At 68.7% G+C, this 57,671-nt stretch carries 40 protein-coding genes and 4 pseudogenes (1 of these 44 running past the window's edge); 28 read left to right on the top strand and 16 right to left on the bottom strand.

Features of this window, described 5'->3' with window-relative positions; genetic code table 11:
* Positions 1 to 218, top strand: the end of a protein-coding gene (locus IPK27_12695; protein MBK8068442.1) for a hypothetical protein. It extends 487 nt beyond the left edge of the window; the window shows 218 of its 705 coding nt (coding positions 488–705); its start codon lies beyond the left edge, outside the window; the stop codon is at positions 216 to 218.
* Positions 219 to 315: 97 nt separating this feature from the next.
* On the opposite strand, the gene IPK27_12690 is transcribed toward IPK27_12695, so the two are convergent.
* The 3 genes and pseudogenes from IPK27_12690 to pspA form a co-directional block, all read right to left on the bottom strand.
* The gene (locus tag IPK27_12690; GenBank protein ID MBK8068441.1) at positions 316 to 717 is read right to left on the bottom strand and encodes a PspC domain-containing protein; all 402 of its coding nucleotides are present in this window, start codon (positions 715 to 717) and stop codon (positions 316 to 318) included.
* 62 nt (positions 718 to 779) lie between these two features.
* Positions 780 to 1,010: an envelope stress response membrane protein PspB gene (gene pspB / locus IPK27_12685; protein MBK8068440.1), complete on the bottom strand. Its 231-nt coding sequence runs from the start codon at positions 1,008 to 1,010 to the stop codon at positions 780 to 782.
* 5 nt (positions 1,011 to 1,015) lie between these two features.
* Positions 1,016 to 1,685 (bottom strand): annotated as a pseudogene (pspA, locus tag IPK27_12680) (phage shock protein PspA).
* Between the two features lie 449 nt (positions 1,686 to 2,134).
* Between pspA and IPK27_12675 the strand changes: the two are divergent.
* Positions 2,135 to 2,740, top strand: coding sequence for an FKBP-type peptidyl-prolyl cis-trans isomerase (locus IPK27_12675; GenBank protein ID MBK8068439.1), 606 nt, complete (start codon positions 2,135 to 2,137; stop codon positions 2,738 to 2,740).
* Positions 2,741 to 2,849: 109 nt separating this feature from the next.
* Here the strand turns inward: IPK27_12675 and IPK27_12670 are convergent, their stop codons facing one another.
* On the bottom strand, positions 2,850 to 3,269 hold the full coding sequence (locus IPK27_12670; GenBank protein MBK8068438.1) for a hypothetical protein: 420 nt from the start codon (positions 3,267 to 3,269) through the stop codon (positions 2,850 to 2,852).
* Between the two features lie 116 nt (positions 3,270 to 3,385).
* Between IPK27_12670 and IPK27_12665 the strand changes: the two are divergent.
* A pseudogene (locus tag IPK27_12665) lies at positions 3,386 to 4,244 on the top strand (DUF1289 domain-containing protein).
* On the top strand, positions 4,213 to 5,070 hold the full coding sequence (locus IPK27_12660) for a sulfurtransferase (GenBank protein MBK8068437.1): 858 nt from the start codon (positions 4,213 to 4,215) through the stop codon (positions 5,068 to 5,070). The pseudogene IPK27_12665 and the gene IPK27_12660 overlap by 32 nt, the downstream one beginning before the upstream one ends.
* A 14-nt stretch (positions 5,071 to 5,084) precedes the next feature.
* Here IPK27_12660 and IPK27_12655 read toward each other — a convergent pair whose 3' ends face one another.
* Together IPK27_12655 and IPK27_12650 are read right to left on the bottom strand one after the other, a co-directional pair.
* Entirely contained in the window at positions 5,085 to 5,513 is a 429-nt protein-coding gene (locus IPK27_12655; protein ID MBK8068436.1) for a glycine zipper 2TM domain-containing protein, read from the bottom strand.
* Positions 5,514 to 5,616: 103 nt separating this feature from the next.
* Complete coding sequence (locus tag IPK27_12650) at positions 5,617 to 6,921, bottom strand: hypothetical protein (protein MBK8068435.1); 1,305 nt, start codon at positions 6,919 to 6,921, stop codon at positions 5,617 to 5,619.
* Positions 6,922 to 7,104: 183 nt separating this feature from the next.
* Between IPK27_12650 and IPK27_12645 the strand changes: the two genes are divergently transcribed.
* Complete coding sequence (locus IPK27_12645; GenBank protein ID MBK8068434.1) at positions 7,105 to 9,174, top strand: winged helix-turn-helix domain-containing protein; 2,070 nt, start codon at positions 7,105 to 7,107, stop codon at positions 9,172 to 9,174.
* Positions 9,175 to 9,380: 206 nt separating this feature from the next.
* Positions 9,381 to 9,794 (top strand): organic hydroperoxide resistance protein, encoded by a 414-nt coding sequence (locus tag IPK27_12640; GenBank protein MBK8068433.1) that lies wholly within the window; start codon positions 9,381 to 9,383, stop codon positions 9,792 to 9,794.
* Between the two features lie 14 nt (positions 9,795 to 9,808).
* Here IPK27_12640 and IPK27_12635 read toward each other — a convergent pair whose 3' ends face one another.
* Positions 9,809 to 13,864 carry a mechanosensitive ion channel gene (locus IPK27_12635; protein MBK8068432.1) on the bottom strand — a complete coding sequence of 1,352 codons (4,056 nt, stop codon included), beginning with the start codon at positions 13,862 to 13,864 and terminating at the stop codon, positions 9,809 to 9,811.
* 338 nt (positions 13,865 to 14,202) lie between these two features.
* Complete coding sequence (locus tag IPK27_12630; GenBank protein MBK8068431.1) at positions 14,203 to 15,717, bottom strand: fumarate hydratase; 1,515 nt, start codon at positions 15,715 to 15,717, stop codon at positions 14,203 to 14,205.
* Between the two features lie 148 nt (positions 15,718 to 15,865).
* Between IPK27_12630 and IPK27_12625 the strand changes: the two genes are divergently transcribed.
* The 4 genes from IPK27_12625 to parE all read left to right on the top strand — a co-directional run bounded on the left by IPK27_12625 (position 15,866) and on the right by parE (position 23,194).
* On the top strand, positions 15,866 to 16,534 hold the full coding sequence (locus IPK27_12625) for a YceH family protein (protein MBK8068430.1): 669 nt from the start codon (positions 15,866 to 15,868) through the stop codon (positions 16,532 to 16,534).
* Positions 16,535 to 17,001: 467 nt separating this feature from the next.
* Positions 17,002 to 17,811 (top strand): hypothetical protein, encoded by an 810-nt coding sequence (locus tag IPK27_12620; protein MBK8068429.1) that lies wholly within the window; start codon positions 17,002 to 17,004, stop codon positions 17,809 to 17,811.
* Positions 17,812 to 17,933: 122 nt separating this feature from the next.
* Positions 17,934 to 20,999: a carboxypeptidase regulatory-like domain-containing protein gene (locus IPK27_12615; protein ID MBK8068428.1), complete on the top strand. Its 3,066-nt coding sequence runs from the start codon at positions 17,934 to 17,936 to the stop codon at positions 20,997 to 20,999.
* Between the two features lie 311 nt (positions 21,000 to 21,310).
* Positions 21,311 to 23,194, top strand: a complete 1,884-nt coding sequence (gene parE / locus IPK27_12610; GenBank protein MBK8068427.1) for a DNA topoisomerase IV subunit B — start codon at positions 21,311 to 21,313, stop codon at positions 23,192 to 23,194.
* A 200-nt stretch (positions 23,195 to 23,394) separates the two neighbouring features.
* Here the strand turns inward: parE and IPK27_12605 are convergent, their stop codons facing one another.
* Both IPK27_12605 and prpF read right to left on the bottom strand, forming a co-directional pair.
* Positions 23,395 to 24,117, bottom strand: a complete 723-nt coding sequence (locus tag IPK27_12605; GenBank protein MBK8068426.1) for an RNA-binding protein — start codon at positions 24,115 to 24,117, stop codon at positions 23,395 to 23,397.
* Between the two features lie 266 nt (positions 24,118 to 24,383).
* Positions 24,384 to 25,556 (bottom strand): 2-methylaconitate cis-trans isomerase PrpF, encoded by a 1,173-nt coding sequence (prpF, locus tag IPK27_12600; GenBank protein MBK8068425.1) that lies wholly within the window; start codon positions 25,554 to 25,556, stop codon positions 24,384 to 24,386.
* Between the two features lie 110 nt (positions 25,557 to 25,666).
* On the opposite strand from prpF, the gene IPK27_12595 reads away from it, so the two are divergent.
* The 7 genes from IPK27_12595 to IPK27_12565 all read left to right on the top strand — a co-directional run bounded on the left by IPK27_12595 (position 25,667) and on the right by IPK27_12565 (position 36,161).
* Entirely contained in the window at positions 25,667 to 26,983 is a 1,317-nt protein-coding gene (locus IPK27_12595) for a diguanylate cyclase (protein ID MBK8068424.1), read from the top strand.
* 138 nt (positions 26,984 to 27,121) lie between these two features.
* Positions 27,122 to 27,913: a VOC family protein gene (locus IPK27_12590; GenBank protein ID MBK8068423.1), complete on the top strand. Its 792-nt coding sequence runs from the start codon at positions 27,122 to 27,124 to the stop codon at positions 27,911 to 27,913.
* A gap of 1,535 nt (positions 27,914 to 29,448) precedes the next feature.
* Positions 29,449 to 29,943, top strand: a complete 495-nt coding sequence (locus IPK27_12585; GenBank protein ID MBK8068422.1) for a hypothetical protein — start codon at positions 29,449 to 29,451, stop codon at positions 29,941 to 29,943.
* Positions 29,944 to 30,089: 146 nt separating this feature from the next.
* Positions 30,090 to 32,237, top strand: coding sequence for a CotH kinase family protein (locus IPK27_12580; protein MBK8068421.1), 2,148 nt, complete (start codon positions 30,090 to 30,092; stop codon positions 32,235 to 32,237).
* Positions 32,238 to 32,536: 299 nt separating this feature from the next.
* A complete protein-coding gene (locus IPK27_12575; protein ID MBK8068420.1) occupies positions 32,537 to 33,964 on the top strand; it encodes an intradiol ring-cleavage dioxygenase in 1,428 nt (475 codons plus the stop codon).
* Positions 33,961 to 35,505 carry a HAMP domain-containing protein gene (locus IPK27_12570; protein ID MBK8068419.1) on the top strand — a complete coding sequence of 515 codons (1,545 nt, stop codon included), beginning with the start codon at positions 33,961 to 33,963 and terminating at the stop codon, positions 35,503 to 35,505. Before IPK27_12575 ends, IPK27_12570 begins: the two co-directional genes overlap by 4 nt.
* Positions 35,487 to 36,161: a response regulator gene (locus IPK27_12565; protein ID MBK8068418.1), complete on the top strand. Its 675-nt coding sequence runs from the start codon at positions 35,487 to 35,489 to the stop codon at positions 36,159 to 36,161. Before IPK27_12570 ends, IPK27_12565 begins: the two co-directional genes overlap by 19 nt.
* 3 nt (positions 36,162 to 36,164) lie before the next feature.
* Here IPK27_12565 and IPK27_12560 read toward each other — a convergent pair whose 3' ends face one another.
* Positions 36,165 to 36,797: an N-methyl-D-aspartate receptor NMDAR2C subunit gene (locus IPK27_12560; GenBank protein MBK8068417.1), complete on the bottom strand. Its 633-nt coding sequence runs from the start codon at positions 36,795 to 36,797 to the stop codon at positions 36,165 to 36,167.
* A 172-nt stretch (positions 36,798 to 36,969) separates the two neighbouring features.
* On the opposite strand from IPK27_12560, the pseudogene IPK27_12555 reads away from it, so the two are divergent.
* The 10 genes and pseudogenes from IPK27_12555 (at position 36,970) to tadA (IPK27_12510) (ending at position 47,931) form a co-directional block, all read left to right on the top strand.
* Positions 36,970 to 37,798 (top strand): annotated as a pseudogene (locus IPK27_12555) (dioxygenase).
* 96 nt (positions 37,799 to 37,894) lie between these two features.
* Complete coding sequence (locus tag IPK27_12550) at positions 37,895 to 38,329, top strand: ester cyclase (GenBank protein ID MBK8068416.1); 435 nt, start codon at positions 37,895 to 37,897, stop codon at positions 38,327 to 38,329.
* A gap of 110 nt (positions 38,330 to 38,439) precedes the next feature.
* The gene (locus IPK27_12545) at positions 38,440 to 40,086 is read left to right on the top strand and encodes a D-2-hydroxyacid dehydrogenase (protein ID MBK8068415.1); all 1,647 of its coding nucleotides are present in this window, start codon (positions 38,440 to 38,442) and stop codon (positions 40,084 to 40,086) included.
* A gap of 417 nt (positions 40,087 to 40,503) precedes the next feature.
* On the top strand, positions 40,504 to 41,706 hold the full coding sequence (locus tag IPK27_12540; protein MBK8068414.1) for a hypothetical protein: 1,203 nt from the start codon (positions 40,504 to 40,506) through the stop codon (positions 41,704 to 41,706).
* A 229-nt stretch (positions 41,707 to 41,935) separates the two neighbouring features.
* Positions 41,936 to 42,295 carry a hypothetical protein gene (locus tag IPK27_12535; GenBank protein MBK8068413.1) on the top strand — a complete coding sequence of 120 codons (360 nt, stop codon included), beginning with the start codon at positions 41,936 to 41,938 and terminating at the stop codon, positions 42,293 to 42,295.
* 489 nt (positions 42,296 to 42,784) lie between these two features.
* Positions 42,785 to 44,119, top strand: coding sequence for an Ig-like domain-containing protein (locus IPK27_12530; GenBank protein ID MBK8068412.1), 1,335 nt, complete (start codon positions 42,785 to 42,787; stop codon positions 44,117 to 44,119).
* Positions 44,116 to 44,475: a hypothetical protein gene (locus IPK27_12525; GenBank protein ID MBK8068411.1), complete on the top strand. Its 360-nt coding sequence runs from the start codon at positions 44,116 to 44,118 to the stop codon at positions 44,473 to 44,475. Before IPK27_12530 ends, IPK27_12525 begins: the two co-directional genes overlap by 4 nt.
* Positions 44,424 to 45,053 (top strand): hypothetical protein, encoded by a 630-nt coding sequence (locus IPK27_12520; protein ID MBK8068410.1) that lies wholly within the window; start codon positions 44,424 to 44,426, stop codon positions 45,051 to 45,053. Before IPK27_12525 ends, IPK27_12520 begins: the two co-directional genes overlap by 52 nt.
* A gap of 1,640 nt (positions 45,054 to 46,693) precedes the next feature.
* Positions 46,694 to 47,314, top strand: a complete 621-nt coding sequence (gene tadA / locus IPK27_12515) for a Flp pilus assembly complex ATPase component TadA (protein ID MBK8068409.1) — start codon at positions 46,694 to 46,696, stop codon at positions 47,312 to 47,314.
* 92 nt (positions 47,315 to 47,406) lie between these two features.
* Complete coding sequence (gene tadA / locus IPK27_12510) at positions 47,407 to 47,931, top strand: Flp pilus assembly complex ATPase component TadA (GenBank protein MBK8068408.1); 525 nt, start codon at positions 47,407 to 47,409, stop codon at positions 47,929 to 47,931.
* A gap of 117 nt (positions 47,932 to 48,048) precedes the next feature.
* Here the strand turns inward: tadA (IPK27_12510) and IPK27_12505 are convergent, their stop codons facing one another.
* The 5 genes and pseudogenes from IPK27_12505 to maeA all read right to left on the bottom strand — a co-directional run bounded on the left by IPK27_12505 (position 48,049) and on the right by maeA (position 56,830).
* Entirely contained in the window at positions 48,049 to 48,438 is a 390-nt protein-coding gene (locus IPK27_12505; GenBank protein ID MBK8068407.1) for a hypothetical protein, read from the bottom strand.
* Positions 48,439 to 49,948: 1,510 nt separating this feature from the next.
* Positions 49,949 to 50,452 carry a GGDEF domain-containing protein gene (locus tag IPK27_12500; GenBank protein ID MBK8068406.1) on the bottom strand — a complete coding sequence of 168 codons (504 nt, stop codon included), beginning with the start codon at positions 50,450 to 50,452 and terminating at the stop codon, positions 49,949 to 49,951.
* A 2,352-nt stretch (positions 50,453 to 52,804) separates the two neighbouring features.
* The gene (locus IPK27_12495; protein MBK8068405.1) at positions 52,805 to 53,254 is read right to left on the bottom strand and encodes a protein kinase; all 450 of its coding nucleotides are present in this window, start codon (positions 53,252 to 53,254) and stop codon (positions 52,805 to 52,807) included.
* A 749-nt stretch (positions 53,255 to 54,003) separates the two neighbouring features.
* Complete coding sequence (locus tag IPK27_12490; protein MBK8068404.1) at positions 54,004 to 55,020, bottom strand: hypothetical protein; 1,017 nt, start codon at positions 55,018 to 55,020, stop codon at positions 54,004 to 54,006.
* A pseudogene (gene maeA, locus IPK27_12485) lies at positions 55,017 to 56,830 on the bottom strand (oxaloacetate-decarboxylating malate dehydrogenase). The gene IPK27_12490 and the pseudogene maeA overlap by 4 nt, the downstream one beginning before the upstream one ends.
* Positions 56,831 to 57,085: 255 nt before the next feature.
* On the opposite strand from maeA, the gene IPK27_12480 reads away from it, so the two are divergent.
* Positions 57,086 to 57,349 carry a hypothetical protein gene (locus IPK27_12480; GenBank protein ID MBK8068403.1) on the top strand — a complete coding sequence of 88 codons (264 nt, stop codon included), beginning with the start codon at positions 57,086 to 57,088 and terminating at the stop codon, positions 57,347 to 57,349.
* The last annotated feature ends 322 nt before the right edge of the window (positions 57,350 to 57,671 follow it).

Genomic DNA, 57,671 nt, shown 5'->3' with positions numbered 1-57,671 from the left:
AGCCGCGCACCGTGAACCTGAGCCTGCGGCCGCAACTGATGACGCGCTTCAGCCTGCTCGGCGTATGCATCGACGAGGAGAACTCACGACTGATCAAACTGGAGGCAAGATTGCAGAGCGGCGAACAGTTGCGCGTCAGCTTCACCAGACACGATGAACCCGTGCAATTGCCCAAGGTGCAGGTGCCTGACTGGTCTCAGGAATTCCCGCGGCGCTGATCGCAGCAATGACCAAAGGCCCGCGAACGCGGGCCTTCGTCATTGCGACACCGGAACCGGGATTCGCGCCAGGGCGTTTCACGGCAGCCGCCGATGCTCAGAGCGGACCGCGCTTCAGTTCGCGGTCGATTTCGTACTTGCTGCTGGTGACATAGGCCTCCATCGCACGCAGCCGGTCTTCCATCTCACGGATGCGGTAGCGCAGTTCGCTGGCGGTCACATGCGCCGGGGGCGCCGGCTGCCAGTCGCTGGCGGCACCCGGCGGCGGCGGCGGGACCGCCCCATCGAATGCCGTGCGTGGCGGCAGGAACAGCGCACACAGGATGTACCCCACCATCACCACCGGCACGATCGGCGTCAGGCAGGCGATCATCGTGACCATGCGCAGCGCGGTCAGGTTCCAGCCGAAGTGCGTCGCCGCACCCGCCAACACACCGGCGATCCAGCGGTGGTCCACATCCCGGTACAGGCGCGGGCCGGGACTGAATCGGTCGTTCATCGATGCTGCTCCATTCCAGTGGCAACCGCCGGCGTACTGATACCCGAATCGATGACTGCGGCTCATGTGCGACCTCGCCAGTTGGGGGTGTCGGCATCCAGGATGCGTTCCAGCGTCCGGATGCGCTCTTCCATGCGACGCGCGGTCTGCCACAGCTCCGCGATGTCGCCGTCCGTGTTGACCGCCGTCGTCGGCGGCGCCGCTGGCCGCTTGCTGCGATAGTGCAGCACCAGCCACACCGGCAGCACCACCACCATGAAGACGATCAGCGGTACCTCAAGTGCCGCCCACATCGTGCTTACCCCTTAGGCTGGTTGACACGGGCTTTCAGCGCTTCCAGCTCGGCCTTGATGCGCTCCTCCGACTCCAGGTCCGCAAAGGCCTGGTTCAGGGTCTTCGCGCGGCCCAGATCCAGAGCCTCCGCCTGCGCCTCGACCGCGTCAATGCGCCGTTCGGCATAGTCGAAGCGGTTCAGCATGTCGTCGATCTTGGCCGAGTGGATCTGCGTGCGCGCCTTCAGCGAGGTCTGCGCGTTCTGCGCGCGGATCACGATGGTGCGCTGGCGTGCCTTGGCGTCCTGCAGCTTGGCCTGGAGCTTGGCGATGTCGTCATTGAGCTTGGCCAGGTTGTCGCCGAGCACGCTCGAGGTCGCCAGCGACCGCCTTGGCCTGGTCGGCCAGTGCAGCGCGGTGCGAGAGCGCGGCCTTCGCCAGGTCCTCGCGATCCTTGCGCAAGGCGAGTTCCGCCTTGTGTTCCCAGTCGCGCTGTTCCTGGTCGAGCACGCCGAGCTGGCGCTCGCGCTCCTTGCGTTCGGCAATCACCTTGGCCGCCGCCGTGCGCACTTCGACCAACGTATCTTCCATTTCCTGGATCATCAGGCGGACGATCTTTTCGGGATCCTCGGCCTTGTCGAGCAGCGAATTGAGGTTCGCGTTGATGATGTCGGACAGGCGGGAAAAGACACCCATGTTGCTATCTCCTCGTGGATTCATGCCCCTTGCGGGTGATTGACCCATTCCAAGTCCCGTGCCAACGGTCTAAGTAATTGATTTGATTGATGTCACTGCCGACGATCCGTACCCGCCACGAACCCCCGGTGGCGAGCCTCGCCACGATTGTGCAGAACTCGCCATCCGGTCACCCGGGCGAGCAAGCCTGCGAGGCGGACCTGAACGACATCGCCCGCGCGCAACGATCCGGGTGACGCTGGCCGGAAGCTTCCCTTAGAATCCGCGCGCCCCTCAAAGCGCGACAGACTCGGCGGCCCGTGAGCCCCGTGCAGTCGCAAATCCCGCTCCATTTGGAGGTTTAGATGAAATTCACTGGGTTGGCGGCGGTTGCCGCTGCTGTGTTGTCGCTGTCCGCTGTTGCGCAGACCCCCGCCCCTAGCGCCGCGCCGGCCGCCCCGGCGGTCGCGATGGACAAGACCAAGATGAGCTATGCGGTCGGCTACCAGTTCGGCGCCGATCTCAAGGAACGCGGCGTCGACATCGATGTCGAAGGCGTGATCCGCGCGCTGCGCGATGGCTTCGCCGGCAAGGAAGTCGCCTATCCGCGCGAACAACTCGGCCAGCAGATGGAACTGCTGGAAAACAAGCTGCGCAGCGAGGCCGAAGCGAAGTTCAACAAGCTCGCCGCCGACAACAAGGCCGCGAGCGACAAGTTCATGGCCGAGAACCGCGCCAAGAAGGGCATCGTCGCGCTGCCCTCGGGCATCCAGTACCGCGTGATCGAGGAAGGCAACGGAAGCCGCCCGACCGCGACCAGTGAAGTGACCGTGCACTACCGCGGCTCGCTGATCACCGGTTTCGAGTTCGACAGCTCCTTCGCGCGCGGCGTGCCGGCCAAGTTCCAGGTCGACCAGGTGCTGAAGGGCTGGCAGGAAGTGCTGCCGCTGATGCGCGTCGGCGACCACTGGCAGATCTTCCTGCCGCCAGAAATGGCCTACGGCGATCGCGGTCCGCGCCCGATCGGCCCGAACCAGGCGCTGATCTTCGATATCAAGCTGATCGAAGTGAAGTAAAGCGGTGAGTGGTCCGCGCGGCCAAGCCGCGCGTAGGCCGGGGTGGCGCAGCGCGCCTCCCCGGCGCTCACGCCGGTGAATCGCCGCGCGATACACCGGCCTACCCCCTTCACCGCAACAACGATGGCGCCCGCGACAGCGGAATCCGCGCCGCCTGGCAGGCCTGCAACAGCGCCTGCTCCATCTCCACCTTGATCTGGTTGACCACCCGCAGCGCTTCCAGCGCCTGCGGCGATTGCGGTTCGGCGCCGGCATCGAGCGCCAGCGCGTCCATCTGCGCCTGGCCCTCGGCCACGCGCATGGCGTCGTCGTCGTCGACGAACTGGGCGAGGAACACGAATCCCCGGATCAACGCATCGCGCAGCGCGTCGTCGCCCGGGCTCAGCGTGGCCAGCACGCGCAACGTGGCCTCCTGGATCGCACCGCGCGGGTGCGGCAGGAAGGAGCGCGGCAACGCGGCGCAACCGGGTTCGATCTCACCCAGCACCTTGCCGTAGTCGCGCAGGATCTTGCCGGCGACGGCTAGCACGCGCCCGGGACCTGGTAGTTGCCGCCCTGAGCGGCGGTTGAATGCGGGAATGGCTTTTGCATGGCGCGGATGCTTTCACGCGCGCTTCCGGCGTGGCAAGCGATACACTTGCGCGCATGGACTGGAATGTGAACTGGCGCCCGGCTCCGCCGCCCGCGCTCACCCCGTGCATTGGCATCTGCACCCTCGGCGACGACGGTTTGTGCATGGGTTGTTTGCGCACGGGCGACGAGATCGGCGCGTGGAGCCGGATGAGCGACGCAGAACGACTGCGCATCATGGACGAGGTGCTGCCGCAGCGCGGAATGGGCCCGAATGTGGGATGAGGCGCCCACGCTGCTGCGGCCGGGCTGGATCGATCATCTGGCCGGCGCGCTGCGCCCTGTCAGCTGCGCCAGCGCCGCCCCATGCAACCTCGACGAACTCGACGGCCTGCTTCCGCCGGGCCAGCCGCTACGCCCCGCCGCGGTGCTGGTCGGTCTGATTCCGCGCGACGCCGGCTGGCAGGTGCTGCTGACCCGACGCACCCCGGACCTGCCCACTCACGGCGGCCAGATCAGCTTTCCCGGCGGACGCATCGAGGCTGGCGACGCCGACGCAGTCGCCGGTGCGCTGCGCGAGACGCATGAGGAACTCGGGATCCCCCCTTCCGCGGTCCGGCCGATCGGACTCCTGGATGTCTACGGCACGATCAGCGCATTCGCGGTCACCCCGGTCGTCGGCATTGTCGATCCCGGCTGCGAGACGCGACCGGACGCGCGCGAAGTCGACGAAGTGTTCGAGGTTCCGCTGCGTTTCCTGCTCGACCGCCGCAATCTCAAGCGCGAAGAGCGCCATTTCCGCGGTCGCCTGCGCGGTTACTATGCATTCCCCTACGGCGAGCGCTACATCTGGGGCGCCACCGCAGGCATGCTGGTGAACCTGCTGGAGCGCCTCGACCGCCATGGCTTCGACCCCGCTGATCTCGACCGCTGAGCTTGTCGCGCGGCTGGAAGACCGCCAGTTGCGCCTTGTCGATTGCCGCTTCGACCTCGCCGATCCCGATGCCGGATCGCGCGCCTACGCGGCCGGACGCATCCCGCACGCGCGCTACGCGGACCTCAACCGCGATCTCTCGGACCTGTCGCAGATGGACACCCACGGCCGCCACCCCTTGCCCGGGATGCGCGCGCTGGCGGCCTCGTTCGCGCGGTTGGACCTGACCCGTGATACCCACATCGTCGCCTACGACCAGGACCACGGCGCCTACGCGGCGCGCCTGTGGTGGCTGCTGCGCGTGCTCGGCTTCGCCCAGGTGAAGGTCCTGAATGGCGGGTTCGCGGCCTGGAAAGCCGACGGATTGCCGCTCGAAACCGGCACGCCGCCGAGCTATCCGCCGACGCGGCTGCCGCTGCGACTTGCGCTGCCGGCCAGTGCCTGGCTGAGCGCGGACGCCGTCAGCGCGGGACTTGCCGATCGCAGCATCGCGCTCATCGACGCACGCGGCGCGGCGCGCTTCCGCGGCGAAGTGGAGCCTATCGACCCGGTCGCCGGCCATGTCCCGGGCGCGGTCAACCGCCCCTTCAGCGACAACCTCGCGGCCGACGGGAAGTTCAAGACCCCGGCCCAGCTGCGCGCGGAATTCGCGGCCTTGCTCGACGGCCGCCCCGCCACCCAGGTGGTGCACATGTGCGGCTCCGGCGTCACCGCCTGCCACAACCTGCTGGCGATGGAAGTCGCCGGCCTGCGCGGCTCCCGCCTGTATCCGGATTCGTGGAGCGGATGGATCCGGGATCCAGCCCGCCCCGTGAGCACCGCCTGACCCAGGCGCCCGGCTCAGAACAGCTGCGCCCGGTTGCCCACGATCTGCACGTAATCGCCCTCGCGCAGTCCGTCCAGGCTGGGTTGCTCGACCACCAGGCGGCGGCCGTCGTCCATTTGCACGAAGATCTCGAAGCGCGGGCGAGAGCGCTGGTCTTTCTCGACCGCATTGCCAATGGCACCGCCAATCACCGCGCCGGCCACGGTCGCGGCCTTGCGGCCATCGCCCTTGCCGACCTGGTTGCCGAGGGCGCCGCCGATGATCGCGCCGAGCACCGCGCCGCCACCGGTGGTTTCGCGCTCGCCGTAAACGCGCTCGATGCGTTCGACGGTGCCGCAGTTGTTGCAGGCGCTGCGGTAGCCGTCGTTGTAGTAGCGTGGCGGCGTGGCGCATGCCGCCAGCGTCAGCAGGGCAAGCATCAACAGGACAATCCGGGTTCGCATCGCAGTGCTCCTGCAGTTGGCCAGGGCTCAAACCTGCACCGCGGCGCCTGAACCGCAGCCGGTTGCGGCGGCGGCGCACGATTTTCCATTCAGCTTCGGCCGATCAGCGTGGCCGATACGTGAACCACGCCACGAAGGCGCGTCCGTCCAGGGTCTTGTCGATCAGGATGCCCTCGCCGTTGCGTGCGTCGCCGCCGTACCAGCTGCCGAGGATCCATTGCATGTCGTTGGCGTTGTCGAAGCCCTGCTGCTGGCAACGCTGGGTCAGCTCGTTCTCGACGATGCGCTGCATGGGGTAGCTGCCGCTGCCGAAGCCAGCGGAGTCGGCGCCGGTGGAGTCCCAGCTGAAGTTCGCCCGGGTGCAACTGGTGAACTGCACGCGCAACGAACCCCAGCGCTCGATGACGAGTTCCGCCGGGTCATAGTTGGCGCCGAAGGCCGGCCCGACGGTGCTGATGACCTGGTCGATCACGATGGTCCGGCCAGTGATCGGCCCGCTGCCGCTGACCCAATACTGGCTGCCGACTTGCGCCTGGTCGATGCCGACGCGCGGCAGGAAGCTGATGTACGTGGTGCCGTCGACTTGCCCGGCGGCCACGGTCGCGAGCGTCCCGCGCAGCGCATAGCTCTGCGGATCGTACTTGCGCACGGCTTCGGCATCAGCGACCAGCAGGCTGCCATCCGGATGGTAGGCGATGCCGGTGGGCCGGTTGAGCCCGGTGATCACGCTGCCGATCGCCGCGCCGTTCGCCGTGTAGCGGATCACGCGACCGTTGCCCTCGCTGGTCACCAGCAGGGTCTGGCCATCGGGCTCGAACAGGATGCCGCGGGTCTCGTTCAGGCCGCCGGCACCGGCCGCGATGAAGGTGCTGGTCTGGCCGCTGACGGAGTCGCGCCGGACCACACTGTCGCTGTCGTAGCCCGGCACGTACAGCCGGCCATCGGGTCCGATGGTCATGCCGTTGTCCGCGCCGTTCAGGCCGCCGGCACGCGGCGCGACCACATCGCCGAGCGATTCGCCGGTGAGCGAGAAGCGCCGCACGCCGTCGTAGTTGTAACCGGCCACCCAGATCTCGTTGCCGTTGAAGACCATGCCGGTGCCGCCGAAGGTGCCCGGCAAGGTCACCGCCACGGCCTCGAAGGCCAGGGTCTGGGCGTCGTAGCGCAGGATCTGGCCGCTGCCTTCGCTGACCACATAGAGCTTGCCGTCGGGGCCAACGCCCGTGGCCTGCGCGCCAGCAATCCGGCCGGTGCTGTCGAGCAGGCGCTCGAAAGCGCCGGTGCAGGCGTCGAATATGTGCACATTGTTGCTGAAATACCCGCTGACCAGCAGCCGCGGACAGGCGGCCGGTTGCGCCAGCGCGCTGCCGGCGGCCAGACTGAGGGCGATGATGCCGACGATCTTCATGCAGGGTTCCTCGTTGCCAGTTGGGGTGGCACCATCCTTCCCGGCGGCCCGCGGGCCCGCCTGAACTTGTCCTCCGGAACTTCTCCGTTTTCACTGAACTCGCACAAATCATTGATTTCGCACGACCCAAACGAAGCAGACGCGGATCGCCTGAGACCCTTTGAAGTCGGCGAGTGGCGGGTCGTGCCCGAACTCAATGAATTCCAGCGTGGCGAGGAACGCCAGCGGGTGCAGCCGCGCCTGATCCAGCTGTTGCGCCTGCTGGCACTCGCGGGCGGGCGCACGGTCAGCCGCGAGACCCTGCTGGCATCGGCCTGGTCGCGTCGGATGGTCAACGACGAGGTGCTCTCGCGCACCATCGCCGATCTGCGCCAGGCGCTCGGCGACGATGCGCGCGCGCCGCGCTACCTGGAAACGATTCCGAAGGTCGGCTATCGGCTGCTGGCGGCGGTGAACTGGCTGGAGGCGTCTGCGCCGGTCGCAGAGACTGCAGTCCCGGAGGCTGATGACACGCCCATCGTGGTTGCGCCACCGGCTGCACCGTCGGCGGGAGTGCCTGTCCGCCGCCCGCCGCACCTGGCACCGGGACTGGCGGCCTTCGGGCTCGCGGCGCTGGCGCTGGCCTGGTTGCTGCGCCCGCAAGCGCCAATTGATGCGGCCGAGGACTGGCGCGCGCGGCTGCTCAACGCCCAGCCGCTGACCAGCGATCCCGGCTGGGAACTGGCCCCGCGGCTGGCGCATGCAGGCGATCTGGTGGTCTACAGCGAGGTCGCACCCGACAGCGAGACCGCGAGCATCCGCCTGCGCTCGCGCGATGGGCGCATCGCCCGCACGCTGACCGACGGAAGCGCGAACGACCTCTGCCCGGTGTTCAGCCCGGACGACCGCGAGGTGCTGTGGACCCGTCACCGCGCAGGTGCCTGCGAACTGTTGCGCGCGCCAGTGCTGGGTGGCGCGCCGGTGCGCGTCGCCGACTGTGCGCCCGGCGTGCTGAGCTGCCCCGACTGGGCAGGCGACGAGGTGGCCTACACCGCGCCGCCGGAAGTGCCGGGGCATGGCGCTGGCCTTGCGCGCCTGCGCCTGGCCGACGGTCGACGCGAATCGCTGACTGCGCCGCCGCAGGGCCATGGCAACGACACCCATCCGCGCATCGACGGCGCCGGCCGGATCGTCTACACGCGCGGCGTCGAAGGCGACCGTTCGCTGCGCCTGCATGAGGCTGCCGGGAACGACCGGCGCATCGATTTCCCGGCGAGCATGCTGTATGGCGCCGATTTTCTCACCGATGGCCGGATCCTCGCCGCCACCGACGGCCTGGGCTTCCGCGCACTGGTCGCCATCGATCCGGTCAGCGGCAAGTCCGAATTACTCGGCGCGCGCGGCGCACGCTATCCGGATGTCGCCGCCGATGGCACGCTGGTCTACGAGCAGGCCGGCTACGATGCCAACCTCTGGTGGTTCGCGCCCGGCGCCGTGCCCGAACGCCTGACCGCGTCCAGCCGCTACGATGCCTACCCGCGCCTCGCACCGGATGGCCAACGACTGGTCTACCAATCCAATCGCGATGGCGCCGAGTCGATCTACCTGCTGGACCTGGCCAGCCGCAACGAATCGCGGCTGCCGCTCGATCCGACCATGCGCTGGGCGCAGCCGGCGTGGTCGCCGGATGGCCGCGAACTGCTGCTGACGCGCTATGCGCCGGCCGGCGTCGATCTGTGGCGGTTCGTCATCGGCGCCGACGCGCCACAAGCGCTCATGCACGCGCCTGCGGGCGCGCACGATGCACAGTTCGACCCCGATGGCATGCATGCCTGGTGCCGTGTCGGCGACGAGCGCCTGGCCACGCTGTGGCGTTTCCGTCTGGACGGCAAAGCGCCACCCGAGCGCATGCACGATTCCGTCGAGCACTACCAGGTGGACCCGCAGGGCCTGTTCCTGGTCGAGGTCGGCGATGCGCGCCTGCATCGCTGCCACGGCCAGGAGTGCTCGCCGTTGCCGATCGAACTGGCGCCGGGAGACCGGCGGAACTGGGCTGTCGCCGAGGGCGCGGTGTTCTACGTCGCCGCCGACAACCCCGGCACCACCATCGACCGCCATGCGCTGACGGATGGGACACATGGCAGCACGGCTTGGCCGCACCCCGGCGCCCTCAGCCGCGCCATTGACGTCAGCCGCGACGGCCCGCCCGCGGTGATCGCGCAAACCGACAAGGTGGAGGTGGATTTGATGTGGGTCGGGCCCGACGCCGAGTGATGTACCGCCGCAAGCAGAGTCAAACGTGAAACGTCAATGGGCCTGGGCCGGATCTGATGCCAGAAGTTGTTCCTCCGCAAGCAAGGTCAAACGTGAAACGGAAAACGTCAATGGGCGCGGGGCGAATTGACGTTTTACGTTTCACTTTTCACTTTTGGCTCCTGAATTAGACTGCTTCCCGTTCTCACCCACCACCGGAGCACCCCATGCAACCCCTCTACACCGCAAAAGCCAGTGCCACCGCAGGACGCGACGGCAAGGTCGCCAGCGATGACGGCATCCTCGATTTCGCCCTGGTGGTGCCCAAGGGCCTGGGTGGTCCGGGTGGGCATGGCACCAACCCGGAGCAGTTGTTCGCCTGCGGCTACTCGGCTTGCTTCGGCGGCGCGCTCAAGCTGGTCGCCGGCATGCAGAAGATCGTCACCGGGCCGGTGACGATCAGCGCCGAGGTGACCATCGGCAAGGACGCCACCGGCTACGGCTTGGCGGTCAAGCTCACCGGCCACATGCCGCAGCTTGCGGCCGAACAGGCGATGGCGCTGATGCAGGCGGCGCACCAGGTGTGCCCCTACTCCAAGGCCACCCGCGGCAACATCGAGGTCGAACTGGCGGTCGCCTGAGTTGGGCCTGACGTCTATCCGCACCCTGCCGCGCCTGCCGCAGGGTGCAGGTGCACGTCCATCTGCGGATAGGCCAGGCGGATGCCGCGCTCGCGGAAGCGCGCGATGATGCGCGTGTGCAGATCGTCGGTGGTGCGCAGGCGGTCGCCGATCTGGTCGACGAAGCAACGTAGCTCGAAGTCCAGCGTACTGGCGCCCAAAGACATCAGCAGGGCCACCGGCGGAGGCTCGTGGAGCACCGCCGGGTGCGCGTGCGCCAGCTCCAGCAAGGTGACGCGCACCTCGTCGGGATTGCTGTCGTAGGCCACGCCGATGCGCAGCACGATGCGCGTGACCGTGTCGCTCAGGGTCCAGTTGACGAAGCGCTCGGTGATGAAGGTCTTGTTCGGGATCACGATGTCCTTGCCGTCGAAGTCGACGATCGTGGTCGCACGCGTGTTGACCCGGCGCACGGTGCCCGACAACTCGCCGATGGTGACGATGTCGCCGACGCGGAACGGGCGTTCGAACAGCAGGATCAGGCCGGACACGAAGTTGCCGAAGATCTCCTGCAGGCCAAAACCCAGGCCCACCGAGAAGGCCGCGGCGAGCCACTGCAGATGTCCCCAGCGCACGCCGAGCAGCCCGAACACGGCGACGATGACCAGGAAGCTGATCAGATAGCGTGTCACCGCGACGGCGGCGTAGCGCACCGACGCATCCTCGGTGAATCGCCGCAACAGGACGATCTCCAGCAATCCAGGCACGTTGCGGGCGGCGACCACCCCGAGCACCAGCGCCAGCAGCGCCAGCAGCACATCGCCGAGGCTGGTGGCGCGCACCACGTTGGCGCCTTCGACCTGCTCGCTGGCCTGCCACAGCACCACCTGGTCGAGCAGCGTGAAGGCGGGCGCGACGTCCGCCAGCGACCACAGCAGGCCGCTGCCGAGCAGCACGATGGTGGTGGCCCTGAGCAGGCTGCGCGACTGGTCGCTGATGCTGCGCAGGTTGACCGTGTCGAGTCCGATCTTCGGCACGTCCATGCCGGCATCGGAGTGCTCGGGCTCGGTTGTCCGGGCCTGTTGCGCCAGCGCGATGCGACGCTCGCCGATCACCAGCCAGCGCAGCACCAGGCCATGCGCGAGGGTCACTGCGAGCAACACCTGCAGGGTGTCGAGGAAGACCCCGAGCAGGGTCGCCGAGGTGTAGACGTAGCCGGCCAGCGGCTGCAGCGCCATGACGAGCATTCCGACGACCACGCCCACGCGCAGCACCCGGCGCAGCAAGGGGCGCGGATCAGGGCCGGCGACGCGGCTGGCGAACAGCCGCCCCGGAGCCAGCAGCCAGCCGCACAGTGCCGCCAGCACCGCGAGCAGCAGCACCAGTGAGGAGCGCAGGACGCTGCTGTTCACCGCATCGATGTCGCGCAACAACGAGAGCTCGACGAAGAACAACAGCGGCAGCACCAGCAGGTACCAGAACCAGCGCAGGCGCATGATCGCCTCGCGCCTTGCGCGCAGCCAGCGCAGGTGGATGTGCGCCACACCTTCCTCGCGGCAGAGCACCGACAGGAAGGCGTAGAGATACAGGTGCGGCGCGGTGGCGAACATCGCACCGCCCAGGCTCTCGGTGAACTGGCCGGCAATCCCCACCGACTGCAGCATGTGCCCCAGCAGCCACCAGAACAGGGTCATCGGCGCCGCCAGCAGCGCGCTCAGCCCGAGTGCCTGCAGGGTGTAGCGGAAGCGATCCTCGCGCACCTCGCGCAGGCGACGGGACAGCTCCGAGAGTCGCCGCAACATGACGCCACGCGCCAGCAGCAGCGCCACCGGCAGCAGCAGCCCGAGGATCCAGAGCGGCTTGTGCGGCAGACGCCCACTGAGGCGCTGCCAGGCCTGCGACCAGCGCGCGCTGCCCAGCAGATCGCGCCAGCCCTCGCCGACGCGCTGCGACCACAGCGCATCGACCGGCCGGTGGCTTGGAATCCACAGCAGGTTCTGCTCCATCAACCGCGCCAGCGCCTGGCTCTGGTCAAGCAACTGCGCCAGACGGGTCTCGGAGTCCTGCAGCACTTCCGCGGCTTTCTGCTGCGCCTGCAAGACGCGCGGCAGCAACTCGGTGCGCGCCAGCAGCAGTTCGGTCAGCGTGGCGCGCTGCTCGGGCGAGAGTTCGGCGCCCCCGTCGACATCGCTGTCTCTCAGGCGGGCCAACGCCAAAGGCAGATCTGCCAGCCGGTCGCGCTCCTCGCCGAGACTGACCTGGGCCAGTTGCAGCTCCGCGTACTCCCTCTGCAAGGCGGTGAGCTGCGCGCGGAGCGACGACAGGTTCGGCAGGCGCCGCCGTTCCGCCAGCAGCAACATGCCGACCGACTCGGTCACGCCACCAATGGCAATCCGCTCGCGCGCATTCGACAGTGCGCGGCCGACCTCGCCCTGCTGGCGCTCGATGCGCTGGGCTTGCGCGCGCAGATCGGCCAGCCGGCGCAACAGGCGCGCGAGCGATTCGCCGCTCGCCAGGTTCTCGGCGGCGAGATCGCGGATCGGCGGCACTTCGCTGGCGTGCTGCTCGGCCGCGGCGCGCCACAGCGCCAGCTCCTGCACCAGTTCCTGGTCGGCGCGCTCGGCGATCAGTTGCTCCAGCACGCTGACCCGTTCGGCACGCAAGGCCAGCGCCCGCTGGCGCTCGCGCCGGCGCAGATCGGTTGCCTTGGCCAGGGTTTCCAGGTGCCCCTGCTCGGCCATCGCGGCGGCCATCGCGGCACCCAAGGCGCGCGACTGCGACAGCGCCGCAGCGTGTGCAATGCGCGCCGCCAGTTCCGGCAAGGGCGGCGGGATCGCCAGGGCATCGAGCTGGGTGCGCAGTTCCTCCAGTTCCTTGCGCAGGGACGCCGGTCGTAGCTGCAGTTCCTGTGCGCGCTGGGCCAGGCGCTCGACCGTCTCCTGCAGGCTGCCGCGCGCGGTCTGTTCGGTCAGCAGCAACTGCTCGAGCTCGGCGCTGCTGGCGCGCTGCGGCAGGCTGCCACGCCAGCGCAGCAAGTCCTCGGCGGCCGCCGCCGGGGCCAGCACCTGCAGGCGTTCGACATCCGCCGCGGCCTGCTCTGCCTCGCGGCGCATTTGTTCGATGCGCAGCAGGTTCTGGTCCGCCTGCGCCTCGAAGGCCTGGGCCGCGGTGACCGCCTGGCGCTGCGCCTCGCGCTCGGCGTCGGGGAGGTTGTTGGCCGCATCGATTTCCGCGAGCAGCTGTCGCAGTGTGCGCGCGCCGCTCGGCGGCACTTCGATCGCGTCGTCATCCTCGGTCGGCGCGTCGGCACCTTGCCAGCGCGTGCGCAGGGCAGATTCCTCTTCCACCGTGACGCTCGCCAGCGCCTGATCGAACACCCGCTGCAGCTGCGGCAGTTCCGGCCGGATGGCGAAGGCGACGCCGGCCTCCAGACCGCTCTCGCCGGTGACCAGCAGTGCGCCCCCGAGGCGCTGGCGCCGCAGCACCGGATCCGCGCTCAGCAGGTCGCCGAGATAGGCATCCGCCTCGCCTTCCGCCACCAGCGCCAGCGCCGCGGCGATGTCCGCCGCCGGCCGCTGCTCATCCAGATAGCCTGCGGCGGTCAGCAATTCCTGCCAGACCACGCCCTGCACCACCGCGATCCGGCGTCCCTTGAGATCGGCCAGGCTGGCGATCGCAGGGCCATCGCGGCGTGCGATCAGCGCCGCCGGCAGCTTCAGGTAGGGGCTGCTGAACAGGAAGCGCCCGGCGCGCGCGGGGCTCTGGAACACGCCGCTGACGACATCCACCTCACCCGCCTGCAGGGCCGCGAGCGCATCGGTGAAACTGGGCTGCAATACCCGCTTGAGCTGCATCCCGCTGCGCCGCGCCAGCAGATCAAGCAACTCGGCCGACAATCCACGGTGGCGCCCGGCACCATCGACGAAATCCACCGGCGCAAAATCCGGATCCGGCGCCAGCCGCACCGGACCGTGCGCCTTCAGGAAGGCCTGCGCCTCGGCGTCCAGCGGCCCCTCCGCCCGCGCCGTCGACACCAGCGTCGCGATGAGGGCGAGAACGATCGTCAGGAATTTGAAGGAGCGACTGGGCACGAATGAGACCTGAGGGAAACGGCGGGGCAAGGGTCAGGGGGCAGGGGAAAAGGCTTGCCGCGCTGGCCTGGCCGCGCCGCGGTTTGGATTCCAGGCCCCGCGGACGCTAGCGGGACATGTCTGAACCGGGTCTGCGCGGGGATGAAAGGCGGGTCAAGGGTCACGTGGCAAGGGGAATGGCTTGCCGCAGTGACCTGGCCGCGTAGCCGCTCTGGACTCAAGGCCCAGTGCCGCGTCTCACCTCATTGCATCCGCAAAGCCGCAAAACAGGTCCCCTGCCCCCTTGCCCCCTGCCCCGCTTCTCCAACCACTCACAGAGTCAGGGCCAGGTCCCAGCCTCAAGCCACCACCACCGGAATCTTCCCGATCTTTGCCTGCCACTCCTTCGGGCCGGTCTGGTGCACGCTGCTGCCGCGGCTGTCGACGGCCACGGTGACCGGCATGTCCTGCACCTCGAACTCGTAGATCGCCTCCATGCCGAGGTCGGCGAAGGCGACCACCCGGGCGGCGCGGATCGCCTTCGACACAAGGTAGGCGGCGCCACCGACGGCCATCAGGTAGACCGCCTTGTTGTCGCGGATGGCGTCGATCGCCGCCGGGCCGCGCTCGGCCTTGCCCACCATCCCGAGCAATCCGGTCTGCTCCAGCATGGTGCGGGTGAACTTGTCCATGCGCGTGGCGGTGGTCGGGCCGGCCGGGCCGACGACCTCATCGCGCACTGGGTCGACCGGACCGACGTAGTAGATGAAGCGCCCGGTGAAATCGACCGGCAGCGGCTCGCCGCGATTGATCATGTCGACCATCCGCTTGTGCGCGGCGTCGCGCCCGGTCAGCAGCTTGCCGCTGAGCAGGATGACGTCGCCCGGCTGCCAGCTCGCCGCTTCCTCGCGGGTCACGGTGTCCAGGTTCACGCGCTTGCCCTTGCTCGCGTCGTAGGTGAGTTGCGGCCAGTCGTCCAGCGATGGCGGATCCAGGGTGGCCGGGCCTGAGCCATCCAGCGTGAAATGCGCGTGCCGGGTAGCGGCGCAGTTGGGAATCATCGCCACCGGCAGGTTGGCGGCGTGGGTGGGAAAATCCTTGATCTTGATGTCGAGCACGGTGGTCAGGCCGCCGAGGCCCTGCGCACCGATGCCGAGCGCGTTGACCTTCTCGTACAGCTCCAGGCGCAGTTCCTCGGCGCGGTTGGCGGGCCCGCGCGCGATCAGCTCCTGGATGTCGATCGGTTCCATCAGCGCTTCCTTGGCCAGCAGCATCGCCTTCTCGGCGGTGCCGCCGATGCCGATGCCGAGCATGCCCGGCGGGCACCAGCCGGCGCCCATCGTTGGCACCGTCTTCAGCACCCAGTCGACCACCGAGTCGGACGGATTGAGCATGGCGAACTTGCTCTTGGCCTCCGAGCCGCCGCCCTTGGCGGCCACGATCACGTCCACCTCGTCGCCCGGCACGATGCTGATGTTGACCACCGCCGGGGTGTTGTCCTTGGTGTTGGTCCGCTTGCCGGCCGGATCGGCCAGCACCGAGGCACGCAGCTTGTTGTCCGGATGGTTGTAGGCGCGTCGCACGCCCTCGTTGACCATGTCGTCCAGCGACAGTATGGCGTCCCAGCGCACATTCATGCCCACCTTCAGGAACACGGTGACGATGCCGGTGTCCTGGCAGATCGGACGATGGCCTTCGGCGCACATGCGCGAATTGATCAGGATCTGGGCGATCGCGTCCTTGGCCGCGGGCGACTCCTCGCGCTCATAGGCGCGTGCGAGGTTCTGGATGTAGTCGACCGGGTGGTAGTAGCTGATGTACTGCAACGCGTCGGCGATCGACTGGATGAAGTCTTCCTGGCGGATGGTGGCCATGGGGGGCGCTCGGCGGCGGTTCGGGGGCGCCAGTCTAGCCCTCCCGGACGCTCCGCTGGCAGGTCAGCGGGTCGGCTTGTGCTGCAACGTCTCGCCGCACCGCAGCGCATTCGCTACTCTCGGTGGCATCCACCACCGGAACTCCACCATGACCGACTCCGCACCCACCGCCCCGACGATTCCGCAACTCTCCGACATCGAGGCACGCGTGCTCGGGTGCCTGGTCGAAAAGGCGCTGACCACGCCGGACCAATACCCGTTGACCGCCAACGCGGCGATGGTCGCGGCCAACCAGAAGACCGCGCGCGAGCCGGTGATGGAACTGGAACTTGGCGCCGTCGGGCATGCGCTGCGCACACTGGAAGACAAGAAACTGGTGCGGGTCCAGCACTCGCCGCGCGCCCTGCGCTACGAGCACCGCTTCGAGGAGATCTACACCCTGACGCCACCGCAGCGCGCAATCCTCTGCCTGTTGCTGCTGCGCGGGCCGCAGACACCGAGCGAACTGATGACCCGGGCCGAACGCCTGGCGAAGTTCAGCGACATCGAACAGGTCAAGGACACCCTGGACCGCCTGACCCGCCGCCAGCCGGCCCTCGCAACTCGACTGCCGTTGCAGCCGGGGCAAAGCGTCGAGCGCTACATGCACTTGCTGTGCGGCAGTGAGCACGCCGAGCGCGCCGCCGCCGAGATGCGCCGCGGCGACGACAGCGAAGGCCATTCCGGCGGCAGCGCATTGGGCGACCGCGTCAGCGCGCTGGAAGCCCAGGTAGCGCGACTGACCGCGGCGCTGCGGGACCTCGGGGCTGAGGTCTGACGCGAGGGCACGAAAAGGCTCGCTCTCGTCTGGACCTTTGCAAGTAACTGATTGTGCTTGTTTTTCAACCGCTATCGCGGTGAGACGAGGCCGGGCCTGGGATGAGGTCCTGGCGTGCCCTCGTGCCCTCGTGCCCTCTTGACCTCGTGGCCCCACCCTTCACACCCCTGTCACGCATTGCAACATCACGAGTGACGCATCACGTCGCTTTACGCCACCCATTGACACTTGAATCAAGCCTGAATACAGTGCGCGCCGGTCCACCTCCGGGGGGAGGCAGGATCCGCTTCAGGGGGAGTTCATCGGCGGTCGACGCCAGCATTGCTGGGGAGCAATGCGGGCTGGGGAGCGATCGCCGGACTTTCATTTCACGAGTCAGACGGGCTTCGTTTGCCTCGCCGATGATCGGGCGTCACCCGGACCACGGCGAGACGAGCGACATGCAGACATGCTGGGGAGTTCGGGGCGTGCGCAAGGGGATCCTGGGGGGATTGTTGCTGGCACTGGCGGGCTGCGCACAGCAGCCGGTCGCGCCGGTGGCCGATGCCCCGGCCGATGCCGCCGCACCGGTGCTGACCGAAGGCGACATCGAGCGCACCACCAACCTGCAAGACCTGCCCACGAAGCAGCCGATCCGGATCGACAATCCCTACGGCGATGTCCGCGTCCGCTTCGGCGGCTACGAGCACAAGCTCGAGTGGCGCACCGTTGCGCAGAACGGCGCCGCGCTGCACAAGATCGGCGTGACCGGGAGCAGCGGCGCTGCCTACTCCCTGGTCGCGCGCCTGCCGGAAGGCGTGGTGTTGGCGCCCGGCCAGCGCGTCGAAATCACCGCCTACGTACCGCAGGGACATGACCTCGAAATCGTGACTGAACGTGGACTGATCGACGTCCGTGGTCTGCAGGGCAACCTCAAGGCGCGCAGCGCCGAGGGCAGCATCAATTTCCGTGGCATTGCTGGCCTGGTCGATGTCGAGACCGGCGCCGGCATGGTCGAGGGCCAACTGGATCCGGCACCGATGGGCAGCCGCCAGCGCATCGCCACCAGCACCGGCAACATCCTGCTCGGCATCGTCGATGGCTTGAATGCGCGACTGGCGATGGCCAGCTCCGGCGTGTTTGCCACCGAATTCAGTGTCGAGATCGTCCCGCAACCGGGACAGGAACCGAACAAGTCGGCCACTGCCGAGATCGGCAAGCCGGAATCGGACATCGAGGTCGTCAGCAAGCGAGGGGAGATTCGCCTGCTGCGACGGTTGGAGTTCCGGCCCGCGTGACGGCCGGAGTTGGGACAGCGAGGCGGGGAACTCGATGAGACGCTCCCAGGGACCATGACTGCGACAAGTGACCATCGAGAGCAGCACTTGATCCAGTTCTTACTCATTCAGGAACGATATCCATGAAGAAGCATCTAGCTTTGGTGGCAGCACTGGCGCTGACTGCGGTCGGCACCGGCGCGGTCGCCCAGGGGCTCAGCAACGGCAACGGCGTGTCGGTTGGGGAACCGGTGACGCCCGTTGGCATCGACGTCGATCTGCGCAACCTGCCGACGGCCGCGATGTGGCAACCCGGCCAGCCCATTCGCGAAGCCCAGCGCCGCGTGTATCACCCGCTGGACGCCCGCGCGCCGCATGCGCCGGCCGACTGGACTACCGCCCCCGACCGCCTGGGCGAGTTGCAGGCGCTGTTCGACAGCAGCTCGCGCAGCGCCGGCGACGTGTCGTTCCGCGGCCCGGCTCGCATCAACATCGACAACGGCAATACCGGCGTCAGCCCTGGCGACCCGGTGATCGAAGTCGGCACGAACCACATCCTGTACGGCATCAACAGCTCGTCCGGCACCACCTTCAAGGTGTACAACAAGTCCGGCACACTGGTGTCCGGCCCGACCACCTTCAAGTCGCTGGCCCCGGCCGGCGATCCCTGTGCCACCTCGGTGTCGGATCCGATCATCCTGTTCGATCGCCTCGCGAACCGCTGGTTCATGCTCGAAATGGGCGGCACCTCCAGCGCCAACCGCCTGTGCACCTACGTGTCGAAGACCTCCGACCCGGTCTCCGGCGGCTGGTGGTTCTACGGCTTCGCCACCCCGGCGCTGCCCGACTACCCGCATTGCGGTGTGTGGGGCGACGCTTACGTCTGCACCGCCAACGAATCTGGCAGCGGCGCCAAGGTCTATGCCTTCGACCGCGCAAACATGCTGAATGGCGCCACCGCGCGCGCCGCGCAGCGCTTCACCAGTGTCGCCAAGCTCTCGGGCTATGGCTTCCAGGCGCTGACCCCGGCCTCGTTCATGGGCACCACGGCCCCGCCGGCCGGCTCGGGTGCGATCCTGGCCCGCCACAACGATGACGAAGCCCATGCGGGCACCGGCGCCAACACCACCGCCGACTTCATCGACCTATACCAGCTCAACTTCAACTGGACCACGCCGTCGAGCAGCAGCATCACCACCCTGCCGCGCATCCAGATCACCGAGTTCAACAGCTGGTTCCGCGACTACTCCTCGTTCGACACCGTGCCGCAGCCGGGTTCGACCTCGCGCCTCGACCCGATCCGCGAAGTCATCCTGAACCTGATGAACTACCGCAACATGGGCTCCTACGAGACCATCGTGGGCACCTTCGCGACCAACCAGAACACCGCGCGCAGCGGCACCGTGGTCGACTCCGGCGTGCGCTGGTTCGAACTGCGCCGCACCGGCGGCGGCAACTGGACGCTGCACCAGGAAGGCACCTTCAGCCCGGGCGACAGCAGCACCCATCACCTGCTCGGCGCCGCGGCGACCGACAAGATGGGCAACATCGGCATGAGCTACAACGTCAGCCGCACCACCACGCCGACCACCTATGCCTCGCTGCAGTACACCGGCCGCCTGGTCACCGACGCGCTGGGCGTGATGACCCAGGGTGAGAACGTGATCGCCGCCGGCGCCGCCGCCGAGACCTCCGGCCGCTGGGGCGACTACCACCAGACGGTGGTCGATCCGGTGGACGACTGCACCTTCTGGACCATCGGCATGTACCGCCCGAGTGGCAGCTGGTCCACCCGCGCCCGCGACTTCAAGTTCAGCAACTGCGGCGGCACCGTGACCACCTACTCGATCTCCGGCCAGGTCACCACCAGCACCGGCGTCGGCATCGGCAGCGTCACCGTGAGCACCGGCTCGGTCTCCACCACCACCGATTCGAGCGGCAACTACACCCTGGCCAACCTGGCCTCCGGCAGCTACACGATCACGCCGACCCGTTCGGGCTACACCTTCAGCCCGGTCAACCGCGCCGTGACCATCGGCAGCAGCAACGTCACCGGCCAGAACTTCACCGGCACCGCGACGACCACGACCTACAGCATCTCCGGCTCCGTGACCACCAGCGGCGGCACCGGCATCTCGGGCGTCACCGTCAGCACCGGCTCGGCCAGCGCGACCACCAGCAGCACCGGCGCCTACACCATCTCCGGCCTGGCCAATGGCAGCTACACCGTCACCCCGTCGCTGTCGGGTTACACCTTCAGCCCGGCCAACCGTTCGGTGACGATCTCCAGCGCCAACAGCACCGGCCAGAACTTCACTGGCACGGCGACCACCGGCGGCGCCACCGCGCTGAGCAACGGCGTGGCTTCCGCGGGTTCCACCAACTCCACCAGTGCCAACAGCAGCTGGAAGGACTACACCGTGGCGATCCCGTCCGGTGCGTCCAACCTGACCATCGCCACCAGCGGTGCGTCGGGCGACGTCGACCTGTATGTGAAGGCCGGCGCCCAGGCCACGCTGACGGTATACGACTGCCGTCCGTACACTGGCTCGGGCAATGAGACCTGCACCTTCGCCACGCCGACCGTCGGCACCTACTACGTCCGCGTCTACGGCTACGCCACCGGCACCCTGACCTTCAACGTGACGGCCTCCTGGACCACCGGCGGCGGTGGCGGCGGCACGGTCACCGAGAAGCTGGCCAACGGTAACTTCGACACGATCACCACCAGCACCAACTCGGCGCCGGATGGTTCCTGGGCCCGCTCGGCCTCGACCGGCACCTCGTTCAACACCCTGCTGGCCGGCCAGACCAATGCCAACACCGGTGGCAGCTATGCCTACCTCGGCGTCAATGCGACCACCAGCTCGCAGACGGTGCAGAGCCAGCCCACGCTGATCCCGGCCGGCGCGACCCAGGCCACGCTGAGCTTCTACACCTCGATCGTGACCAGCGAGACCACCACCACGACGGCTTATGACAAGCTGACCGTGCAGCTGGTCGATGCGAGCACGAACGCGGTGCTGCAGACCCTGGTGACCCTGTCGAACGTCAACAAGACCACCAACGCGTCCACCTACGTGCAGCGCAGCTACAACGTCGTGGCGCACAAGGGCAAGAACGTGCGCATCCGCTTCGTCGGCTCCACCGACAGCTCGCTGGCGACGACCTTCCGGGTCGACACCGTCAGCCTGCGCACGGATGGTTGATGCGGCTAGCCATCTAGCCACACTGCGGTAACTGAAGGCCCCGGGGGAGACTCCGGGGCCTTTTCTTTGGTTCTGGGTTCTGGGTTGTGGGTTGTGGGCGGCAAGAGCCTGGGTGCCGATAGCCGGTGGGAGCGGCTTCAGCCGCGATCTCTTGTCGGCGGCCGCCAGGAAGAGATCGCGGACAGAGTCGGCTCCCACATGGCTGCGGTGTGCGAGCTCGCGGCCCACAACCCACAACCCACAACCAGCCGGTTGCTTCCCCGCCCCGCACGCTGCAGCATGCCGGCCCAACGCAACCCGCCGCACACCCGATGACCGCCCGCTACAACGCTGCCGATATCGAAGTCCTGCAAGGCCTGGAGCCGGTCAAGCGCCGGCCGGGCATGTACACCGACACCACGCGCCCGAATCACCTGGTGCAGGAGGTCGTGGACAACTCGGTGGACGAGGCGCTGAGTGGCTACGCGAAGAACATCGAGGTCCGGGTCTGGAACGATGGCTCGATCGAGGTCATCGATGACGGCCGCGGCATGCCGGTGGACATCCATCCCGAGCACGGGGTGCCCGGCGTCGAGCTGATCATGTGCCGGCTGCACGCGGGCGGGAAATTCTCGAACCAGAACTACAACTTCTCGGGCGGCCTGCACGGCGTGGGCGTGTCGGTGGTCAACGCGCTCAGCGAGCGCGTCGAGGTCACGATCAAGCGCGATGCGCAGGAGTTTTCGATCGGCTTTGCGCACGGCGACCCGGCCACGCCGCTGCGCGTGGTCGGTCCCGTCGGCAAGAAGAACACCGGCACCAAGGTGCGCTTCTGGCCGGACGCGAAGTATTTCGACACGCCCAAGCTGTCGATGCCACGGCTGCGCCACGTGCTGCGTGCCAAGGCGGTGCTTTGCCCGGGGCTGACGGTCACGTTGTGGGACGAATCGACCAACGAGACCGAGCGCTGGTACTACGAGGACGGGCTCAAGGACTACCTGCGCTCGCAACTGGCCGACCGCGAGGTGATCCCAGCCGACCTCTTCACCGGCGCGATCAAGAAGACCACCGAGGCCGCCGACTGGGCGATCGGCTGGACGCCCGAGGGCGAGCTGATCCAGGAAAGCTACGTCAACCTGATCCCGACGGCGCAGGGCGGCACCCACGTCAACGGCCTGCGCTCCGGGCTGACCGACGCAATCCGCGAGTTCTGCGAGTTCCGCAACCTGTTGCCGCGCGGAGTAAAGCTGGCACCCGAGGACATCTGGGAGCGCTTAAGTTTCGTGTTCTCGTTCAAGCAGCAGGATCCGCAGTTCGCCGGGCAGACCAAGGAGCGCCTGTCCTCGCGCACCGCCGCGCCCTTCGTGCAGGGCGTGATCCATGACGCCTTCAGCCTGTGGCTGAACCAGCACACCGAACTCGGCGAGAAGATCGCGATGCTCGCGATCGAGCGCGCGCAGGCACGCCTGAAAACCGAGAAGCAGGTGGTGCGCAAGAAGGTCACCAGCGGCCCGGCCCTGCCCGGCAAGCTGGCCGACTGCGCCTCGCAGGACCTCGGGCGCACCGAGCTGTTCCTGGTCGAGGGCGATTCCGCCGGCGGCTCGGCCAAGCAGGCGCGCGAGCGCGAGTTCCAGGCGATCCTGCCGCTGCGCGGCAAGATCCTGAACACCTGGGAAGTCGAATCGACCTCGGTGCTGGCCTCGCAGGAAGTGCACGACCTGGCGGTCGCGATCGGCCTCGACCCCGGCAAGCCGGATCTGTCCGGGCTGCGCTACGGCAAGATCGTCATCCTGGCCGATGCCGACTCGGACGGCCTGCACATCGCCACCCTGCTCTCGGCCCTGTTCCAGCGCCACTTCCGCAGCCTGGTGCAGGCCGGCCACGTGTTCGTCGCGATGCCGCCGCTGTTCCGCGTGGACGTGGGCAAACAGGTGTTCTACGCGCTCGACGAGAGCGAGAAGACCGAACTGCTGGAACGCGTCGCGCGCGAGAAGATCAAGGGCCAGGTCAACGTGACCCGCTTCAAGGGCCTCGGCGAGATGAATCCGCAGCAGCTACGCGAATCCACCATGCACCCCGACACCCGCCGCCTGGTGCAGCTGACCATCGACGACGCCGACGGCACCGACGGCATGCTCGACATGCTGCTCGCCAAGAAGCGCGCCAGCGACCGCCGCGAATGGCTGGAGACCAAGGGGGATCTGGCGGTGGTGTGATGGTGATCGTTCGGTTGTGCGCCAGGGGATTCTGATGGTTGTGGGTTGTGGGTTCTGGGTTGTGGGCAGCCAAAGCTGGGTGCGGCCAGTCCGGAGCCACTGCGTGAATTCGTGCGCAGAAGCAGCCGGCGACTAGCCCCCGCCGCCCGCGCTCTTGCTGCCCACAACCCAGAACCCACAACCCACAACTCGATTCCAAGCTACAACCGCTCGTCCGGAGCCAGGTACCGCCACTCGCCCACCGCCAGCCTGGCCATCGGCAGCCGCCCGACGCGAATCCGGCGCATGGCGACCACCTGGAGCCCGACCGCCTCGCACATCTGGCGCACCTGGCCCGGGCGGATCGCCTTGGCGGCGATGCGCAGGCGCTTTTCGCTTTGCCAACTGGCCTTGATCGCTGCCGGACCGTAGGGCTGGATGCCCGCGCCGCGCTGCAGCCGCGCCAGGCCATCGGCCGGCATGTCGCCGCTGACCTCGACGACGTACTCCTGCTCGAAGCGCGCGAAGTCATCCTTGAGCTTGCGCGCCAGGTGGCGGTCCTGGGTCAGCACGACCAGACCGCTGGCCGCGGCGTCGATCGGCACCACCGATTCCAGGTGGGTGAAGTGGCGGCGCAGCAGCCGAACCCCCGAGGCATCGTCCGCGGCGCGCGAACCTGGCTGGATCAGCGGCGATGCCGGATCAGCCGGCGCATCGGCGTCCACGCCCGCGGGCTTGTGCCAGAGCATGCTCGCCGGCAACGCCGGCTCGGCCTGCGCACCAAGGTCCAGTTCCACCTTCTGATCGGTGATGCGGAACTGGGGTTCCTCGACGACCACCCCATCCACCCTCACCCAGCCGCCGGCGATGTAAAGCTCCGCCTCCCGGCGCGAGCACGGCAGCATCGCGGCGAGATGCCTGGACAGGCGAATGGGGTCGGCCATGGGGTGCTCGATCGGGTTGGTGGGTGGAAGGCGGGACTGTGGCACAGGTATGGGGTCTGAGGGTTGTGGGTTCTGGTTGTGGGTTGTGGGTTGTGGGTTGTGGGTTGTGGCAGCGAAGCTCGCACGCCGTGGCCCGTCGGAGCCGACTCTGTCGGCGATCTTTCCCCGGCTCAGCGCGAAAAATGGTGGCTGAAGCCGCTCCCGCAAGCGCTTCAGCACACCGGGCTGTTGCCGCCCACAACCCACAACCCAGAACCCACAACCCTCTACAAGGGCACGCGCACCCACCCCTCCATCAGCACCCGCGCGCTGCGGCTCATGATCGCCTTGGTGACGCTCCACTGACCCTCCTTGAACTCGGCTTTCGCGCCGACCCTGAGGGTGCCGGAGGGATGGCCAAAGCGCACGGACTCGCGCGGGCCGCCGCCGGCGGCGTGGTTGACCAGGGTGCCGGGCACCGAGGCGGCGGTGGCGATGGCGACGGCGCAGGTGGCCATCATCGCGTGGTGCAGCTTGCCCATCGACAGCGCGCGCACCAGCACCTCGGCCTCCTCGATGCGCTTGCCGCTCGATGCCAAGTAAGGCTGCGGCGGCGCGACGAAGGCGATCTTCGGCGTGTGCTGGCGGGTGGCGGCCTCGCCGAGGTCCTTGATCAGGCCCATGCGCAGAGCACCGTGGGCGCGGATCGCTTCGAACATGGCCAGGCGTGCGGAGTCGCCGTTGATCTCGGGCTGCAGCTCGGTTCCGGCCAGGCCGATGTCGGCGGCATTGACGAAGACAGTCGGGATGCCGGCGTTGATCATGGTCGCCTTCAGGGTGCCCACTCCCGGGACGTCCAGATCGTCGACCAGCTTGCCGGTCGGGAACATCGAGCCGCCTTCGCCATCATCTTCGGCCGGGTCGAGGAACTCGAGCACGATCTCGGCCGCCGGGAAGGTCACGCCGTCGAGCTCGAAGTCGCCGGTTTCCTGCACCTGGCCAGCGCTCACCGGCACATGCGCAACGATGGTTTTGCCGATGTTGGCCTGCCAGATGCGCACGGTGCAGATGCCGTCGCGCGGCACCCGGGCAGGATCGATGAATCCGTTGGCGATCGCGAACGGCCCGACCGCGCTCGACAGATTGCCGCAGTTGCCGGACCAATCGACGAAGGCCTGTTCGATCGCCACCTGGCCGTAAAGGTAATCGACATCATGATCCGGCACGGATGCCGGCCCGATGATCACGCACTTGCTGGTGCTGCTGGTGGCGCCACCCATGCCGTCGGTGTGCTTGGCATACGGGTCCGGGCTGCCGATCACGCGCATCAGCAGTGCATCGCGCGCCGGCCCCGGCCGCTGCGCCGCCACCGGTAGGTCCGCCAGGCGGAAGAACACGCCCTTGCTGGTGCCGCCGCGCATGTAGGTGGCCGGGATGCGGATCTGGGCGGGGTGGCGCATGGCGGGGCTCCGGAGTGAAAAGCGCGCAAGTTTAAGCCGGGTCAAGGCAGACGCATCGGGCAATCGTCAGACTGATGGCTTGGGCGTTGCAATGCGCAGGGGGCGCCGCGATGACCGATCTCACCGACACCGGCTGGCTGGAGTTGTTTCCGGATGCCGTGGTGCTCGTCGATGCCGGCGGCGTGATCCGCTACGCCAACCGCATGTGCGACACCCTGCTCGGCTGGCGCGCGGAGGATCTGCAGGGCCGCCTGATGGAGTGCCTGGTGCCGCTGCGCGTGACCGATCACTCGCGGCTGCGCGAGGGCTACATGGCCAACCCTTCGCACCGGCCGATGGCCAGCGGCATGGAACTGACGGCAGTGCACCGCAGCGGGAGCGAGGTGCCGGTCGACATCGCGCTCAGGCCCCTGCAGTTGGGCGACCAGCGCCAGGTGCTGGTGGCGATGCGCGAGGTCAGCGCCAGCCGCGCGGCGCAGCAGAAGGTGCGCCTGCTGTCGGTGGCGATCGATGCCGCGGCCAGCGGGGTGCTGGTCACCGATGCGGAGGGCCTGATCGTTCGAGTCAATCCGGCGGTATGCCGCATGACCGGCTACACCCCCGAAGAACTGATCGGCGCCCGCCCGAGCCTGCTCAAGTCCGGTCGCCACGATGCGGACTTCTACACGCGGCTGTGGTCCGCCCTGCGCGCCGGCGAGGTCTGGCATGGCGACATCGTCAACCGGCGCAAGGATGGCAGCGAGTATTTCGAGGAACAGACCATCGCGCCGGTCAAGGATGAGCGCGGCCGCGTCAGCCATTACATCGCGATCAAGCAGGACGTGACCGAGCGCGTGCGCGCCGCACAGGAGTTGCGCGAGGCGCGCGACGAGCTGGCCCAGCGCATCGCCGAGATCGAGCGGCTGCACGGGCAGTTGCGCGAGCAGGCGATTCGCTGCCCGCTGACCGGGCTGTACAACCGGCGCTATTTCGACGAGATCCTGCAGCGCGAGCTGACCCGCGCGGCGCAGGCCGGCATTCCGGCATGCCTGGCGATGATCGACATCGACCACTTCAAGCAGTTGAACGACCGCCATGGGCATGCGGTCGGCGACCGCTTCCTCGCCGAACTGGGGCGCGTGCTGCTGGCCGACAACCGCGCCCAGGACCTCGCCTTCCGCTATGGCGGGGAGGAGTTCGCGGTGGTCATGACTGCATCCCAGTCCGCCGACGGTGCACGTCAGATCGAGGCCTGGCGCCGACGCTATGCCGGCATCGAAGTCGGCGTCGCCGGCGAGCCGGTGGCCTCGACCTTTTCGGCCGGCATCGCCCAGCACCGGCCAGGCGAAAGTCCGAGCGAACTCTTCGCGCGTGCCGATGCGGCGCTGTACGCGGCCAAGCGCGCCGGCCGCAACCGCGTGGTCCAGGCGCTGCCGCCGGTGGGGTAGCGCCCCCCGGAAGGTGCCCGGGCGCGAGCCACTGGTCGCCTGGCGGAGCCGGCGCTCCAGTGATTTCAGGGCCCCTGCGCACTTGCCAGCGATGCGCCGCCGGTGCACCCTGATGTCCCCACAAGACGGGACTCGCCCATGCCACTCCATTGCCCGCCCACCGGGGCGCCCTGCTGGTTCGAACTGACCAGCCGCAATGCGGATGCCTCGCTCGCCTTCCACCAGGCCTTGTTCGGCTGGAACCATGTGCACAACGACATGGGCGAGATGGGCAACTACACCTTCCTGCGCAATGCCAGCGGCACCATCGGCGCGCTGTGCGGCATGCTGCCCGGCAGCGAGGGCCGCCCTTCGGCCTGGCAGGTCTATTTCGCGGTCGCCGATGTCGACGCGAGCCTGGCGCGCGCCCGCGAGCTCGGCGGCCAGTCGGTGTTCGGCCCCTTCGACGTGCCTGGCCATGGGCGTGGCGCCGTATTGGCCGATCCGGCCGGCGCGGTGTTCTGCTTGTGGCAGCCGGCCTCGGCCGATTCCGGGGACTTCACGATGTTCGAGCACCATGCGGTCGGCTGGGTGGAACTGGCCACCCGCGACAGCGCAGGCGCGAAGGCATTCTACGGCGGACTGCTCGGCTGGGAATTCCCGGCATCGAAGCAGCCCGCGCCCGGAGTCGAGTACCAGGAGTACGTCGTCGGCGGCACCCGCTACGGCGGCATCCTGCAGATGACCCCGGAATGGGGCGAGATTCCGCCGCACTGGTCGCTGTACATCCCGGTGGCGGACGTGGATGCCTGCCTGCGCCGCGCGGCCGAACTCGGCGGCAAGACCTGCGTCCCGGCCTTCGATGCGCCCGGCGTTGGCCGCATTGCGCGCCTCGACGATCCGACCGGTGCGGGCGTCTACATCATCCGGCTGATCCACGCACCTTGCTGAGACGCCGCGCGCGCGCCGGCAGGGCGTCGACCAGTTCGATGATTTGCCTGGCCTGCGTGCCGCGCGCGCCCCCACGGACGCCCTTGCGCACCGGCGCCTGGCCAGCGCGCCGGCACGACCAGGCGCGCACGAAGCCAGCGACCGGCCCGCGGCACAGGCGGCGGACCACGCCCCGCCGGCACGCCCCCGCCCGCGCAGCAGCCCGCGCACCGCGGCGCGCCGCCCCCGGCCGGCGCGGGCCGGCAGCGGACCGCGGCGCCCCGCGCAGCAAGGCACGACCAGACCAGGCGCCGCCCGCCGCGCGCCAGCACGGCGGCCGGCCGAGCGCGCCGGCCCCGGCGCGCGCGCCGCGCCACCGCCGCCGGAGGCCCCCGCCGCGGGCGACGCGCAGCGCGGCGCGCGCCCCCGCCGCGCGCCGGACGCCCCGCCACCGGCCGCGGACCGGCACGCGCGGCGCGCCGGACACCCCCCCGCGCGCCGCGGCCCGCACCAGCCACGACCGCACCGCCCGGCAGCGCACACGCCCGGCGCCGCGCCAGCCCCCCACAGGCGGATGGCCACCGGCGCGCCGGCCCGCGCCCCGAGCACCCCGGCGACCGCAAAGGCGAGTACCGGGAACAGCGCGCCGGGCGGACCAGGCTGGCACCGCGCCGACGCCGCGCACCGCCGCCAGGCCCGCCCGCCCCCGCGCGCGACGAGCGCGCATGCGGCGCCGCCGGAGAGGCGCGAGCGCCCGGCCAGCGCCGCCCGGCGCGCGCCGCGCGCCGCCCAGCAGCGCAGAGGAAGCGACCGCCCAGCCCGACCGGCCGGAAAAGCGCCCCGCCCGACCACCGCGCCGCCGACCACCCGCGGCACCGCACACGCCCACGGCCACCGCCGGCGGACCCGCGGCCCGAAGCGCGCCCCCCGGCCAGCGCCGCCCCCGACCCAGCCACCGGCCCCGCCGCACCCGGGCGCGCCCCCCGCCCACCCGCACCCCCCGCCGCACGCCGCGCGCGCCCCCGCCCAGGAGGCCGCGCCGCGCCGACACCGCACCAGCCCACGAGCACCCAGCACCCCCGCCGCCACAACCGCCCGCACCGCGCAGCCCCCGGCACGCGGCCCAGGACACACAGCCCCGCCCCCCGCGCAGCGACCACCGGCCACCGCCAGCCAGCACCGACCCCCACCGCCCCCGCCACAGCCACCCCCCCGCCCCCCCCGGCCACACCGCCCGGCCACCCCCCCCGGCGCCACCCCGCCCCCCACCCAGCCCCCCCCCGCCACCCCCCCCCGCGCACCCCACCCGCCGGCCACCAAGGCCCCGCGCCAGCCACCACCGAGCGCCCACCACGCCCCCGCACAACCCGACCGCCCGCCACGCGACCCCGCAAACAGCAGCGCCAGGCGCACCCCGACATGCGGAACCGCGGCGACACCAGGGAGCAACGACGGCAGCACAAAGACCCAGCAGCCCGCACCCCCGCGCGCCCCTTGGAGACGGCGAGATCGCCAACACCGGTCGCGACGAGCGCCTGTCGCCGGGCTGGAGCCGGATGACACTGTTGGACCTCGATTCACGCATCGACCTGGGCGTCTGCCCGGCATGTGGCGCACTGTTCGAATGGAGCGACCACCCGCAGTACTACGGCAGCGGAAATCTGGATGAGGAACATCTGCGCCGGCTCGGACCACCCGAGGCAGACCTCGTGCGCGCCCTGTTGCGCGCCGGCGAGGATCCGGACGCGGCGCAGGCGGCGATCGCTCCCGCGCTGGCCGGCGGTGTCGCGGAAGATCTGTTGATCGCGTTGCTGCGGCGACTGGTCGGCCAGCAGCGCCCTGCCTTCCAGCGACTGCTGCCCCGCGTGCTCGAGCACCTGTTCCGCAGCCCGCGCAGCGGCTACGGCGATGTGCTCGGGTGCTACATGTTCTCCAGCCACAATCGCTCGCGCGAGTTGGTCGCCATGATCGAGGCCGACCCGCGCCCCCGCCCGCCCGTCGTCACCCACCTGCTTGAGCGCTGCCGCAAGCAGCTCGCGACACCCGAGTGAGCCGTCCGCCGCTCGCGCGACCCGCGAAGGACGGAGTTCGCTCTCCCCATTCGTGGGAGAGGGTCGTGCGCAAATGCACATTTCCTGCGCAGTTCCGGGCCCCGTAGGCGTTATTGTGCCTGCCTGCGCTCCACCGGAACTGCCCCATGCGCCAGTTGCTCGCCAGTCTCGCCCTCCTGCTGCTCGCGTGCGCCGGCGCGCGCCCGGCCGCCGCCCAGGACCTCTACGACACGACCGTCCTGCGCACCATCAACCTGCAGTTCCACGATGCCGACTGGAAACAGCGCCTGCGCAACAACTACAACTCGCAGGTGCTGATCGGCGCGGACCTGACCATCGCCGGCGAGACCTTCCCGAATGTCGGCGTGCGCATCCGCGGCAATACCTCTTACACCGCGTTGCCCTCGGACTCGGACAAGTTCTCGCTGAAGGTCGAGATGGATTTCGTCAACCCCGACCAGCAGCTCTGGGGCTATGAGGAGTTGAACCTCAACAACGGCTTCCGCGACCCGACCTTCATGCGCGAGGTCACGTTCAACAACTACGTGGCGCAGTTCGTCCCCAACCCGCGCGCCAACCATGTGCTGCTGACCCTCAACGGCGAGAACTGGGGCGTCTACATCAATGTCCAGCACACCGACAAACGCATGTACCGGCGCTACTTCGAAAACGCCGACGGCATGCGCGTCAACTGCGCCAACAATCCGAACGGCCCGGGACTGCGCTACAACGGCACCGCCGCCTCGGGCTACACCGCCTACGAGATCCAGCAGACCGGCGGACTGGCCGATCCGCTGGCGGCACTGATCACGGTCACCGATGCCGTGACCAACTACTCGCTGTCGAACACGCCCGCGATCGATGCGGTCTTCGCGATCGATCCGTCGACCTGGTCGGTGGTGATGGAGAACTTCCTCACCGACGACGACAGCTACGTCAACAAAGGCTGCGACTTCATGGTCTACCGCGACCCGCTGGACGGGCGCACCCACCTGACCCCGCGCGATGCCAACGAGTCCTTCTCCCAGGCCGCCTGGGTGGTCACGCGCAACTTCACCCAGACTAACAAGCCGGTGCTGAACCGGGTGCTGTCGGTGCCGGAACTGCGCCAGCGCTTCTTCGCCCACTACCGCGTTGCCCGGCGCGACATGAGCATGGCCTACTTTGGCCCGATCTTCGACGCGCAGCGTGCGCTGATCGAGGCCGCGGTGCAGGCGGACCCGAAGAAGCTCTATTCCTACACCCTGTTCCAGCAGAATTTCACCCAGACCGTGAACATGCCGATCGCCGGCCTCGGCGGTGGCAACATCATCGGCCTGCAGCAGTTCGTGGAGCAGCGCGCGAGCTTCCTCGACACCACCCTGGAGCTGGCAGCACAAGGTCCCACGATCAGCGCTGCCGCCGCGAGCAACAATTTCCCGGCACCGGGCACGCCGGTGAGCATCACGGCCACGGTGGCCCCGAATGGCAGCGGCGTGGCGCGGGTGGACCTCTACTACCGGCCCGCGCGCAGCGCCGTCTACCAGCGTGCCCAGATGCTGGACGACGGTGCTTCCGGCGACGGCGCACCGGGCGATGGCGTCTACGGCATCGCGCTACCTGTGGCCGGGACCTCAGGGCAGCGCGTGAGCTGGTATGTCTCGGCCACCGCGTCGAATACCTATTCGTCGCTGAGTTTCTTCCCCGAGAAGACCGAGCGCGCGGCGCGCGTGGTCGACTTCTTCGCTGGCTCGCCGGTGGGCATGCGCATCAGCGAGTGGATGTACTCGGGCGCGAGCGGCGAGTTCATCGAACTGACCAACACCACCGGCGAGGTCATCGACCTGACGGACTGGAGCCTGGACGACGACCACGCCACCGCAGGTGCCTTCAGCCTGTCGGCCTTCGGCCAGGTGCAGCCCGGCGAATCGGTGATCATCACCGACGCCGATGCGACCGCCTTCCGCACCGCGTGGAACCTCGCGCCGTCAGTCAAGGTGATCGGCTCCTTCGGCACCGTGGGCGGCGGCAACAACCTTGGCCGCAACGACCAGATCCACGTGTTCGACGCGAGCGGCGCGCTGCAGGACCGGCTGTGGTTCGGCGACCAGACCTATCCGGGGACGATCCGCACGCAGAACCGCAGCGGCCAGGTGGGTTGCGATGCGGTCGGACTCAACATGCTGGCCTCCTGGCAGCTCTCGACCGTTGGCGACGGCTACGGCTCCTACGCCGCCACCTCGGGCGATGTGGGCACACCCGGCAGCAGCGTGGTCGCGCAGTGCGCCGGCGTGTTCGCCGACGGCTTCGAATAGCCGCTGAGCCTTGGCGGCCGGCGTGGGTGCCCGCGCCGGTCGACGGGCTCGATGCGTCGGTCACGAAACGTAAGCCTCTCAGGCTGCAAGAAGTCTCCTCGATCACTGCGCGGCGATTGCGCAGTGAGCGCCTAGGGGTGCAAGGCGTCATCCCGACCGAGGACCAGCGATGAATGCCAAGCCGAAGGTGTCTGCCACCCCTGTCCCGTCCCGCCGCCGTTGGCTGGGCCTGCTCGGCGGCGCTGGCGCCAGCGCCTTGCTGCTGCCCGCGCTTCCGCGCAGCGCGACAGCAGCCCCGGGTGGCCAACCAGAGCGGCCTGACGGGCGTCTGGTACGACGCCTCGATGCCCGGACAGGGCTTCGTCATCGAGGTCTACCCGGACCTGCTCGGGGCGGGCCTGGGCCTGCTGTTCGGCGGCTGGTTCACTTTCGATACGCAAGCCGGCGGGACCACCGCGCAGCGCTGGTACAGCTTCTCGGGCGAGATCCGCGGCAGTGCCAGCGCCGTGGACCTGACGATCTACCGCAATACCGGCGGGCGCTTCGCCAGTGCGCCGGTGACCTTCGCCCAACGCGTCGGCAGCGCGCGCATCGACTTCGCCACGTGTACTTCGGCGCGTTTCGGGTTCACCCTGGATGACGGGCGCAGCGGCAGCCTGGCGCTGACTCGCGGACTCGCCAATGTGGTGTGCGCGGATGCTGGCAGCAGCGGCGACATCGACTTCGCCTATTCCGGTTCCTGGTACGACCCGGACAGCGCCGGCCAGGGCCTGATCCTGGAGTACAACCCGAGTGCTTCGGCCGCGTTCATGGCCTGGTACACCTACGCCGATACCGACACCCCGACGGCGGATCCTTCGCAGCAACGCTGGTACACCGCGCAGGCGGTGGCCGCAGCGGGCGAGCGCAGCCTGGCATTCACGATCTACCAGACCACCGGCGGGCGCTTCGCCACGGCCGGCAGCGTCAGCACACTGCCGATCGGTACCGCCGAACTCAGCTTTCAGAGCTGCAACGCGGCCACTCTGAACTGGCAGTTCGGCAATGGCGAGTTGGCCGGGCGGCGCGGCACGATCAACCTGGTGCGCGCCGGCGTGGCGCCGGGGGCTTGCGCCTTCTCAAGCACCTGCGCACTGATCCCGAGCGAGACGGAGGGCCCTTACCCGCTGCTGGCCGCGCTCTCCGACAGCGCCCTGCGCCGGAGCGATCTCACCGAGGGCCGGCCTGGCGTGCCGCTGACGCTGGTCCTCAAGCTGGTCGACATCAACCGCGGCTGCGCGCCGCTGGCGGGTGCGGCGGTGTACGCCTGGCACTGCGACAAGGATGGCGTGTACTCCGGCTACAGCGGCCAGACCGGCGGCGTCAACGCCACCGGACAGACCTTCATGCGCGGCGTGCAGACCACCAATACCGCTGGCCAGGTGGTGTTCCAGACGATCTACCCGGGCTGGTACGCCGGCCGCATCACCCATATCCACTTCCGCGCCTGGCTGAGCGCAAGTACCAGCGGCAGCGGCATCATCACCTCCCAGGTGGCCTTCCCCCAGGACGTGACCCAGGCGGTCTATGCATCAACCTTGTATGCCCAGCGCGGCCAGAACACCTCGGTGACCAGTTTCCAGGCCGACAATGTGTTCCGCGACGGCGTGTCCTACCAGCTCGCGAACGTGGCCGGCAGCACCAGTACCGGCTATGTGGCGACGCTGATCGTGGGGGTCTCTGCTTGAAGCTCTGGCAGCGCCTGTTCCTTGCGTTGGCGCTGCTCGCGACGGCAGCCCTGGTCGGCCAGTTGGCCTGGCAGCAATGGAGCTTTGCGCGCGGATTCTCGGACTACCTGGATGCGATCGCGCTCGGCCAGGCGCAGCAGGTGGGTCGTCGTCTGGTCCAGTTGCATGCCGACGAGGGCGGCTGGGAGCGCCTGCGCATGAATCGCGGCCGGATGGGCGGGCTGGTGTCGCCGGACGGACAGGATGGTCCGCCCGAGCCGCGCCAGCGACCGGGAAACCCGCCGGCAGGCGGCGGGCACGCCGGAGACTGGCGCCCCTCCGCGCAAGAGCGAGCGCCCGCGCATGGGCCGATGCCCGAGATGCGCGCAGACCCCAGGGCGCGGGGCCCTCAGTCTGCGGGCGGGCGCGGTCCGGGGCCGCGGCCGGACGACATGAGCATCGGCGCCCGCTTCGGGCTGTTCGATGTCGACGGCAGCTATGTCGCCGGGAACGCGGATGTCGCCAGCTCCCGCTTGCGCCTTCCGCTCAGCGCCGACGGGCGCGCCATCGGCGAGTTGCGGATCGCTGCACTCCCCAGCCTGCCGGCCGGCGCCGAAAGCGAGTTCGCGCGCCAGCAGTTGCGCGGCGCGCTCTACGCCGCAGCCTGCGTGCTGCTGCTGTCGCTGCTGCTGGCCTTCGCGCTGGCGCGACGCCTGCGCCAGCCGCTGGACGCCTTGGCAGAGGGTGCGCGCCGACTCGCCGCGGGCGAGTACGGACATCGCTGCGATGCTCACCGTGGCGACGAGATCGGCGCACTCGCGCGCGATTTCAACCGGCTGGCCGAGGCCCTGGAGCAGGCCCGCCAGTCGCGCCAGCGCTGGAGCGCGGACGTTGCCCACGAGCTGCGCACGCCGCTGACCGTGCTGCGCAGCGAACTGCACCTGCTGGCCGACGGCGTGCGCCCGCTCGATGCCGCCGCGGTGGCCTCGCTGCAGCAGGAGATCGACCAGTTGACCCAATTGGTCGAGGATCTCAACCAGCTCACGCTGGCGGATGCCGGTGCGCTTGAATACCGCTTCGGGTCGATCGACCTCGCGGATGCCGCCGCCGATGCGGCCGATCGCCACCGCCCGCGGCTGCGCCAATCCGGACTGACGTTGGACAACGACGACAGCGGCGAACCCCTACCGGTGCGCGCCGACCGCCGGCGGCTGGCGCAGGCGCTGGACAATCTGCTGGTGAACGCCGGCCGCTATACCGACGCGCCCGGGACGATCCGGCTGCGCCTGTCACGCGCCGGAAATGAAGCCCGCCTGCAACTCGATGACAGTCCGCCCGGCGTGCCGGAGTCCGACCTGCCGCGATTGTTCGACCGCTGGTACCGCGCCGACCCGGCGCGTTCGCGCCTGCATGGCGGCTCTGGCCTCGGCCTGGCCATCGCCCGCGCCATCATCGATGCGCATGGCGGGCGCATCAGCGCGCGCCCATCCGAACTCGGTGGACTGCACGTCGACATCACCCTGCCGCTGGAGCTTGCTGGAACATGCGCGAACGCATCCTGATCGTCGAGGACGAGCCCAAGCTCGCGGCGGTGCTGCGCGACTACCTCCAGGCCGAGGGCTACGAGGCACTGATCGAGCATCATGGCAGCGCAGTGCTCCGGCGCGTGCGGGAGGAGACGCCCGACGCGCTGCTGCTGGATGTCATGCTGCCGGGCGAGGATGGCCTGACGCTGCTGCGCAAGCTGCGCGAATCGAGCAGCGTGCCGGTGCTGATGGCCACCGCCCGGATCGAGGAGATCGACCGCCTGCTGGGCTTCGATTTCGGCGCCGACGACTACATCTGCAAGCCCTACAGCCTGCGCGAAGTCGGTGCCCGGCTGCGCGCCGTGCTGCGGCGGGCACGCGGGGCGCAGGAACCCGCCGCGGAATCCAGCCTGCTGCTGGACGAGGAGCGCATGCAACTGCGCTGCGCCGGCCAGACTGTGGCGCTGACGCCCGTGGAGTTCCGCATCATGGAACGATTGCTGCGCCGGCGCGGACGCATCTGCACCCGCGAGCAACTGCTGGCGGCAGCCTACGACGATCATCGAATCGTGGCCGAGCGCACACTGAGCAGTCACGTGCGAAACCTGCGCCGCAAGCTGGACGAGATCGGGCTGGACGCCATCCATTCGGTCTACGGTTCGGGTTTTCGCTTCGAACTGGACGAGGGATAGGCATCAGCCCGGGGCACCGCTCAGGGCGCGCGCCAGGTTCTCGCGTGCAGGAATCTCCAGCCTGCTGCGGAAGTACTCGGTGGCGTAGATCCAGGGCCGGTCGAGAAAGGCGCGCAGTATCTGGCGACGTTTGAAGCGGAAAAGCAGGCCCGGGACATGCGCGTACTCGGCCCGGATCTGGCATTCGTACTCGTCGAAGCGGGCGCGTGCGGCGCCCAGGATGGACAGGTCGATGTCGACCAGCAGTCGTGCGTCGGCATCCTGCGGCAAGCTGTCGTGACGGGTGACGAGCACCAGCGCATGCACCCCTCGGGCGTCCTCCTCGGTCACCCCGGCGCCGCGCAGGACTTGATGCGCCCAGTCGGCGCTCGCCTCTTCGTTGCGCCTGCTGCGGACCTCGTAAATCGCATCGTGGAACCACAGCGCCAGCTCCACCAGGGCAGGTTGCTGCGCCTGGCCGGCAACGGCCTCGAACCCGGCGAGGCATTCGTCGAGGTGCTGCAGGGTGTGGTAGTGGCGATGCGGCTCCGCGTAACGCCGGAGAAGGGCGTCGCGCCAGGCCACGCCGTCGCCCTTGGCGCTGACCCCTTGCCAGGCGCGCCGCCAACTCTGCGCGAAACGGTCTCCGGACGTCATCCATTCCTCCGTGCGAGCCTGCGCTATTGCGTCCAGCATGCGACCAATGTCCCGCACGGACCACCACCGCGGGCCTGCAAAGTTTGTCCTCGATGGTTCCTCGGTCGCTGGAATTTGCTGCCGTCCTTCAGTGGCACATTGTGCTTGTGCCCAGATGGAGCCTGTCATGTCCATGTCCGTGCTGCCCGATGCAGATGCACCGCTCGCCACCACCCTGCGCGTCCTCGCCGAGCGCGAACGCCTGCAACGACGACGCCTGCTGGGCTGGCTCGGCGGCGCCGCCGCTGCTGGTCTGATGCCCGCACGCGGCATGGCTTGCGTCCTGATCCCGTCCGAAACCGGCGGCCCATATCCGGGCGATGGCAGCAACGGGCCGAATGCGCTGACCCAGAGCGGCATCGTGCGCAGCGACATCCGGGCCAGCTTCGGCGATTCCGGCAGCACGCTCGCCGTCGGGACCCTGCTCACGGTGACCTTGCGCCTGGTCAGCAGCACGGGCGGATGTGCGCCGCTGACCGGGCTGGCGGTCTATCTGTGGCATTGCAATGCCGCCGGCGGCTACTCGATGTACTCGAGGCGGGATCACGGCACAGAACTACCTGCGCGGGGTCCAGGTCAGCGATGCCAGCGGCGAAATCCATTTCACCACGATCTTCCCGGGCTGCTACCCCGGGCGCTGGCCGCACATGCATTTCGAGGTCTTCGCTTCGCTGGCCGCGGCCACCAGCGGCAGCAATGCCCTGCGGACTTCGCAACTGGCGCTGCCCGAAACCGCCTGCCGCGCGGTCTACGCGCAAGCCGCGCTGTACCCAGCCGCCACCAGCAATCTCAACCAGCTCAGCCTGGCCAGCGACAACGTGTTCGGCGATGACGGCGGAATCCACCAGCTCGCGACGGTTGCCGGCGACAACCAGGTCGGCTATGCGGCGCTGCTTGAAGTCGGCGTCCCGGTGGAGCCCGCCGCCGCCCAACGGGTGTACGCCAACGGCTTCGAGGGCTGAGTGCGTCCACGCCCGGCGGACAGGATCCGAAGCAGAAGCGTAACTGAAGGTTTCCGCGGCTATGCTCGGTGTCCCGAACCCACCTGGAGCCCACCGATGGACACCGACATCACCGACCGCGCGCGCCGCTGGTTCACTGAAGTGTGGGCGAACAAGGACCGCGCGCTGGTTGCCGAATGGATGGCCGAGGACACCCGCGGCGAGGCCGCCGGGCGCGTGATCGAGGGCCGCGACGCATGGCTGCGCGAAGTCTTCGAGCCCTTCTCCGCAGCCTTCCCGGACATGCGCTTCGACGTGCTCGGCACGGTCACCGAGGCCGAGCAGGTGGTGGTACGGTGGCGCATGCACGGCACCCATCAGGGCGATTCGCTCGGGCTGCCCGCCTGCGGCCGGCGCGTACGCTTCGACGGCATCACCTGGCTGCGCTTCGCCAACGGGCAGATCGTCGAGGGACAGGACGGCTTCGACGTCGGCTCGCTATTCCAGGCCCTTGCGCAGGGCAGCAGCAGCGGCGGCGTACAGGTCCTCTGAATTGGACGCGGGTGCACGCCTGCGCGGGGCCATCGCGCCGGCAAGACTGGAACGCCCGCAGGCGGCCAGCCCGCGCTAACCTGCGCAGTACGCCACGATCAGGGATTCCCATGTCGCGCAGCCCACCCCGCACCCGCCCGTCACGGGCGCGTCCTTCCAGCCTTCTGGCCTGCCTGCTCGCGCTCTGGACCCAGGCGCAAGCCGGCGCCCCGGATCCGCGCGCCACCGCGCTGATCCAGCAGTTCGGCCTGGCCGAGGCGAAGACCGCCTCGCGCGACTTGCCGGGCTGGAAGGCGCCGGGACTGGTCGTGGTCGCCTACGCCGATGACGCGCAGCTCGCTGCACTGCATGCCCTCGCGCCGGAAGCCAAGGTGGAGGCACTGGCCGAGGGCGAGGCGCGCAAGGCGCAACTCGCCGGCGCGCAGGTGGTGATCGGACCCTGCGATCCGGCCCTGCTGGCCGAGGCCACGTCGGTGCACTGGTTCCAGGCGCTGTCGGTCGGCGTCGAGCGCTGCGTGGCGGTACCGGGACTGGCGCAGCGCGGCCTGACGCTGAGCAACATGCAGCGTACCAGCGCGCAGCCGATCGCTGAGCACGCGATGGCGATGCTGCTGGCCCTGACCCGCGGCCTCAGCGTGCACGGCCGCAACCAGGCGGCCGGCGAATGGGCGCGCGATGGCGCCCCGCGTGCCGGGATGCGTGAGGTGGGCGGACGCACCATGTTGCTGGTCGGTCTCGGCGGCATCGGCACCGAGGTCGCACGCCTCGCGCATGGCTTGGGCATGCGCGTCATCGCCACCCGCAACAGCAGCCGCGAAGGCCCGGATTTCGTCGCGAAGGTGGGATTGCCGGAGGACCTGCTGGCTTTTGCCGCGGAAGCCGACGTGGTGGTCAACGCCGCGCCGCTGACACCGCAGACCACCGGGATCTTCGACGCCGCCTTCTTCGCTGCGATGAAGCCAGACGGCTATTTCATCAACGTGGCGCGCGGGCGCAGCGCGGTGACCGCCGACCTCGTCGCCGCGCTCGAGAGCGGCCACCTGGCCGGCGCCGGGCTCGACGTCACCGATCCCGAGCCGCTGCCCGCCGGCCACCCGCTGTGGGCGATGGACAATGTGGTGATCACGCCGCACGTGGCGGCGCAGTCGGACGCTCAGAACGAGCGTTACCAGGTGCTCGTCGCCGAGAACCTGCGGCGCTATGTCGCCGGCGAGCCGTTGCTGAACGTGGTCGACATCGAGCGCGGTACTGACGGCGGCGCTCTGACCGGACGCAAACTGCGGCGTAGGGCGTTGTATCGCGCAGCGATTCACCGCCGAGGACTTGCTAAGCACCCGGGGAACGCCCTGGCGCGCGTACCGCCGGGCTACGCTGGTCGTGGCCCTGAGCGCCGCCTGACTTCCGGGCGATGCGCACCTGCGGCAGGCATCCGCTGGTGTTGCGCCCACTGCCCATCGCCAGGCCTGCATGTATCGACACCTCACCGTGACAGCGCGCTGCGGCGGCCACCCGTGAGCCAGCCCGAGTCCAGCGTCTGGCGCCAGATGCTCGAGCGTGCGCCGCGAGGAGCCGCCGGCGCTGGCGGCAATGAGCGTGTTCCTGCTGATGGCGGGCTACTTCATCCTGCGCCCGATCCGCGACCAGATGGGCGTGGCCGGTGGTGTGGACAACCTGCCATGGCTTTTCACCGCCACGCTGCTGGCGATGTTCGCGGTCAATCCGCTGTACGCCACTGGTCTCGCGCTTTCCGCGGCTGACCGTGGTGGCGATCTGCTATCGCGCGCTGATGCTGTGCCTGCTGGGTTTCTGGATCGCGCTGGTGGCGCTGCCGGAAAGCTCGTCGGTGTGGACCGGGCGGGTGTTCTTCGTCTGGGTCAGCGTCTACAACCTGTTCGCCCTGAGCGTGTTCTGGGCGCTGATGGCGGACGCCTGGCGCGGCGAGTCCTCGCGCCGGCTGTACGGGATCATCGCCGCCGGAGCCACGCTGGGCGCCGTGGCCGGCGGCGCGCTGACCGCCGGTCTGGTGGACCTTCTCGGCCAGCCGGCGCTGCTGCTGCTCGCTCGGCATGCTCGAAGCCACCGTCTGGTGCCTGCGCGCCTTCGATCGGCGCGCGCCGCGGGCCCCGGGCGCCGCTGCGACGGAAACCCCGGTCGGCGGTGGCGCACTCGACGGCTTGCGCGCCGCGGTTCGGTCGCCCTACCTGCTCGGCATCTGCGGCTACATGCTGCTGTACACGGTGGGTTCGACCTTCCTCTACTTCCTGCAGGCGCAGGTGGTCGATGCCATGGTCGACGGGCGCGCGGCGCAGACGCGCTGGTTCGCCCAGGTTGACCTGATCGTCAACACGCTCACCCTGGTGCTGCAATTGTTCCTGACCGGCCGCCTGATGGGGCGCCTCGGTGTCGGCCTGACCCTGGCGGCGCTTCCGCTGGTCAGCCTGGTCGGATTCGCCGGTCTGGGTCTTTGGCCGGTGCTCGGGGCCGTGGTGGTGTTCACGGTGGCGCGCCGCGTCAGCAATTTCGCCTTCTCGCGCCCGCGCGCGAGGCGCTGTTCGTGCCCCTCGCGCGCGGAGAAGTACAAGGCCAAGAACCTGGTCGACACCGTGGTCTACCGCACCGGCGACCAGCTGGGCGCGTGGAGCAGCGCGCTGGTGACCTGGGCGGGCTTCGGCATCGCCGGGCTGGCCTGGGTGGCGGCGCCATTGTCGGCGCTGTGGCTGGCGCTGGCACTTTGGCTGGGCCGGCGCTACCGCGGAATCAGCCGCCCGGATAATGCTTGGCGCGGCCCCTGGCGTACCCGACAATGGCGCATGAGCATCCTCTGGTGGCTGGCCTACGCTGCGCTGGCCGGGTTCAGCGCGCTGATTTGCGGCTACACGCTGCTGTCGCTGGCGCGCGCCGACGGGCGCATCCGGTGGCGCCAGTTCAGCGCCTGGCGGCTGCTCGGCGCCTTGCCCTTCCTGGCGCTGGCGATCTGGCTGCTGGAGAGCGCCGAACGCACCACCCTGCGTTGCGAACGGACGCCCGGGGTCATCCATTGCGAGGTGCTGCACGACCGCCTGTGGGTCAGCGAGCGCGTGCTGCTGGCGCCGGGCACGCTGCAGGGCGCCGAACTCGACGAGCGCACCGACGTCGACCACAACGGCGATGTGACCATCCACCGCCGGGTGGCGCTGGTAACCCGCGAAGGGCGCAAGGTGCTGACGCGCTGGGACCAGGGCGACGCGCTGCGCATGCGCGACGAGATCGTCGCCTTCCTCGGCGACCCGCGTCAGCGCACGCTCGATGCGGCCGCCGACAACCGCCCGTTCCACTACCTGACGGCGCCGATCTGGCTGGCGCTGGCGGCGCTGGTGCTGGTCGGGCGCTGGGACTGACCCGGCGTCCGCATCGGACCCGACCGGCGGACTGTCGTTTCGGCCGGCCGATTGCGTACTCTGCATGCCGGCACCCCGCCGGCCTGCCGGACGCACGCCATGACGCGCCCTCGCCTCGCCACCGCCGCCTGCCTCGCCGCCTGCGCCAGCGCCGCGCATTCGCAATCGACCACGACCAGAATGGCCCAGCGGCATCGGCTTCCCGAATGTCGCGCGGACCGAGGGCGCGTTGATCGCCGGCCCCTTCGGCACCGGCGATGGCCGCGGCGCAATCATCGCCTGGCACAACGGCGTGCTGTTCACGATTCCCGAGAGTCCGTCGAGCAATCCGAATCCGAACCTGCAGGTGCGGATGTGGAACCTGATGGACCCGGCCAACCCGCGCAACATCGTCAACGCGCCGGCGAACGCGCAGGGAACGCTCGGGACCACGCGCCAGCCGGTCAATGCGCACGGCTATTTCCACCTCGGCCAGCGCATGGAGACCGGCGCAACCGGACCTTTCCTGGTGATCGGCGCCGACAACGACAACGAAACCGGCGGCCTCGACTGGTCTTTTCCGCGCCCAAACCGGCATCCCCGGGTGTGACCCGCGCCGAGTCCGGCCCCTTCGGTGTCGGCGTGCGCGGGATCCTGCAGCAGCCGTGGTACATCGAGGACACCTGGTGGAGCTACAACGCAGTCGGTGGGCTCGCGCGGATCTACCGCAACGGACCGCCGGGCTCGCCAGGCAGCACGCTGCAAGCCACCTTCGACCACCTCGGCCAGACCGGCGTCATCGGCCATCCCTTCCTGCTCGGCAACCTGCTGATCTACGCCTCCGACCAGAGCCGCACCGGGGTGGCCACCTACGACGTCAGCAATCCGCAGCAGCCGGTGCTGCTGGACGTGTTGCGCCATGGCGGCCCCGGTGGCTACTGGCCGGAGCTGTGGGGGCAACGATGGCGAGCTCTGCATCGTTTTCCCTACAACGACGGCGGCGGCAACGGCATGCGCGCGTGGTGGATGCTACGGATCCGACCGCGCTGCGTTTTGTTGCCGACGTCCGCTGGCGCGCCCGAACGGGTCCTCGGGCGCGATGTACGCGCAGTTCCAGGACGAGTACGCCTTCATCGGCGAGCACAAGATCGACATGCGCACGCGCAGCTCGGTGCGCCAGTTCACCACCATCTCCAACGGCGTCGACACCAGCCAGTTCGCGTTGCCGCTCGGAAACCTGTTGGTCACCGGTGGCGTGGGTGATCCGGGCCAGGGCTGGGCGATCTTCGCGTACCAGGCGGCGCCGGACGCGCGCCCGCCATCGGTGGCCTTCCACATCCCGCGCGCGGGCCAGTCGGGCTACCCGACCGGCGCACCGATCAGCCTGCTGATCCACGAAACCCTGGACACCCTGTCGATCGTCAACGGCCAGTCCTTCATGGTGCGCCCGGTCACCGGCCCGGGCACCTTCGGCGCGCCGCTCGCCGGACGCTGGACCTACGCCTTCGACGATGTGTTTACCTTCCAGCCGAATGCTCCGTTGGCGGCCAACCAGAGCTACGAGGTACGGCTGGATGGCATCCGCGACGCCGCCGGCAACGCGATGGCGCCGTATGCGTTCACCTTCTCGACCGGCCTCAGCGTCGGCGGCAACCGGCCGCCGGTAGTCGACGCCTTCAGCGCCACGCCCTACCCGCCTCACCCGGCGCGCTGGTCGATTTCACCACGCAGGCCAGCGATCCCGACGGCGACACGCTGCAGTACCGCTTCGACTTCGGCGACGGCTCGCCGCGCACCGCCTGGGGCGGCGACGCTGGCGCAGCGTAGTTACGCCCAGCCCGGACACTACCGCGCCAGCGTGCAGGTGCGCGACTCGTCGGGCGTGATCGCCAGCCGCACGCGCGTCGTGACCGTGCTCGCCCCATTGCCGGCGGCGCGCCCGACGGCGAGCGCGCCGATCCTGTGCGATGGGCCGAACCGGCGCGTGTGGACGGTCAATCCGGACGGCGACACGATCAGCGCGCTGGATGCCGACAGCCCTGCAGAAGCTGGCCGAGCACGCCACCTGCGACGACCCGCGCGCTCGCGCGCACGCCAGGCGGTCAGCTGTGGGTGGCTTGCCATGACGACGACCGCATCCGCATCCACAACGAAGTCACCGGCGCGATCATCGACACCATCGACACCGGCTACGGCAGCGCGCCGGCTGGGTTGGCGCTGTCGCCGGACGGCGCGAGCGCCTACGTGGCGCTCGGCGGCCGCGGCGAGCTGCGCCGCTACGGCGTGGGCCACCCGCGCCCAGACCGGCGCGCTGGCGCTCGGCCCGAACCCGCGTGGACTCGCGGTCTCCGCCGACGGCGCGCGTGCTGGTCACGCGCTTCCCTGTCGCCGCAGCACCACGGCGAGGTCTGGGACATCAACGCCGCAACGATGACCCTGACGCGCGCGATCAGCATCCCGAAGATCGGCGGCGACGCCAACCGCGACACCACCGCCGGCGGCAAGGGCGTTGCGAACCAGCTGGCGGCCATCGCGATCTCGCCGCGCAGCGCGCGCGCCTTCGTGCCGGGCACCAAGCCCAACAGCGAGCGCGGCGAGCTGATCCACCCCAGCCAGGACCTCGACCAGGACAACACCGTGCGCAACCTGCTGGTCGAGATCGATCCCGCCGGCGCCAGCGTCGCCGAACGCTTTCGCCCCGCGCGATCGACATCGACAACAGCGACTCGGCCAGCGCGGTGGCCTTCTCGCCGCTCGGCGATTACCTGCTGGTCACGCTTCAGGGCATGAACGAGTTGCTGGTGCTGGACGCGCTGGCGCTGGATGCGAACACCGGCCTGGGCGCGCTGGTGACGCGCCTGCCCACCGGCGCCGCGCCGCAGGGCGTGTGCGCGGACCCCACCACCGGGCGCACCTTCGTGCACGACTTCATGGGCCGCACGGTCACAGTGCTACAGACCCAGGCGCTGTACGCGCAGGGCTCGCTGCAGGTGGCTTCGACCAGCGTCCCGACGGTCGCGAACGAAGCGCTTGCAAGCGCGGTGCTCGGCAGGAAGCGGATCTTCTACCACGCGGGCGACCCGCGCATGAGCGCCGAAGGCTATCTGTCCTGCGCCACCTGCCACCTCGACGGCGGCGACGACGGCCGCAGCTGGGACTTCACCGGCCGCGGCGAGGGCCTGCGCAACACCACGATGCTGAATGGCCGCGGGCGGCCTCGCCCGCGGCGCGTGCACTGGAGCGCCAACTTCGACGAGATCCAGGACTTCGAGAACGACATCCGCGGCGCCTTCGGCGGCAGCGGCTTCCCGTCCGACGCCGATTTCGCCGCGACCAGCGCGCCGCTCGGCCAGCGAAGGCCGGCCTGAGCGCCGATCTCGACGCACCCGCCTATGTGGCCTCGCTCACGCACGCCTTCCTGCCGCGCGGCCCCCACCGGCAGACCAACGGCCAGCCGACGGCGCTGGGCATCCAGGGCGAGACCATCTTCCAGCGCGAAAGGCTGCGCCGGCTGCCACACCCCGCCGCGGTACACCGACAGTGCCGCCGGCAGCTCCGGTGCTGCGCGATGTCGGCACCTGCGCGCCAGCAGCGGCGGTCGCCTCGGCGGCCCGCTGACCGGCATCGGCACCGACCCTGCGCGGGGCGTTTGCCAGCGCTCCCTACTTCCACGACGGCTCGGCGCCCACGCTCGAAGACGTGTTCCGGGTGACCGGCGATCACGCTCGCCGCCGAGTCCGCCAACGCCTCGGTGGCGCGGCGCTGGTCAACAGCTTCGTCGAGCTCAACAACGACGACCTGGTGCGCCGACCCGCGCCTACGTGAGCCTGGAAGCCCCAGGCCAGATCTGCTGCCGCTTCACCGGCGTCGACGGCGGCCCGGCCGGGCGAACAGCGCGATCGAACTGCGCCAGAGCAGCTCGCGCGCGGCGCCCCATGGACCAGAGCCCTGACGGTGCGCGTCAACGGCGTCGCCCTGCCGGCGCAGGCGCTCGCCGCCAGCGACAACGACCCCAACTGGCGCGGCACGAACTGGAGCGATGCACCGCATCGAGAACAATGCCGTTGAATGCCAAGCGCCCCCGTGGACCCATCGAGACTGGAAACCAACAACTGGGTACGCCGCCATCGACGAGATCCTCGTCGCGCACGCCGACCACTCACGCAGGCGCAGCCACACCGGCGCTGCTGCCGTTGCCACAGGGCGAACGCGACGCGCTACTGGCCTTTTTCCGCGAACTGGACGGCGGCGGCGCCGCGTCTGCTACAGACGGCGTGTTCGCCGGCGGCTTCGGAATGAGGTCAGTCAGCGAAGGATCCGACCTGCCGGGGATGAAGCCCCGCCGCTGCGTGAGCCCGTTGTGGCGCGCAGCGCTTCACCGGCACAGCGCGCCGCAGCCCGCTGCGCGCACACGGCCTGCGCACCTCCGCGGGGAATTCTGCCCGCAGCTCGAAGCTCGTCCCTTCGCCGGAGGGCAGAGGGACCGTGGTTGACACTGGTCAACCGCTGACGCAGGCCATTAGCTGTCTCCGGACGACGGGGGTGTGGGCGGCAGGATGAACAGCAGGGGCGAGAGGCTGTCTGGCCGTTGCCGAAGGGCGCGCGGCGTGGGCAGCGCAGGACCATCGCCGCGCATCGTGCTGCTCGCCAACCTTGGCGATGTGCGGCGCTGGCTCGAAAGTGGACGACGCACCCCGCTTAGTTAGGTTGAAGGATCAAGCTGATCAGCGTCGCCGACCCGAATGGCCTTGCGCCAGGACGGTCCGGAACTCGGCACGGTGGTCGAGCGCGCGACCAACCTGGGCCTGCCATTGCTCGAAGGCGACGCGCGGAGGTAGACCCGATCGCGTGCGACATGTTCTCGGCACCCGTCTCGCGACGCCTGGCGGCCCCTGCTCTGACCGCAATGTGGACCTGCTCGCGGTGGTGGTCAGCAATCCGGGAGACCATCAGCGCGATCGGGTTCATGGTCGCGCAGGGCGGGTGGTCCCGATCCTCGCCCGCTAACGTGATCCGCCTGGCACTCTCCAGCCAGTTCGGCAAGAGCGAAGACGAGGCGATGGTGCAACGCCTCGGCCTGGACCCACGCCTCGGCAGTGCGGAAATGCACCAAAAAGGAGGCGGAACGGCTGTCGGTCGAGCAGCCGGTGGTCAGGGTGGTCGCCGACCTGATCGACGCCGCAGTCCAGCGGCGCGCATCGGACATCCACCTGCGGCCGGGCTCGAAACCTTCGAGATGCTCTACCGCATCGACGGCGACCTGATGCCGGTGCGCCGCTTCCTGCGCATCCTGCTGCCGGCCTTCGTCAGCCACATCAAGGTGATCGGAGGAGGTGAACCTCGCCGAGCACCGCGTGCCTTAGGATGGACGCGCAGCGTGACCAGCGGCAACATGGAAGTGGTCCTGCGCATCTCGGTGATCCCGACAATCAACTGCGAAGCGGTGGTGATCCGCATCCTGAATACCGCCTTCAGCCAGCGCAGCGTGGCCGAGATCGGTTTCGGTCCGCGCGACGAGCAACTATTCCGCGACATCCTCAGCCGCGGCCCGGGCATGCTGCTGGTCACCGGCCCCACCAGCTCAGGCCAAGTCGACCACGCTCTATGCGGCGGTGCTCGAATGCCATAAACGGGGCAACCGTCAACATCATCACGGTCGGGAACTAGTCGGGGCCAAGATCGAAGACGTGCTGCAGGTGCAGATCCAACCGCGTCGCCGGCCTGACCTTCGCCCGGACCCTGCGCAACATCCTGCGCCACGATCCGGACGTGGTCATGGTGGGCGAAATTCGCGACCAGGGAAACCGCCGAGATCGCGGTGGAAAGCGCGCTGACCGGCCATCTGGTGTTCTCCACCCTGCACACAACAACGCGGCGACCACGATCACCCGCCTGCTTGACATCGGCGTGCTGCCCTTCCTGCTCAAGTCCACCATGCTCGGCGTGCTGGCGCAGCGCCTGGGTCGGCGCAACTGCAAGTGTTGCAAGGTGCCCGGGCCAGTGGACTACACGTACGCAAGGTCCCTGGGCGTCGCCGCCGACGTAGTGTTCTACATCGGCAAGGGCTGCCCCAAGTGTGAGGGCCGCGGCATCAGGGCTGGATCGGCATCTGCGAACCCTGGAGGTCACCCGGAAATCAACCGGCTGATCGTACCGGGCGTGACGTCGATGCGATCCGACCTCGCACAGAAGCAGGGCATGCTCTCGATCACGCGCAACGCGGTGACGCTGGCGCGCCGGGCGTGATCCGCTGCAAAGAAGCGTTCAGCGTCAGAGTCGACTAGTGTGGTGCTCCGTGCGCTTGGGCCCGCCGTGCCCTCGGGGTGGGCTTCAATCCTCGCCGGCACGGGAAGACGCGAACACTCAGGTCTGGGCGGGGTTTCGGAAGCCGGGGTCTGCGCGCGGCGCAAAAACGCTTTTTGCCACAGATCGGGTCAGGTCCGGGGCCACCGCACGCGCCTGCGGCGCAGGCGCTCGGGGCGTGAAGTCGAAGCGCAGCCGGCTGACTAGCGCATCGATCAGGGAAGGGATCAACCCACTGGGGTCGACATCGCCATCCGAAAGCACCTCTTTTGTACACGCAGGCATTCCCCCTGTTGCGTGCAGAACACCAAAGTCCCCTGGCTGCGGCTCGCGCAGCGCCGTGACGAAACCATTGGCGAGGAGCCCAGAGCGCGATGTCACCGTGCCCGCGCGCGTCGAAGCGCGTGTTGCCGGGGCGACCATCGGCGGCGAGCTGGCGGATTCGCGCACGCACGAAGGGATCGGCCGGATTGGAGCTTGGCGCGGGGCGGGCCGGACGGCGCCGCCGCATGGGCGGCTTCGAAGATCCATTCCTCGCGCGGCGCAAAACCGAAGCGAGGATAGGGTTCGCGCCACGTCGGATTGGCGAACAGCAGCACCGTTCGCCGCCGCACCCGGCCAGCGCGAGGTCCAGCAGGTGCCGGGCCGAGGCCGCGCCCGCGGTACTCGGAACGGGTGCAAACCGCGCCGAGCTGCCAGCCACGGCGCTCTTCGCTGTCGAGCACCAGGCGCATGCGCGTGCGCGGACATTCGCTACCATCGTATCGCCATCAAACAGGGCGAAGGCCGTGTAGCCTCATCAGCAACCCCATTCGATCCCGCGATCGAAACTGGCACGTCGTGAACCCCGAGCGGATGAGGCCGCACTCAAAAGGCCGGGTTGCAGGGCGACGTCTCTCCGCGCCGGGGATCTCAGGCCGCAAGCCTGCGGTGGCGTGCGGTCGCGGCGTCGCGACGGCAGAATGATGGGATCCGCGCATGCACGCCTGTCGTTGACTGCAGGTCCGTGAATACTGCGGCAGCGCGACGGTACCTTGTCGACTTGTCAGCTGACCTCTCTGTCAGACGGTCAGTCGCTCAGTTCCCCTGGGTATGTTCGATGGACGCCTGGCGTTCGATCAGATCCGTGATGGCGGAAGTGATCTGGTGAGGTGTGCCGACCTTCGCGCGCGCCGTGAGCAACCAGGCTGAGGGCCGTCAGCGGAACTGCGTGCCGACGCACTGTCGCGCGCGCGCGGCTCGAGGAACCGACTCAACTCGCTGCCGGTCGGATCGGTTCGGACCTGGGTCGCCAGTCTGGCGCACGGTCGTCCGCACCTGAGGCGCATCGCGACTCAAAGCGTTACGCACCGCACCCTCTGGAGGCGGCTGATGACCCGCCGCGCGCCCTTGGTTCTGCTGCTCCGATCATCGGACTCGGAGCGCCGGGTCGGGCCGCGTGGTCCCAAACCCGGGTGCTGAAGTGCGTCGGACGCGGATGGCAGGGTGGCTACCTGGACGCCCAGGCCTGTCCCGGCGAGGGCGCGGGGCGAGGAACAGGTCCTTCCGCCCACGTGGTGACGCTGACGCAGGAGGAGAAGTGCGCGCCGAGGGGCCGGATCATCCTCAAGCCACCGCCAGAGGCCAAGGTTGCCCTTGGGCAGCCATGCAGATGCTGCGACGGCTCAGCACGGTGACGCGCCCGCCGATACCGCCTGCGAACCGCAAGCCGCGCCCGCCGCCGCAGAACCAGATGTCCTTCCGCTGCTCCGCCGCGGAGGCGTCTGGTACCGGCACTCGCCATGCCCGGAGGTCATCGGCCAGGTCGGCGTGACGTGGCGGGACGGCATGAACCCGGTATCATGGTGGCACCACCAGCGGCACCAGGTCGAGCGGGAAGTGGTGACGCGATCGAAACCTGCCGGGCGATCGAAAGCCGCGCCTCGCGACCCGGCCAGCAGCTCGATGAGGTGCTGGTTTCTTACGAGAAACTGAAGGGCGGGAATGACCACGCTGAGCGGGCCGCACGTTCAATCCGCGTCCATTCCCGGCTCATGACAGGCCGCCTTGTTCCGCCCGGTGCGTTTGGCGTGATAGGCGCCCGGTCAGCGCGTTGAATCATCGCTTCCGGCACGGTGGCGAGGTCGGCCGCGTCGCTGATGCCCAGGCTGATGGTCATGTTGATCACCTTGTCGGCGTGCTGCGGCGGCGCGATCGCGACCAGCGCGCGCAATTGTTCGGCCACTTCGAGCGCCTGCTGGGTGGGTGTCTGCGGCGGGATCAGCGCGAACTCCTCGCCACCGTAGCGACAGGGCGCATCGCTGTCGCGGATGCGTCGACCTGACCAGGCCACCAGGTGGACCAGCGCCGCGTCCCCGACCGGTGCCGCCATGGTGTCGGTGAGCCGCTGGAAGTGGTCGACATCCAGCATCACTGGGCTGGGCGGCGCATCAATCACGCGGTGGCGCCGCAGCTCCTCCTTCAGGCGAGTGAAGTGGGTGCTGTTGTAGACCTGCGGCGCGTCGTCGCTGCTTCTGACTGTAGAAGCGCTTCGTAATAGGGCTGCTCAGGGCTGTCAGCGGAGGAGGAACTTGAGCCGCGTTTCGCCAATCGCGATGACGTCCTGGTCATGAGGGTAGCCTCGTCGACGCGCGCAGCATTGATGCAGGATACCAGTTGGTGCTGCCGAGATCCTTGATCCGGAACGCCTGTTCGTCCCACCCTTTCGACGATCGCATGGCGCCGCGAAACGCCCGCCTTGGAGTGGCGCCAGGTCGGCATCGTCGGCACGCCCGATGACCAGGGAATCGCGGTTCAGCAGGATCTTGTTGCCGGTACCCGCGCCGCGAATCACCACAACGAGGCAGGCGGTGTAATGGCCCTCATCGATCCACTGACGTTGGTCGGAAGCGTGTGGGTGGTCTGGTCGTTTTCATGTCGATCTTGTCGGACTGGACGGGGCCATGGATGGTCGTGGCTCAGGGCGCCGGTATGCGCTTCCAGTTGCGCAACCTGCTCATTGCGCCCGGATGCGCGCAGAGGGCGCGAGCACAATCGCGCAACAAGTCGGGCAGTTGCGCATGCGGCCCTTCCTGCCATCCATGATGGCGACAGCCTGGGCGTAGTAAGGTCTCGGCGTCAACCGCTCGCCCGGCATCGCGCAAGCAGTTGGCCGGGCTCCAGCGCACCAGGGCGGCCAGATAGCCGGGATCGGGCTCCAGCGGGAGGTCTCCAACGCGCGGCGCAGCACAGTCTCGGCGGGCGCGTAGTCGTGCAGAGCCGTCGCTGAGTGCCCAGCCGGGGTTGTTCAGCGCTTCACCCGCAGGCGTGCTTCGGCCCCACGGCTGCCTCGAAAGACCTTCATTAGCCGGGTGGTCTTCTTCGGCCTCGCCGGCGTGCCTTCAGGCCATGCAGCATGCCCAGCTCCTGCAGCCCGCGGCTGAGGCTGATGTGCGTGGAGCCAACGTACCGTTCGATCTGCGCAACTCCTCTCAAGCGCGGCCCGGGCCTCGGCAGGCTTGCTTTGCGCGGCATAGGCCTTGCCCAGCGAGGAACTGGCTCTCGACGATCGGTGGATGGTCCGGGGGGATAGACCTTGCGCTTGACGGCCAGGCTTTCCGGGGAAAGAGCGGCACCGCCTCATCCCAACGGCCCATGTTGCCGTAAGGTCGCCGAGAAAGTCCTGGCTGTCCGATACCAGGTGGTGATCGTCGCCGAGGACTGCCTTGCGGATCGCCAGCGCTGCATCGGAGGTTCCGCCTCGGCGTAGCGCTGCGGTTGTTCAGCAGATACCCGATATGCGAGAGGCTCGAGGCAACCTCGGCGCTATTGCTGCCAAACAAGACCTCGCGTGTGCCCAGCGCCACCCGGTGCAATCGTTCCGCTTCAACGGCGTCTCCGAGCAGGAAACGGGTCGGCCCCAGTTGGGTCTGGGCTTCAGCGACATCTGCATCCACGTCTCCCAGTTCGCTTGCAACGGTCCCAGCGCCTGTTGCTGCAGATCCCTGGCTCGCTGTGGCGTCCGGATCGCTGTAGAGGGGTACCGAGCGCGAGCCAGGCCTGCGACCGACGTCCGGGTGCGTGGCGCCAAAGGCTTCCCGGCGCAGCGGGCGCTGCCTGCTCGAAGCGGTTCGGCCTGCGCGTACAAGCCCAGATTCTGGTGAACCTCACCCATCGTCCCAGCAACTGTGCCCGCACGATCGGTTGGTCCTTGGGTTCGTCGCGGATGCGCCGGCGCCCTGATCGAGCAGTTCGCGCGCGGTCACGGTGGCACCGCGCGCGGTGCCCCGGATCGGACACTTCGAACAATCGGGTAAGGAATCCAGACACCTGACGCGCGGCTTCGGCCTCGCGCGCAGCGCGCAACATGCGAGCGTTGGTACCGACGATACCCAGCACCAGCGCCAACAGTGCCAGGGGCCGCGATCACGCTCACCCGGTGCCGGCGCACGAACTTGCCGACGCGACAGCGCACGCTCGGCAGACGCGCCTCCACCGTGGTTGTTGAGATATCGGTTGAGGTCGGCAGCGGGGTCGGCCACCGTGGGATAGCGGTGGTTACGGTCCTCGGCGATGGCGCGGCCGACCGATCAGTCAGGTCGTCGCGCAACTGCTGCGCAGTTGCGCGCGCGCTCGGTCCGCGCACCTCGGCGATGTCGTTGCCCGGGTCTCATCCAGCGCGAGGCACGCGCTTGGTCGTCACGCGGCGGCTCCGGGCGCTCGCCAGCGGCATTCGCGGATCAGCGCCATGCCGGAGATCGTTCGGGCGCACGCCCGCCAGCGGTTCGTAGAGCACGATGCCGAGCGAATAGACATCGGTCGGGTTGTCGAGGTCGGGTTACGTTGCACTAGGCCTCCGGGCGTCATGTACGACGGCGTGCCGATCGCGGCTGCGCCGGTCAACTCGCCGCTCTCGGTCAGTGGATCGTCCGAGCGCCTTGGCGATGCCGAAATCGATCACCTTGGGCACCACCTGGCCACAGATCTCACCCACCAGCAGGTTGTTGGGCTTGAGATCGCGGTGGATCAACCCCTTCAGGTGGGCGTGCTGCACCTCGCAAACCTGCGAACAAGGCCACCCGCTCACGAATGCCCAGGCGCTTGCGTAGACGGTACTCGCCAGCGTGTCGCCCGGCATGAACTCCATCGCAAAATAAGGGAACCCATCCGGCGTGGTGCCCGCCTCGTACAGCTGCGCGACGTTCGGGTGCGACAGCCGCGCCAGCGTCTGGCGCTCGGCGGCCAGACGCGCCAACGCGTTCGGGCTGCGCAGGCTTGCATGCGCCACTGAGCGCCACCTGGCGCCGCCGCACCACGGCACTTCTGCTCGCCGAGGTAGACCGCGCCCATGCCGCCCTCGCCGAGCATGCGCTGGCGCTGCGGAAAGGCCGATGCGTCCAGATGGCGTATGGCCGGGTATTCCTCGTCCGCGCACGCGCGAACTGGCGGGGCTGGGATCGTCCGGACCTGCATCAAGTTGACGCTGGTCTCCATGGGCGACGCCAGATCGGTCGCCTGGTCTGGCGCGGCATCCGCGGTTGCGCGCGCCCTGACGGAAGCAGTTCAGGAGACAGCCCCTGACGGCACCGTGTCTGACTTTTGGAAGCCGGGTGGCGAGCTTGCCTGCATGCGCGATGTCGGGCCGCCGGTCAGCGCGGCGGACGCGTCCACGCCGCTGCCGCCGGGCAGACAAACGGCAAAATCGAAGACCGAGTAGCCGTTGCCGTCGATGTCGAGGTCGAAGGAGGCGCCTGCCCTCAGCGCCGGCGGCGGGCATCCGGCCGGGTCGGCGACTGGCGAAGTGGAGCGGCCAGTACTGCTGCCTGCGAAAGGTCAGGAAGGTGCCGATCTGACGGAACTCGTATACCACCTCGTTGGAGAGCACCCGCCCGTAATTCAACTCGGCGTCGGTCGGGGTCGAGGCGGCCGTCGGCATTCATGTCGGTGACGACGCCCGGTGTTTCCAGCCGCCCCAGTGCCGCGCTCCAGACCGGATCGACGACAAAAGCCCGCACAGTTCCACTTCCGACAAGTCGTTCACGCCGCCGGCGTGATGGGTCCACCATCCAGACGCTGGACCGCACCCTCGGCACGGGAGACCGGATCGCCGTTACCATCGAAAGTGACCGCGCCGACGCAGACATCGATCAGCTGCAAATGCGAGAACAGGAAGCGCGGCACCATCATCACGGCAGTGATGCTGGTGCGATCGGAGGTATCCGTCGAGTTCGTAAGCAAGCCGAGGTGACAAAACCGGCGGAGTTGCGCGCCTGGCGTGGGACCACCGGATTCCAGCCCTGGGCCAACGGTGTCATGACGATGCCGACACCGACATTCGACAGAATCACCAGACCCGGGAAATGATCGTCCGCGCCGAACTGGACGCCGTCTGCGAAGACGATCTGGCGGGGTGGTCGACAGTTCGCCCAGATCGAACCCGAACTGCGGCAGCGGACCGCCGAACTTCAGGCCGCAATGCGAACCGCATCCAGGGGTCATGACTAGGCGGGCCGGCGGCGAGATCGTCCGCATAGCGAGTGATGTCACCGGAATCGGGATACCAAGGCAAGGAACCCGCTCGTCGCGCGGCGAACCCAGTGGAGGCACTGAATACGCGACCACAGATTGTCCCGCATCAGCGAACACAATCGCCCCGCCCTGGCTTCGATCTCCGGAAACTGGTAGTTCAACCCGCTCGAACCACTGATTACCATCCATGCGCCCGATGCCAAGCATTTCCTCGCCCTTGACCGAGGCGCGGAAGATCAGGGCCAGCCACCACAGGTGCGTAGACACCCCATTGCCCGACGCCGGCGAGGATTGCTTATCCAGGAGCTTTGAGTGCGGATCGCCACGCTGCCGATGCCTGCCGCACAACCGGGGAGGAGTTCGTAGCCATTGCAGAACCACAGTCCCAGCGTTCCCATCAGCCTGGATGACCGAAGCTCCGGTCGGTGGATTCAGCCATTGGGCATGCGCCGCTGAAGCAAGTGCAAGGCAGCCAAGTGTCGCGCCCATGCTGCGACGGCATATCGCCAGGATGATTCTGCTCATGGCTCCCCCAGTGGCTGACGGCAGGAAACTATCACGCCCACGCCCGTGTACAACTCGCATGGCCTGGCGGCTGGACGAGTCAGGACCCACGCCGCCAGTACGAGGCGATACACCGGCTGCCACTGGGCCCGGATCCGCGGCAACAGTTCGGATTCTTCGCGGTGGTCGGCCACGCCGTCGATTTGCGCCTGGCGTGCAGAGTGGCCCAGCGCGACCTGGATCGACACGGCGCGCAACTGATCGACCGGCGGCACGGCAGGCGCGCGTCCGGATCGGTGAGAAGCGCCGGAGACAGCGCTGCCAAGCGCCTTGCCGTCGCCATAAACATCCTGTCGGTGACCCGGCGCGTGTGAAACGGCGTTGGCGCCGCAGCCCGACGCCCGGGAAAATGTAGGAATTGTTAATCTGGTTGACCGGCGGCATTCCGGCCCTTCCCCGGCGCCTGACGCAAACGGACTGCCGGTGCCCAATCTTGCCCCGCCCTCGGTCCATTCCGCCAGGCGTCCGTCGGCGTTGCCTCGGCCTTCGAGGTGGGGTTGGACAGCGGGAAGATGACGGGGCGCTCGACGTAACTGGCCATCGCGCTCACCACGTCCTCGGTGAAGGCGCCGGCCTCGCCCAGAGACGCCGATCAGGGTGGTGCTTCCGGCGTTCTGCGGCGACGTCGAGCAGCGAGATCGTCCCGGGTACTCAGGCGAGGCTTCCCGCGCGGCCACATCGTGCGCTTGCGGACGTACGGGCCGCCAGCCCTGCACCTCGCTCAAGCCGTCGACGACCAGGCTGCCCTGCGTCGATCAGAAGAAGCGCGCAGCGCGCCGGCCGCATCGCACAAGCCCGCCTCGATCATCGCCGTGACCAGCAGGCCGGCGATGCCGGTGCCGGCCGCACCCGCGCCGACAATTGCAATGCGCTGCTCCTTCAGCGGCACGCCGGTGACGTTGATCGCCGCCATCGCGTGCCAGGCGCCACCGCCGCAGTGCCCTGGATGTCGTCGTTGAAGGTGCACAGGCGGTCACGGTAGCCGGTCGGGAGCCGCGTCGCGTTGCTTCCGGCGAAGTCCTCCCCCATTGCAGCAGGATGTTCGGCCAGCGCTCTTCGACGGCGCTGACGAAGCTCGACGAAGGCGTCATAGTGCCGGCCGCACGAAGCGGTGCCGCCAGCCGACGTACAGCGGGTTGTCGAGCCGGTCCTGGTTGTTGGTCCCGCAGTCGAGCATGATCGGCAGTGTCGCGCGCGGGTGGATGCCGGCGCAGGGCGGTGTAGGGCGCGAGCCCGATCGGATGCCCATGCCGCCGGCGCCCTGGTCGCCAAGCCCAGTACGCTCACCATTTGTCGGTTGACCGATCCTCGACCTTGTCAAGCGCGGGTCGGCGAAGATCTCTCGGATACGGTGCCGGTTGGGCTAGCTAGAGAATCAGCCCGCGGCTTGCGCCAGACCTCACGGCTGAAACGCTTGCAGCCTCGCCCACTCGTGGGCGTGTACACCAGCGGCATCATCTCTCGATGTTGTTGGCCAGCAGCGCGTAGGACAAAGGTCTCGTTGGCGTCTGCAGCCCCCCAGCAGGAAGGCGTAGCGCTCCCAGTTGGTCGCGAACTGCGCAGCTCTCCATTTTCGGCGCCGCGTCCACCTGCTCGTCAGGGTACCAATGTTCGGCGGCAGCACCCCGTGCGGGCCGAGATCGTCGCGCTCTGCCTCGGTGAACGCGCGGGTGCCCTTGTTCAGCAGCGGCTGGTTGATCAGGTCGATGCCGGAAAGGCTGGTTTCGATCGGATCGAGCGCGGAGTCGAGGATTGCTGGGTCATGACGCATCTCCACCAGGTGGTTCTTGGAACCGGATGACCGTTGCTGCCGCCAGTACTGGCCCGAAGGCAGGCGCGCCCCGGGCGGCGCGTTGGGCGTCGATCGTACCAAGAGTAGCGTTGTGACGCATGCGCGATCTGCAGCTCGCACGAAATGTCGTTCCGCGCCCGATCCTGCGTAGTCGACTGGTGCGGCAAATCCGCCGCGCAATCGAGACCACCGACCATGCGCACACACCTTTTCGGACGCTTCTCTTGCTGAGCCTTGCCTTGGCCGCGCCCGCTTGGGCCGACGCACCTCTGGATTCCCGCCTGGCTCTGGACGCGGACCAGGCACGCCGACCTGGCGAGCATCGAAGCCAGCTATCGAAATGACTTCGCCGCGCTGCGCCAAGGGTACAACCGCGAATCGCGTGCGCTGCGCCGCGTCCGGCTCGCCGGCGACAGCAGCGAGATCCAGCGTCTGACCGCGGTGACCGCTGACATGCGCGAGCAGCTCAAAGCCATGCGCGAAACGCACGGGATCTGACGGGTGCGACGTTGTTGTTGCGGCCTGAGCGGATAGCGGTATTCGACGCCTACGTTCAGGAACGGCGGCGAATGGCAGGAAGTTCTCGCGACGAGCGCCTGTTCGGCTGACCGCAGTGCCGGCGCACTCACTCGAAGCCGTTGCAGAACAGAGTGCTGGCGACTGCGGCCGGCGGCTGCCCGTTGCGCAGCGGATTGCCCGCGCGAGGTGCCCCAGCGGATCGCCGTGTTGACCGAGCCTGCAGCTCGTCAGACCACTACACGCAAACTGGCTGGTGCCGATTACCGCCTCCCGATCGGCGTCGCCATCCAGCTGCGCCAGG

The sequence above is a fragment of the Rhodanobacteraceae bacterium genome (assembly GCA_016713135.1).
Lineage (GTDB): Bacteria > Pseudomonadota > Gammaproteobacteria > Xanthomonadales > SZUA-5 > JADKFD01.
This window is presented reverse-complemented; position numbering and strand designations above follow the sequence as displayed.

Coding starts and splice junctions, on each gene's coding strand:
- IPK27_12690 (MBK8068441.1), bottom strand. CDS start 717: ATGAACGACCGATTCAGTCCCGGCCCGCGCCTGTACCGGGATGTGGAC.
- pspB (MBK8068440.1), bottom strand. CDS start 1,010: ATGTGGGCGGCACTTGAGGTACCGCTGATCGTCTTCATGGTGGTGGTG.
- IPK27_12675 (MBK8068439.1), top strand. CDS start 2,135: ATGGACAAGACCAAGATGAGCTATGCGGTCGGCTACCAGTTCGGCGCC.
- IPK27_12660 (MBK8068437.1), top strand. CDS start 4,213: ATGGCTTCGACCCCGCTGATCTCGACCGCTGAGCTTGTCGCGCGGCTG.
- IPK27_12655 (MBK8068436.1), bottom strand. CDS start 5,513: ATGCGAACCCGGATTGTCCTGTTGATGCTTGCCCTGCTGACGCTGGCG.
- IPK27_12650 (MBK8068435.1), bottom strand. CDS start 6,921: ATGAAGATCGTCGGCATCATCGCCCTCAGTCTGGCCGCCGGCAGCGCG.
- IPK27_12640 (MBK8068433.1), top strand. CDS start 9,381: ATGCAACCCCTCTACACCGCAAAAGCCAGTGCCACCGCAGGACGCGAC.
- IPK27_12630 (MBK8068431.1), bottom strand. CDS start 15,717: ATGGCCACCATCCGCCAGGAAGACTTCATCCAGTCGATCGCCGACGCG.
- IPK27_12625 (MBK8068430.1), top strand. CDS start 15,866: ATGACCGACTCCGCACCCACCGCCCCGACGATTCCGCAACTCTCCGAC.
- IPK27_12615 (MBK8068428.1), top strand. CDS start 17,934: ATGAAGAAGCATCTAGCTTTGGTGGCAGCACTGGCGCTGACTGCGGTC.
- parE (MBK8068427.1), top strand. CDS start 21,311: ATGACCGCCCGCTACAACGCTGCCGATATCGAAGTCCTGCAAGGCCTG.
- IPK27_12605 (MBK8068426.1), bottom strand. CDS start 24,117: ATGGCCGACCCCATTCGCCTGTCCAGGCATCTCGCCGCGATGCTGCCG.
- prpF (MBK8068425.1), bottom strand. CDS start 25,556: ATGCGCCACCCCGCCCAGATCCGCATCCCGGCCACCTACATGCGCGGC.
- IPK27_12595 (MBK8068424.1), top strand. CDS start 25,667: ATGACCGATCTCACCGACACCGGCTGGCTGGAGTTGTTTCCGGATGCC.
- IPK27_12590 (MBK8068423.1), top strand. CDS start 27,122: ATGCCACTCCATTGCCCGCCCACCGGGGCGCCCTGCTGGTTCGAACTG.
- IPK27_12585 (MBK8068422.1), top strand. CDS start 29,449: ATGACACTGTTGGACCTCGATTCACGCATCGACCTGGGCGTCTGCCCG.
- IPK27_12580 (MBK8068421.1), top strand. CDS start 30,090: ATGCGCCAGTTGCTCGCCAGTCTCGCCCTCCTGCTGCTCGCGTGCGCC.
- IPK27_12565 (MBK8068418.1), top strand. CDS start 35,487: ATGCGCGAACGCATCCTGATCGTCGAGGACGAGCCCAAGCTCGCGGCG.
- IPK27_12560 (MBK8068417.1), bottom strand. CDS start 36,797: ATGACGTCCGGAGACCGTTTCGCGCAGAGTTGGCGGCGCGCCTGGCAA.
- IPK27_12550 (MBK8068416.1), top strand. CDS start 37,895: ATGGACACCGACATCACCGACCGCGCGCGCCGCTGGTTCACTGAAGTG.
- IPK27_12545 (MBK8068415.1), top strand. CDS start 38,440: ATGTCGCGCAGCCCACCCCGCACCCGCCCGTCACGGGCGCGTCCTTCC.
- IPK27_12530 (MBK8068412.1), top strand. CDS start 42,785: ATGTACGCGCAGTTCCAGGACGAGTACGCCTTCATCGGCGAGCACAAG.
- IPK27_12525 (MBK8068411.1), top strand. CDS start 44,116: ATGACCCTGACGCGCGCGATCAGCATCCCGAAGATCGGCGGCGACGCC.
- IPK27_12490 (MBK8068404.1), bottom strand. CDS start 55,020: ATGAGCAGAATCATCCTGGCGATATGCCGTCGCAGCATGGGCGCGACA.